Below are 56,499 nucleotides of genomic sequence, written 5' to 3'. Positions count from 1 at the left end.
TGCAGCGTGCCTCTAGTTGGTGATTTCCACTTCAATGGGCACCGGCTGCTCACCGACTATCCGGAATGCGCGGAGGCGCTCGCCAAGTACCGCATCAATCCCGGAAACGTGGGGAAGGGCGAGAAGAAGGACAGCCAGTTCGCGACCATGGTCGAGCTGGCCTGTCGCTACGACCGCCCGGTGCGGATCGGCGTCAACTGGGGCAGCCTGGATCAGGACGTCGTCGCGCGCATGATGGATGCGAATGCGCACGCGGCTCAGCCTAAGGATGCCGAGCAGGTCATGCGTGAGGCCATGGTGGAATCGGCGATCTCGAGCGCCGAGCGCGCCGAGCAGCTTGGTCTGGCGAAGGACCATATCATCCTGTCGTGCAAGATGAGCAATGTGCAAGACCTGATCGCGGTCTATCGCATGCTCGCAGATCGTGGCGACTATGCGCTGCACCTGGGACTGACCGAGGCCGGCATGGGCTCGAAGGGCATCGTCGCGTCCACGGCGGCGCTCTCGGTGCTCCTGCAGGAAGGCATTGGCGATACCATCCGCGTGTCTCTGACGCCGGCTCCGGGCGAGGCACGCACGCGTGAGGTCGTGGTCGCGCAAGAGATCCTGCAGTCCATGGGATTCCGCTCGTTCGCCCCCATGGTCACCGCGTGCCCGGGCTGTGGGCGGACGACGAGCGATACCTTCCAGCACCTGGCGGAAGATATCCAGACATACCTGCGCGACCAGATGCCGGCTTGGCGGACGCAGTATCCCGGTGTCGAGGCCATGCAGGTAGCGGTGATGGGATGCGTCGTGAACGGTCCGGGCGAAAGCAAGCATGCAAACATCGGCATCAGTCTGCCTGGGACCGGCGAGCGGCCGTCGGCACCTGTCTTTGTGGACGGCGAGAAGGTCGCCACCTTGAAGGGCGAGGGCATTGCCGAGCAATTCAAGCGCATGGTCGACGAATACATCGATGCCCGCTACGGAGGTCCTGGTCAGGCCTGACCTGGGGGCGGGAGCCGCCGATCTGCGGTCGCGCCCTTTGCTCGAGAGGCAGGGGCATGCCGCGCCCGTGCCCCGACCGTTGCGCGCGTCGCGATTCCAATAAGCTCGATAAACGCGAGGAGGTGATGATGATGAATCGATGGTTGATGGGGGCTGCCGCCCTTTCTTTGGCCGTGCCTGCAGCCGCCGAAGACCCCATGGTCGTTCAGCTCAAGCGTCTGTCGCTCGACTCGGCCGTGAAGATCGCTCAGGGGGCGATTGCGGCCTGCCGTGAGAAGGGGATCCAGATTGGCGTGACCGTGGTCGACCGCGAGGGCAACGTGCAAGTCACCCTGCGTGACACCATTGCTGCGCCTATCACCGCGGAGATCAGCCGGATGAAGGCATTTACGGCGGCCAACTTCAACGCCGCCACCTCGGCCATGGCCGAGCGTGCCAACACGCCCGTGGGCCGCGTCGATGGTCTGGTGATGTCTGCGGGCGGCGTTCCTGTGCTCGTGGGCGGCTCGGCGCTGGTCGCTGGTGTCGGCGTGAGTGGCGCTCCGGCAGGCGAGACCGACGAGGAGTGCGCGCTGGCCGGTGTCGCCGAGATCCAGGACGACTTGGATATGGCAATGTAGACGGCGTGGGTTTTCTAGGCCATAAATGAGCTAGGACGGCGCCGGCCTCCGTCGGCGCCAAGTGGCTAGCGATCATTTGTCTGGAGAACAGCCATGCGTATGCTCGACGCCGAGCCTGACATCATCAAAGAGCTGAAGGAAGAGAGCGAGCTCATCGGGCAAAGAACCGTATCCGGGGTCACGGTCTTTACCACTCGTCACCCCACCTTGGGTAAGCTGGTGCTCGTAAAGGCGCCTGATGGGCGAGGGATCGTCGTCGAGGTCGACGAGTAGACCAAGGTGGCGCTTGCGGCACAGTCCCCCATGGCTCCGCGTTCGCCTGGCCCCGTCGAGTGCGGCCGCGATCCGGGCCGCCGATCGTCCCGACCTGGGGGCCGTCTCTGGAGATCCGGATGTCTTTTCGGGCTCCGCCGTGGGTCCAGATCCAAGCCCCAGCCTCCGCACGCTTCATCCTGAATGGACGCCCCGCCAGCTTTTTGCCATCAGGGGGCAGCTTCTTAGGGTCAGTCAGTCGGCCGATACAGAGCGCCCCCGGCTTAGCCAATGGATGAAGGCTTCGATAAAGGCTTCGATAGGCAAAAACCCGGAAAACCAAAAGCTGGAAGCTGTTTGCTGGAGGCTGCCAGCTCTTTCCAGACTCACCAGATATACTTCAGGATAGGAACTGCAAGTGATCGAGGTATGAGATGGCGACCGAAAACTATAAGCACTTGCTGCTCGCGGTCGACTTCGAGAAGTCGAGCGAGCCCGTGGTGGCCAAGGCGGCGCGGTTGGCTGAGTTGCTCGGGGCGCGACTGACCCTGCTGCACGTCGTCGAGCACATTCCACCCGCGATGGAGTCGATGTACCTAGGCTACTCAGGCGAGATGGCGCTGCCGGCCGAGACGCTCGAGCTGGAAGACGAGCTGATGGAGGCCGCGCAGCGCGAAATGCAGGCGCTCGCGGACCAGCTTGGGGTGCCCGCCGAAGACCGTATCGTCAGGGCCGGTGCGACGGCGCATGCCATTGACGAGGTCGCCGCCGAGCTCGGCGTTGATCTCGTGGTGGTCGGGACCCACAGCCGTCACGGTCTTCTCGGGATCTTCGGCTCGACGGCTCGCAGCGTGATGAAGGGCACCAGCTGCGACCTGCTCTGCGTGAGGATCTCCGAGCCGGGCGAGCAGTGATCTGGGCTTGGCGCTTCAGGCCGGCTCGACCACTGCCGCACGGCGTCTGGTGAGGGCCTCGCTGATGCGATCGAAGCGCTCGGACAAGGCTTGGTCCTGGGGCGCCGGGCCGCATGCGTACCACTCGTGCAGCAAGCTGGCCGCGCCCTGCAAGGGGTCGTCCTCACCTTCGGCCATCCGCTCCGCGAGTCTCGACACTTGGAACTCGAGCCGCTGCTGGGCAAGCTCGGCGGGCGAGTCGATTCCGGCAATGATCTCCAACTGAAGACAGAGCTGCGCCTTGCGCTCGGCATTCTCGTTGAGCTGAGCTGACAAGGCGGCTTTCTTGCCAGTGTTCTCCGCGGCGGCCAAGCCTTGCTGAAAGCGCCCCTCGATCGTCTGCTGCAGCTTTGCATCCTCTTGTGTCGGCAGCTGGGTCCAGGCTTCCCTGATGGCGGCGGTTTCGGCCTGACCGCTGGGATCGCTCAGGAGCATCTGCTCGATGCGCTCACAGAGTGTCGCTTGCTGTTTCAGCAGCGCAAGGGAGGCCGCGCGGGCGCGCTCCTCGGCGCTGCGGCGCTGTGCCTCGAGCTTGGCGTAGCTCTTTTGCCAAGTCTGAGCCAGCTTGGCTGCCGCCTGCCGGGGAACGGGAAGGGACTCCGCCGCGCGCCAGCGCTCGGCGAGCTTCCGCTGTGCGGCGGCCATCTGCTTGGCGTCCTGCTCGCGCGCGGCGATCTCGTGCGCCTCGCGGCATAGCGCCTCGCGCGCCTCGAGGTTCTGGTGGAGCTCGCTCGCATGGGCTTGCTGCAGGGCGGCGCGCCGCGCGAACACGGCATCGCAAGCGGCACGGAAACGCTGCCAGAGCTTGTTCTCGTCCTTCTGTCGAGCCGGGACCGTTGTGTGCCATTCGCGTTGAATGGCCTTGGTCTGCTCGATCGCGGCGTCGAGGTCAGGCAGGTCGACGAGGGCCTGGACGCGCTCCACGAGCTGCTGTTTGTGGGCTTGGTTGCGTTTGCGCTCCGCGTCGAGCCGCTGGTCGAGCTGGCGCAGTGACTGATAGAAACGACGCTCGAGCTGTTTGCGGTGGCGGCCTTCGGTCTGGCCGATGCCGGACCAGGTCTGCCGCATCTCGCGCTCGGCGCGCATCATCTTCTTCCAGTCCACGCGCTCCCAGTCCACTTTGGAGAGGAATTCCTCGAGCTGGGCGCAAAGCTGCTCGCGGGCGACCCTGTTGGCCTCGCGCTCGGCCGCCTGGCTCTCCATGTAGGGCTGACAGCGCGCGTAGACGGTCTCGGAGGTCTGATGAAAACGGTCCCAAAGCGCTTGGCTGGCGGGTGATCCCGTCTTGTCCAGACGCTTCCAGTCCGCCTGGAGTCCGCGCAGCGCCTCGGCCAAGGCCTCGAGCGGCGCCTCCTTCTCCGTCAGCGCTTCCATCTGGGCACAGAGCTCTTCGCGATGCTGATCCGCGCCCCAGCGGCGCCAGTTCTGCAGCTCGCGCAGCCTTGGTGCCAGCGCGCGCAGCCGATGGGAGAGCTTGGTCTCTTCGCCCTTGTGGATGCCGCTGACGCGAATCAGCTCCAGTGCCGATTGCAAGCTCTGGTAGATGGGGTCGGCCTTCTTCAGCTCACCGGCCGTGAGGTGGGTCTCCAGCTCCGCGAGGCGCTCCGGGAATTGCTTGAGCTTCTGCTCCGCCTGTTTGCGCTGCCGCTGCAGGCGGGATTCGAGCCGCTCGGCGAGGCTTTGGACGGTTGAGCTCTCGGGCTCGCTGGATAGCGCGCTAGCAAGCGCCCGCCCGTCACGCAGCAGCGCCTCGGTGCGCTTGCAGTCGAGTGCCTTGGAGTCGCCAGAGAGCTGCTCAAGCTTGGTCTGCAGCTTGACCAATCGCTCGGCCTGCTGACGGCGGTCAGCGAGCGCCTGGCGTGAGGACGAGAGCGCCTGCATGAGCCTTGCGTAGCGCTTGTCGAGCGCCGTCCGGGCGCTCGCGGGCAGCTTCGGCAGCGTTTCCCATGCCGTGGCGACCCGCTCGCAGGCGAGGTCGAGCCCCTCCGTCTCACCCTGATCGACGAGCGCCTGCAGCTCCTCGAGCAGCGCCTCCGCCTGCTTGCGAGCGGCCTCGGCCGCCGCCTGCTCGGCGAGCAGAGCGGCATTCTCCCGGCAATAGTCGTCGTAGGCGCGCAGGAAGCGATCGCGCTCCGACTCCAGGCGCGCTTGCCACTCGGGCTCCACTTCCTCGGCGATCTCTGCCCACTGGCGCTGGAGATGATCGAGGAGGGCGCGATCCTGGCTCCAGCTGCCGAGACGCCCGAGGCGCTCGAGCTTGGCGAGGATGTCCTCGCGCTGGGTGCGGATCAGGCGTGGGCGCTCTTCCTGCTGCGCGATCAGGCGCAGTTTTTCCCGCGCGATGCGGTAGACGTTCTTGTCGCGTTTGCCGATGCGGTGCTGGACGTCTTCGAGGGCGGCCTTGTCCTCGAGCCGCTCGACCGCGACACCGCGATTGGCCGCCAGGCGGTCTTCGATGGCGCACTCCGCAAGGACGCGAGGACTGTCCGTGCTCGCGATGGCGGCGCGCCTGGCCTGGGGTGTGTGCGCCTGGCGGGCGATCCGCTCCATCGCCTGGGCGTCGAGGCCGCTGGCAAGAATGTCTTGCAGCCGTTCCGCGCTGATGTCCGGCGCAAGGTCGTTACAGAGCGCCGTCACTAGCCGGGTCGATGCCGCCTGGCGGGCCGCCTCGTCCGTCGCTTGCTTCAGTGCCTGGGCGAGCGCTTCGAGCTCATTGAGTGCGGTGATCGCCTGGATGCGCGGCTCTGTGGCTGACCGGCGCGGCTCCTGATCTTTGGCGTGACCCTGGGGCTTGCCCTGTGCGGCGGCTCCGACAGTGTCCGAGGTCCCTTTGCGCTTTTGGAAGAATCGCTTGAGTAGCATCATCGCTTGAATCGCATGGTGGCTCTGTCACGTGTTGCTCAGTCGCGAACGAAGGGGTTGCTCCGGCGCTCCGCCCCGAAGGTCGACGTCGGACCATGGCCAGGAACGAAACGCACATCGTCTCCCAGCGGAAAGAGCCGCTGCTGGATGGAGGCGATGAGGTCGGAATGATTGCCGCGCGGAAAGTCGGTGCGGCCGATCGAGCCTTGGAAGAGCACGTCGCCGACCTGCGCGAGCTGTCCTTCTCGATCGAAGAAGACGACATGCCCGGGTGTATGACCGGGGCAATGGATAACGCTCAGGCGAGCCTCGCCGACCTCGATCCTGTCGCCATGCTGGAGCCATTGGTCAGGCTGGAAGGCCGTCACCTGGGGAAAGCCGAACATCTCGCTCTGAACGGCCAATCCGTCGATGAGAAAGGCGTCGTCCGCGTGCGGGCCAATGATGGGAATGGCGTAGCGCCGCGCGACCTCGGCACTCGCCCCGACGTGGTCGATGTGGCCATGGGTGAGCAGGATGCGCTGCGGCTCGAGCGCGAGCTCTCGAATCGCGCGATCGATCGTCTCCGGCTCGCCGCCAGGGTCGATGATCGCGGCATGCCGCGTGCTTGGACACCAGAACAGCGTGCAGTTTTGCTGAAACGGCGTTACGGGGAGGATGCGGAAGTCCACAGTGAATCCGGGTCCTTATGACGCTGTCTTTGGGCGGCGCTGTGTGTGGATGACGCCGCGGTGATGAGGTGCTCCACCCTGGTGCCAGGGAGGCGCGCCTTGGACCCGTCATCAGGTCCGCGCGGCAGTCGCTCGGCCTTCGAGGCTGGGCGCCAGTGTCTCGCCGTCGCGAGGCTTGGCGCAGGCGCGCTGCAAGCCTTGGGCGGCGGAGGCCGTCTCGACGCGGCCCTGCTGCCTGGCGAGCGGGATGCTACGCAGAGATCCGCGGGCCGCCGCACCGATGGAGCGACCCGCCGTGGGAGTGCTTCGGTGTGCTGCGGGTCAAGCCCTCAGCATGGCATAGAGTGAGTCCTTGAGCTGCAGGCGCTCTTTCTTGAGCTCTTCGATGGTCTCATCTGCGACAGGTGTGCCGAGCTCTTCGATATTGCGAACGCGCGCATCCAGGCCATCGTACTTGTCCATGAGCTTCGCGAACTCTGGATTTTCCGCTCGCAAGGCTGAGATCTTTTGCTCCAGGTCTGGAAACTCGTGTAGAAGGTCGTGGGATTCACCAAGCATTGGGTCCGCTCCTCTTGACGGAGGCCGCCACGCACCAGGCGCGCGGTCAAAAACGATAGGATCGACGCTTTTGGCGATGCCGGCTCGGCGGAGACGGCCGGGGCCGTCTCGTCCACACCTTCGCGGAGCGGCCGCCCCGCCAGCGTCTGGCGGGCTGCGTGCGGCTCCGGTGCGCTCGTCCGGGCAGTTGCCGCGAGCGGTGCCTCACCCCGAGTCCCGACCGTTTGCGCGCAATGCTCAGGCGCCGACATGCAGCCGCGACTCAGGGCGGCTCAGCCCGCATCCAGCGGCATAGCAGGACGCCCAAAGCGCGCAGAAGTATACCCCAGGGGCAGTACCTGAAACAGTCTCGTCATCGGGCCGCAACCGCTGCTCGATTGCGGCCTCGGGGTGCCCTTCCGAGCGGGTCAGTCGGTCGTCGAATCCAGCTGCTTGATGACGGCTCCCGTGATGTCGAGGGATTCGTCCATGTACATGAGTCCTGCCTGGCCGCGCTCGACGACCATGCCGATCTTCTGCTTCTTGGCGACCGCGTCGACCGCCTTGCGGGCGGGGCCGACGATCTCGCGTCCCTTCTCCTGCTGGACCTTCATCAGCTCTTGCTGCACGGGCATGGCCTTCTTCTGATAGGCCTCGATGCGGCTCTTGATCTCGCTCTCCTTCTTCTCGACTTGCTCCTCGCTCATCAGGGGCTTGTTGCCCGCGAGCTCCTGCTGCATCTGCTTGATGGCCATCTCTTCTTCGGCCAGCTCCTTGGCGCGCGGCTCGAAGTCCTTGCGCAGCTGCTCTTGCAGCCGTTGGCCGAGCTTGCTCTCCTCGAGCACCCGTTGCATATCGACGTAGCCGACACTGGTCTCCTTCGCCGCCTGGACCGGCAAGATGACGGACAGCAACAAGGCGACGAGCAGGTAAAGACGGATCATGAACGCACTCCGCGGTGATGAATCGACAGTGTTGAGGAAGCGTAAAATGCGCTCCCCGCGGTTCGGTGGTGCTTGCGCGTCCATCGGTACGCTACGAAAAGCCGTTCGACCAACCCCCGTGGGTGTGCGCCGGGCACTGGTTTAAAGAGGGGGCGAAGCGGCATCGGCGCGCGCGACCGCTCTGCGGCACCTACCGGCGCGGAATTTAACCACGCCGAGGCTTTGGGGACAAAGAGGCTCCGGGGCCGAAAGGATGCTCGACTGGCCGTGCCGCCCGATGGTGACGAGTCAACCCTGGTGTTCGAGGTGGGTCCGGGCATCGCTTTCGGCCTCGAGACAGTTACAATTCGCTGAAACCCCTTCAATCCGGAGAACAGGGCGTGGGAAACTCACTGCAAGACCAGCTGCTCAAGGCCGGCCTGGTCGATGAGCAGAAGCTGAAACAGGCGCGCTCCTCCAAGCGCAAGCAGACCAAGAAGAGCGGCAAGCGCGCGATGCCGGAGCAGCAGCAGGCGCGCCAGGCGGCGCAGCGCGCCCAGGCCGAGAAGGCCGCACGCGACCGCGAGCTCAATCGTCAGCGCCAGGAGGAGGCGGCGCGACGGGCCGCGGAGAACGAGATCCGCCAGCTCATTCACACCCATCGCGTGGTTCGCGATGGCGGCGATCTCGCGTACAACTTCACGGACGGCAATACGCTCAAGCGGATTTATGTGGACAAGGCGCAGCATGCGAAGCTGGTCGCCGGCGCGCTGGCGATCGTGCGCCAGGACGCCTTCTATGAGGTCGTCCCGCGCGAGATCGCGGAGCGGGTGCGCGAGCGCGATCCCGCGCTGGTGCTGGTGCTCAACCAGCCCTCCGAGCAGGATGACGGCGATGACCCCTATGCCGATTACAAGATCCCGGACGATCTGATGTGGTGAGGAGAAACGATGACAGAACGGGTCCGCTGCGGACGGGAATTGAACGGACGGCGCGCTGAAGGGAGCGACGACCATGTCTGAATCCGGCAATTTGAAGCTTGCCGTCTTGATCGATGCGGACAATGCCCAAGCGAGTATCGTGGAGGGGCTGTTGGCGGAGATCGCGAAATATGGCACGGCCCATGTGAAGCGCATCTACGGCGATTGGACCCTGCCGAACCTTGGGGCCTGGAAGGACACGCTGCTGCGGCATTCGATCCAGCCGATCCAGCAGTTTCGCTACACCAAGGGCAAGAACGCCACCGACGGCGCCATGATGATCGACGCCATGGACTTGCTCTATTCCCGCAACTTCGAGGGTTTCTGCATCGTTTCGAGCGACAGCGACTTCACCCGTCTCGCCTCTCGCCTGCGCGAGTCCGGGATGACCGTCTATGGGTTCGGCGAGCAAAAGACGCCCGAGCCCTTCGTGGCGGCTTGTGACAAGTTCGTCTTCACCGAGGTCTTGCGCGAGGATGCCAGCAATGACGCATCCAGACGCAAGAGCGGCAAGGAGCTCAAGCATGATGCCAAGCTCGTGGCCTTGCTTCGGCATGCGGTCGATAGCGCCGCCGACGATACCGGCTGGGCGTCGCTGGGCCCGGTCGGCTCGGCCATCGCCAAGCGCAGTCCCGAGTTCGACTCGCGCAACTATGGCTACGCCAAGCTGAGCGGGCTGCTCAAGGCGACTCAGCTGTTCGATCTCGAGGAGCGCGCCGTCGGGCGTGGTGCGCAGAAGGCCATCTATGTGCGCGATCCCAAGAGTGCGTCCGGGGCTTAGATAACGTCCGTCAACGAGCTCCCCTGTCTCAGGGGCTGTGGCACCGAGGTGCCTCCGCGCCAGGGTTGCTGGGTGTCGAAGGCGTCGCCCGCAAGCGGGCTCCTAGGGCGGCGGGTGCTCCCGAGCCGTCACCCTTGGCCGGCAAGACCCAGACGTTCGCGCTTCATCGCCACGACGCGTGCGACATAGGCCGACCCATGTGCCGGGTCGATGCGGGGCTGCGCATTGGTCTCCCAGTCGGGCTGGTAGCCGTAGTGGCGGATGTAGGCGTCGAAGTAAGGGCGAAAGAAGGCTTCGTCCGCCGCCGTGAGCCAATTCTTCCAGTCCCCGTAGGCGCAGGTGCGCGGCACATGGGCGTACTTGGAGTCGACCTCAGCGTCGCCAGCCAGGTCGATCTCGAGGTAGTGGCTCAGTCTTTCCAGCTTGCCGTCGACGAAATCCTCGTAGCCCAGCCTGATGGCGTTATCTCCCAGGCGCTGCTCGAACCCCATGCAGAGTGCTTGCAGGCCTTGGGTGCGCTGGGCGAAGAATTCCGCTGACATGGATGGCTCTGGCGCGAAGAGAAAGTCCAGCAGCTCCTTGAGCGGAGCGCATTCCGGGTCGGCCTCCTTGCGGCGCAGATAGTCCATCACCCAGCGCATCGCCCTGTCGTCGGTGAAGATGGATGGCTTCTCTTGGCAGAGGAAGAGCGCGAAGCTGACCAGCCAATCGCGCGGGTCGCGAACGAGATAGATGCGACGGTCGAAGCCGAGGAAGCTGTCGTAGTCGACGGGCTCGGGATGACCGGCGAATTTCAGAATGGTCTTGGCGATGACCCAGCGCTCGGCGTCGGAAGGCTCGGGCGTGTAGGCGAGCGGCTCGAAGAGCGTGCGCGGCTCTCCGGGCAGCGAGTTGCGAATTTTGGTAAAAACACCTGTCGTGCCGCTTTTGTACTGTCCGAAGATGACGATCTTGCCGGGGCTCGGTTTCATTCCGGGGGTCCTCGAGAGTGCGGATCGGCCGATGCGCAGGGCCTGGATGATGCCTGCCGCCGGGCCAATGCTTCCTGAGTCGCGGGCGCGACCTGCGGCGCGAGACTAGCACAGTCGGAGATTCACCGATGGAGCTGATCGACACGCATTGTCATCTCGATGTCGACGACTTCGACGCGGATCGGAGTCCTGTCCTCGCCGCCTGCCGCCAGGCGGGGCTGAGCGCCATCGTCGTCCCGGCGATTGAGGCAAGGGGCTGGAGCGGATTGCTCGAGACCTGCGCGGGCGTGGACAGTCCCAGGCTCTATCCGGCCCTGGGACTGCATCCGGTGTACTTGCGCCAGCATCGCGAGGCCGATCTGGCGGCACTGGAGGAGGCCGTGGCGCTGCATCGCCCCATTGCCATCGGCGAGATCGGCCTGGATTTCTACGTCCGCGACTTGGATCGGGGGCAGCAGGCGCGGCTGCTCGAGTCACAGCTCGGGATCGCCCGCGCCGCTGGGCTGCCCGTGCTCCTGCACGTGCGCAAGGCGCATGATGAGGTCTTGGCAATGCTGCGGCGCAATCCAGTGCCCGGCGGCATCGCGCACGCCTTCAACGGCAGTCTGCAGCAGGCGCGGGGCTACATCGACCTGGGGCTCAAGCTGGGCTTTGGCGGCATGCTGACCTTCGAGCGGTCCAGCAGGCTGCGGCGCCTGGCCGCCGAGCTGCCCTTGGAGGCTATCGTCCTGGAGACGGACGCGCCCGACATGACGGTCGCGGCGCATCAGGGCGCGCGCAACAGCCCGGAGTATCTGCCGGATGTCCTCGCCGCGCTCGCCGAGGTGCGCCATGCCGATGCCCTCGGCATCGCGGCGCAAACGACCACCAATGCCAGAGCTGTCTTGAATCTTCAATGAATCCGAGCCCAGCAAGCCCAGATGATCCGCTTTGGGACCGTACGCGCATCTTGGTCGGCGATGATGGCGTCGCTCGGCTGAGCCAGAGTCGCGTCTTGGTTGCCGGGCTTGGCGGCGTGGGCTCCTTTGCCGCGGAGGCGCTCGCCCGGGCTGGCGTCGGCGCCTTGACCCTGATCGATCACGACCAGGTGGATCCTTCCAACCTCAACCGTCAGCTCGTCGCGCTCAGATCGACCATCGGCCAGGACAAGACGGCGGTGATGGCGCGGCGCATCGCCGACATCAATCCGGGCTGTCGGCTGCGGCTCATGACGGAATTTCTCGCCGAGGACGGCATGGAGCAGGTCCTGTCCGAGCCCTTCGGTCAGGTCGTCGATGCGATCGATAGTCTTAGCAGCAAGGTGGCCTTGATCGAGACCGCCTGGCGGCTTGGCAGACCCATCCTGAGCAGCATGGGTGCTGGCGGGCGGATGGATCCAACGCGGATCCAGGTCGGTGATCTCATGGACACGCGCGTCTGTGCGCTGGCGCGGGAGGTTCGGACGCGGCTGCGCCGTCGTGGTGTCGGGCGTGGCATCACTGTGGTGTGGTCGGACGAGACGCCCATCCCGCCCTTGGCTCCGCAGGACACCGGACGCGGGCGTCCTCGGGCGGTGAACGGGACCCTGAGCTACATGCCCTCCCTCTTCGGGCTCACCCTGGCTGGTCTCGCCATTCGTCGGCTGCTGCAGGACACTCCGTCGACGCCTTCGATTAGCCCTTGATCTGCTCGTAAGCCGCCAGGGCCCGCTCCCTGGACTTTCCGAGGTCCACGAGGGGTGCTGGATAGTGCTCGCCGAGCTTGACGCCTGCCGTTCTCAGCACGGGCTGCGGTGCCGTCCAGGGCTGATGCAGGTGCTTGTCCGGGAGCTTGGCAAGCTCGGGACACCAGCGCCGGACGTAGCTGCCGTCCGGGTCGAAGCGCTCGCCCTGACGCACGGGATTGAAGACGCGAAAGTAGGGCGCGGCGTCCGCCCCGCAGCCGGCCGTCCACTGCCAGCCGAGCGTGTTGCTGGCGAGGTCGGCGTCGACCAGGGTGTCCCAGAACCAGCGCGCGCCTTCCTGCCAGGGGATTAGCAGATTCTTGGTCAGGAAAGACGCCACCACCATCCTGACGCGGTTGTGCATCCACCCGGTGTGCCAGAGCTCGCGCATTCCGGCATCGACCATGGGGATGCCCGTCTGTCCGTGCTGCCAGGCCTTGAGCTGGCTCGCGACGTCGCCGCTCGCCCAGGGGAAATCGGCGAACTGCGCATTCAGCGGCTCGGCGGGCGTCTGCGGAAAGTGATAGAGCAGGTGGTAGGCGAGCTCGCGCCAGCCGATTTCGCGGACGAAGGCCTCGACGGGCTTGGCGGTTGGGTCTCCGAAGCGGTCCATCACCATGCGCAGGATGCGCCTTGGACTGATCTCGCCGAAGTGGAGAAAGGGAGAGAGTCGGGACGTGCCTGGGATGCCAGGCTGGTCGCGTCGCTCGCCATAGTCCGCGACCTGTCCGTCGAGGAATGCCTGCACCCGCTGCTGCGCGCCTCGCTCGCCGGGAGCCCAGGTTGCTGTCAGGCCGGCGTCCCAGGGGATCGTCGGGAGGAGCTCTAGCGAGTCCAGATTGGCGCCTTCCGCGATCTCGGGTGCCGGCGGAAGTCGCTCCGGCGCGGAGAGCGGCTGCGGCTCCTTCAGCGCCTTGACGCAGGCGCGCCAGAAGGCGCTGAAGACGCGGTAGGGCTGCTGCTCGGCGTTGGCGATCTCCCAAGGCTCGAAGAGCAGGGTGGAGCAGTGGCTGTCACATCGGATCCCCTCGGCGCGCAGGGCCTGATTGATCTGCGTATCCCGCTCGCGCGTGGCCGGGTCGTAGAGACGACTCCAGTGGATCTCGGTCGCACCCGTCTCGGCGGCGAGCCGCTTGAGCACCTCGAGGCTGTCGCCTCGCGCAATGTGCAGCCGGCTGCCGCGCTCGCGCAGCGCGGCGTCGAGGGATTGGAGGCTGCCGTGCAGCCACCAGCGGCTCGCGCCCCCTGGCTGCCAGGGCGCTTCCTCGTCCGGGGCGTGAATATAGAGGGGCAGGAGCTTGCGCCCGTTGGCGATCGCGGCCTGCAGCGCGGGGTGGTCATCCAGGCGCAGATCGCGCCTCAGCCAGAGAATGGCGGTCATGTCTTGTCCTTGAGACCTGGAGCGGTCTTCGGCGGCTAGGGTTCTCTCCGTGGCCAATATTCGGTCTGATGGGCTTGGTGCCAATGCCCGAAGCCCATGGCTCCAGTTCGGAACGGGAGATTCGCGCCGAGCGGCGATTGCAACCAGGGGGGGCTAAGTCTATCCTGTGCTGCGATGCAGCATTGGCCTCGCGCGGCGAGCTGCGATCGCCCCGATGGACGGGGCGGCTCAGCGGCTCGAGACTGCCGCGCCGCTGGCGCCAGGAGCGGACCTAGAGATGGCCGATGAGCTCGTCGACGTGCGTGCTCACGCAGCGGCCTAGTGCCGAGAGGGTATAGCCACCCTCCAGGAAGGAGACGACGCGCTCATGACTATGCTTGCGCGCAAGATGATGGATCTCCCGTGTGATCCAGCCATAGTCCGCCTCGCGCAGATTGAAGTGCGCCATGTCGTCTTCCAGATGACCGTCGAAACCGGCCGAGATCATGATCAGCTGCGGCGCGAAGGCGTCGAGTCGCGGGAGCCAGGCCTTTTCGACCGCGGCCTTGAACGCCTGGCCGTCGGTCAGGCGCGGCAGGGGGAGATTGATGACATTGGCCGCGTTTGTGTCCGCGCCAGTGCCGGGATAGAAGGGGTGCTGGAAGCTCGAGCAGAAGAGCACGCGCTCATCGCCGATGAAGATCTCCTCGGTGCCATCGCCGTGATGGACGTCGAAGTCGACGATGGCGATCCGCTCCAGTCCGTAGCGCTCCATGGCGTAGGCGGCGCCGACGGCAACATTGTTGAAGATGCAGAAGCCGCTGGCGCGGGCGCGGCCCGCGTGATGTCCCGGCGGACGCACGCAGCAGAAGGCGGCGTGATGCTTGTCGCTCATCACCAGATCGACCCCCAGGAGGGCGGCCCCGGCCGAGTGCAGCGCGGCCTCCAGGGAATGGCTGTTCATCGCCGTGTCCCCGTCGATCCAGGCCAGGACATCGCTCGCGCTCGGTGATGCGTCGAAGATCCCTTGGATGTAGTCGCGATCATGAACCCGGGCGAGGTCCTCGACCCTGGCCTGGGGCGCGTCGTAATGGGTGACGAGCATCTCCATGCCGGATGCGATCATGCGGTCCTGGATGGCGTGGAGTCGCTCCGGGCACTCCGGGTGATGAGCGCCCATCTGATGCTCCCGGCAGGACTGGTGAGAGATAAAGGCGAGGTTCATGCTTTGTCCTCAAGGCTCGACCGCGATGGACATCCACTGAATGACTCGCCTTGGACGACTCGTCCTGGATGACTTGCGGCTCTCTTTCGTTCGTGTGTCGCGGCGTCGCGCGCCGGCTGCTCGCGCCAAATCCGCAGATTAACGCCTTTTTAGCCTCAGAGGGCAGACTCCATGCGCTTGACCGATATTGATCAACTCTTTACGCCCAGCGCGGTCGCTGTGTTCGGCGCCAGCGACAACGAGGGCTCGATCGGCGGCATGGTCTTCCGCAATGTCCTGGCCGGTGGCTTCAAAGGCCAGTGCTATCCGATCAACCCCAAATACGATCAGGTCGCCGGTCAGCCCTGCTTCAGCTCGCTGAACGAGCTCGACAAGCAGATCGATCTGGCCCTCATCGCGACCCCCGCGGAGTGCGTTCCCGCCATCCTGGATCAATGCGGCAGCTTCGGCGTCAAGGCGGCGGTCGTGCATTCCGCGGGCTTCGGCGAGCACGGCGAGCGCGGCAAGGCACTCCAGGAAAAGATGGTCGAGGCGGCGCGCCGCAACCGCATCCGTGTCCTGGGTCCGAACTGCCTAGGCGTGATGCGTCCGCAGCACGGGCTCAACGCCAGCGTCGGTCAGGATCTGCCGCGCCGGGGCAATGTGGCCCTGGTCTCGCAGTCCGGTGCCATCTGCACCGCCATGATCGACTGGTCGGAGCCGCGCCGCGTGGGCTTCTCGGCGGTTGTCTCGCTGGGGGCGGCGGCGGATGTGGACTTTGGCGACATCCTCGACTACCTGGCGCTGGACACCCAGACCCGATGCATCCTGCTCTACGTCGAGGGCGTGCGGAATGCGCGGCACTTCATGAGCGGCTTGCGGGCCGCCGCGCGGCTCAAGCCGGTGATCATCGTCAAGGCCGGACGGCATCCGGCCGGGACGCGCGCGATCAAGTCGCACACGGGCGGCTTCGTCGGCTCTCCGGACGTCTTCCGCGCGGTGACGGACCGCGCCGGCGTGGTGCAGGTCGCCAATCTCGATCAGCTCTTTGCGGCGGCCCAGGTGTTCGGGACACGCAGGCGGCTGTCGGGTGATCGGATCGCCATCATCACCAACGGCGGCGGGCCGGGCGTGCTGGCCGCCGACCGGACGGTTGAGCTCGGGCTCAGCCTCGCGCAGCTCAGCGACAGCACGCGCCAGACGCTGGAGCAGGCGCTTCCGGACTATTGGTCTCACGGCAATCCCATCGACATCATCGGCGACGCGCCGGCCGAGCGTTATCGTCAGGCCCTGGATGCCTGTATTGCGGATCCGGAAGTCGATGGCGTGCTCTGCATCCTCGCCCCGCTGATCTTTGGCGATCCGGTCGCGACCGCGCAGCAGGTCATCGAGGCGAGCAAGGGGAGCCGCAAGCCGGTGCTCGCCTGCTGGATGGGCGGCAATCACGTGGTCGAGGCGCAGTCCCTGCTGTCAGAGCACGACGTCCCGCACTTCGACAGTCCCGAGGCGGCGGTCGAGGCCTTTTCCTTCCTCGCGATCCACCAGCGCAACCAGAAACTGCTCATGCAGTCGCCGGCACCACTCTCGCACGAGGATCCGCCGGATGTGGAAGGGGCTAGGCTCATCATCGAGGGCGTCATGGCCGAGGGGCGCAAGGTCTTGGGGACCATCGAGGCCAAGGCCATCCTCTCGGCCTTCCGCATCCCGACCATGCAGGCGGTGCTGGCGCGCACGCCCAATGAGGCCTTGATGGCCGCCGAGGCCCTGGGCTTTCCGGTGGTGATGAAGATCAACTCGCCCGACTTGGAGCACAAGTCGGACGTCGATGGGGTCAAGCTCAACATCGACGACGCGCAGTCCGTGCGACGCACCTTCAGCGAGATCGTCGAGCGCGCACAGCGTTTGCGTCCGGAGGCCCGGCTGGAGGGGATCACCGTCGAGCACATGGTCTCGAGCCGCTCGGCGCGCGAGCTGATGATCGGCGTCTTTCGCGACAAGATCTTCGGTCCCGTGATCGTCTTCGGGGCGGGGGGAACCAAGGTCGAGGTGCTGGGCGACCGCGCCCTGGGGCTTCCGCCGCTCAACGCCTTCATCATCGAGACGATGATCGATCAAACCCGGGTTGCGCGGCTCATGGGGGCCTTCCAGCAGATGCCGCCGATGAATCGGGTGGCGCTTGCCAGGATTCTGCAGCGTGTCTCCGAGATGGTCTGCGAGCTTCCCGAGATCATCGCGATGGACATCAACCCGCTGATCGGCAACGACAAGGAGGTGATCGCCGTCGACGTGCGCATCAATGTCGACTATCGACCGCCGCAGCAGCCGACCTACGGCCACATGGCGATCCACCCCTATCCCGGTCATCTCATCGAACGGGTGCAGCTCCCGGATGGCAAGGACTTGGTGATCCGGCCGATCCGACCCGAAGACGCGGAAATGGAGCAGGAGTTCGTGCGCGGCCTCTCGGAGCAGACGAAGTATTTTCGCTTCATGCAAGCGATCAAAGAGCTCACACCCGAGATGCTGGTGCGCTTTACCCAGATCGACTACGACCGCGAGATGGCCCTCATCGGCGTGGTCGAGCACGATGGAGGGGAGGTCGAGGTCGGCGTGGCCCGTTACATGTCGCGCCCAGGCGGGGAGGCCTGTGAGTTTGCGATCGTGGTCTCCGACAGTTGGCGCAACCTCGGCATCGGCGCGCGGCTGATGCGCTCGCTCATGCAGAACGCGCGCCTACGCGGCTTTCGCCTCATGGAGGGCGAGGTGCTGACCGCCAACACCCGCATGCTCGCCCTGGTGAAGTCGCTCGGCTTCCGCATCGAGAGCGATCCACAGGACATGGCGGTCAAGCTGGTGACAAAGGTGCTCTAGCACGACTGGCGGCGCGCGGCTTCAGGCGCCTCAGCGTGTCTCCCCATCCCGCAGGGCCTGGCGGCGGTACTCGGCGACGTTGCCGAGGTAGACCATGGGGTCGTCGAGGATAGGGCTGCGCAGTCCCTCCAGAAAGGCCTCGTGCTCGGGATGATCCCGTCTCCAGACGGCGTGCTCCGCGAAGGCCTCAGGGGAGTAGGAGCCCCAATCCGAGATCAGGGCGAAGGTGACCTGGTCGACGTGTCGGAGGCGCTGGGCAAGCTCGACGAAGGCGGGAATTTCGCGAAAGTTCCTCTTCTGTACCACGAAGTCCAGCCGTAGCCAGTCGAAGGCGCCCTCCGCTCTACGCTCGGCGAGGAAGCGGGTGTTGTGATTCAGCCGCTCCCAATCGCCGCCGCGGCGCGTGTAGGCATAGGTCTCAGGCGTCGCCGCGTCGAAGGAGACGAGGATCTGCCCGAGGTTGTCGTGAATCTTGCCGAGGGCGCGCCAGTATTTCGGGGTCAGCAGGACGCCATTGGTTTGAAGATGGATGGTGACGTTCGGGAATCGCGCTCCATCGATCCCCAAGAGGAGATCGCGCATCAGCTTGGCGCCGAGCGGGTCGCCGGAGCCGGTTACGTTGACTTGAAAGCGCGCGGTGTGCGGCTCCGAGAACAGGCTCGAGGTAATCCTGCGCTGGATCGCGAGTCTCTCTTCGTAGGCCGGGCCCCGGGTATGGTGGATCGGCTGGGCTCGGCAGCTCGGGCACGCGAGGTTGCAGGATTCGTCGTAGCAGAGATTGAAGGTGCGCGGCGGCTCGTCGATCACGGTCAGGCCCTGCGCGAGGATGCGCTCGAGGCGGGCGTCTGGCAGGGCGTTGCGGCGCATCAAGCTGCCGTTCTGGATCACGGGGCACTCTTGCTGGCCGCAGTATGCGAAGGAGCCGTCTAGGATGCTGGCTCGAATGCGCTGGCTTGCCGCGGAATTCCAGATGTCCATGATGTCCGCTTCCCGGCAGTTGCCGATCGGCGTGCTCAGCCAGGCGGGGCAGCAGACCCAGGCGACACCGCCCGAGCTGACCTCGAAATGCTCCCAGGGGCGCGGGCAGAAGAAATCCTTCAGCGGCCCCGACCGGCCCAGTCCCCCTTGGCCCAGGTCCATGGTCCTCGCATGGGGCCTGCCTAGCTCGGGGGCTGCAGTCTCCCCTGGCTCGGCGCTGCTTGCTTGCTCTTGCATCGACTTACTCCTTTGCTCGCACCGTCCGATGTTGCGTTATCCGATCCCGTCACGCCATTCGATCCCGTCGCGCGATATGATCGAGTCTCTAGCGCCTGCAGCGGCACTCGGTAATGCACGCTAACTTTGTGGTTGTCGTTCTTGCCGCGAAGGTCACAATCGAGCCCTGCTCCCGAGCGGATGGGCGCCTGGCGAGCGCGCTCGCTCCTCCTTCATGCAAGCCCCCTAGAGAGCTGACACATGACCAAGACAACCAAGACTCCAGCGAGCTTCCTGACGCGGCTGCGGCTCAGCTTCGCGCGCTTTTGGGTGGATGCCGTCCCCGACGATCTCGCGGCTTGCGAGTTCGATTGCAGGAAGACCCGGTGCGTGGAGGGAGACTGGGAGGCTTGTGCGCATCGTCTCGGGCTCGATCGACCAAGCGGGTCTTCGAGCCGCTGCGAATAGGCGCCGAGGCGCGGCCTCACTGCGCCCACCGCTGCGGACTCATTCCTGGCGACTGGGCTGGTAGTCATCGGGGATGAGCACGGTTGGCAGGCGCTGGCTGGCATCCTTCAGCGGGTGGTCGAGGGTGTAGTGCAGCCCCCGGCTCTCGCGCCTCCTCAATGCGGACTGAATGATGAGGTCGGCGACTTCGAGCAGATTGCGCAGCTCGATCAGGTCGTTGCCGACGCGGAAGTTGCTGTAGTACTCGATGACCTCCTGGGCCAGCAGGTCCGCGCGCCGCTTGGCGCGTCGCAGCCGCTTATTGGTGCGGACGATGCCGACGTAGTCCCACATGAACCGGCGCAGCTCCTCCCAGTTGTGGGTGACGACCACCTCCTCGTCCGGCTCGGTCACGCGGCTTTCGTCCCAGGTCGGGACTTCCGGCGGCCGCTCGTAGCTTGGCAGCAGGGCCTGAATGTCCCTGGCGGCCGACTCGGAGTAGACCAGACACTCGAGCAGCGAGTTGCTCGCCATGCGGTTCGCCCCATGCAGCCCTGTGTAAGCCGTCTCGCCGCTGGCATAGAGGCCGGCGAGATCGGTGCGCGCGTTGCGGTCGACCATGACGCCGCCACAGGTGTAATGCGCCGCGGGCACCACGGGAATCGGCTCCTTGGTGATGTCGATGCCAAGCTCGAGGCAGCGTGCGTAAATGGTCGGGAAATGATCCGTGATGAAATCGGCCGGGCGGTGCGAGATGTCCAGGTAGAGGCAATCCGCGCCCAGTCGTTTCATCTCGTGGTCGATGGCGCGGGCGACGATGTCGCGCGGCGCTAGCTCGGCACGCGCGTCGAAGCGCGGCATGAAGCGGTCGCCATCGGGCAGGAGCAGCTTGGCGCCCTCGCCGCGCAGTGCCTCGGTGATCAGGAATGAGCGCGCCTCCGGGTGATAGAGGCAGGTCGGATGGAACTGCATGAACTCCATGTTGGCGACCCGGCATCCGGCGCGCCAGGCCATGGCAATGCCGTCGCCGGTGGAGACGTCGGGGTTGCTGGTGTAGAGGTAGACCTTGTTGGCGCCGCCGGTCGCCAGGACGACGAAGCGCGCCAGGAAGGTCTCCACGCGAGCGTTGCCGCGGTTGAGGATGTAGGCTCCCAGGCAGCGATGGTCCTTGCCGTCGGGAAGGTGCCGCGAGGTGATGAGGTCGACCGCGATGTGCTGCTCGTAGAGGGTGACGTTCTGCTTCTCGCGCACCCGTGCTTCTAGCGTTGTCGCGACGGCTTTGCCGGTGGCGTCGGCCGCGTGGACGACGCGGCGGTGAGTATGTCCCCCTTCTCGGGTAAGATGGTAGCCGCCCGCGGAGGTGTACTCCTCGTCTCGCGTGAATTGAACGCCTTGATCGAGCAGCCAGCGGATGTTGCCCGGCCCATGCTCGACGACGAATCTCACCACGCCCCGGTCGCAAAGGCCGGCCCCGGCCTTGAGCGTGTCCTGAACGTGGGACTCGATCGAGTCCTTCGCATCGAGCACGGCGGAAATGCCGCCCTGTGCGTAGAGCGTGCTGCCCTCGATCAGCTCTCGTTTCGAGACCACGCCAACCGAGAGGTCGTCGCCCAGGCGCAGGGCGAGGCTGAGGCCCGCGGCTCCGCTGCCGAGAATCAAAACATCGTGGCGGTAGCAGTTCTCGTGCATGACTCGATTCGTCTCTCAGTTTGCGTCCCGGGGGCAGGCGGTTGCGGCGGTAGGTCGACATCGCGCGCAGGTGCCCTCATCGTCTCGGGTAAACTCGTCGATTTGGCGACTAGGATCAAGATTTTGTGAACCAGGCTGGAAAACCTCCTGCTGACACGATGACGGTCAAGAACTTCCGAAGATGTCGATTGTCCATCCGAACTGGGTGCGTCGAAGAATGCGCGGCGGTGAGCTCGGATGTCTGAGCGCAGCGCCGACCGGGCACTCGTCGAGCGCGCTCAGGCCGGCGACAAACGCGCCTTCGACCTTCTGGTTCTGAAGTACCAGCAGAAAGTCTCGGCCCTCATCTCGCGCTATCTGCGAGACCCGAGCGAGGTGTTGGACGTCACCCAGGATGCCTTCTTGAAGGCCTATCGCGCGCTGCCAGGCTTTCGCGGGGAGAGCGCCTTCTACACCTGGCTGTACCGGATCGCGGTCAATACGGTCAAGAATCACCTGGTCGCGCAAGGTCGACGGCCGCCTGGCGAGGACGTGGAGGCTGAAGTCGCCGAGCAAATGGATATGGGTGGACGCTTGCGCGAAGGCGCGACGCCGGAGCGTCACCTGCTGCGCGACGAGATCGCGATGACCGTCCAGCGCGCGCTCGACGACTTGCCCGACGACCTGCGCACGGCGATCGTGCTCCGTGAGCTCGAGGGAATGACCTACGAAGAGATTGCGACGACGATGGAGTGCCCGATCGGCACCGTGCGATCACGAATCTTCAGGGCCCGCGAGGCCATCGACAAACGGCTGCGTCCGCTTCTCGATGACTGAGCGGCAATGCAGGGTGCAGAAAGTCCCGGCGGGCGTGGGCAGGCTGCACCGACCGTCGCACGGTTGGGCCGACGCCCTCGCGGGCCGGGACCGACTATCCGTTCAACACAGCTCAGGCATGCAATGATGACCGACGAGCATAGACAGCGACTTTCGCAGCTTCTCGATGGCGAGCTCGGCTCGAGATCGGCGCTGCGGGTCTTGGATGCAGTCAATGGGGACGGAGAACTGCGTGGGACTTGGGAGCGCTATGGCCTGATCGGGCAAGCGATCAGGGCCGAAGGCATCGACCCAGGCTGCCGCGGCATTGCGGATCAGGTGTGGGCGCGGCTGGAGCAAGAGCCGATACCCTTGCCAGTAAGCCGCGGTAGCGCTCGGAAGCGCCCAGGGGCGCGAAAGCTGGCGGCGCTGGCGATGGCTGCCTCGGCTGCCTTCGTCGCCTTTCTCGCCGCCCCGACCCTCTTGCAAGACTCGGGCTCGATTCCGCGCGAGGGCGACATGGCGCCTCGCTTCGTGGAGCGCGAGTCGATTCCCATCAGTCGATTGCAGCTCGAGCAGCCAGGCTTGGCGAGCAAGCTGGATCTCTACCTGGTGACCCATCAGGCCACGGCTCCGGCGACCGGAGCCAAGGGCATGCTTCCCTATGCGACATTGGTTGGCTATGAGTCTGGGCGATAGCCGTCGCGTCTGGGTCGCCGGGCTGCTGGTCATCCTCTGTTGGACCTGTGCGATCGCGTCTGCCGTCGCGAGCGAGGGCGAAGCTCCACATTCGGCTGGCGAAGACGCTCAGACCGGTCGTTCCGCCGAGCTGTTGGCCCGCATGGCCGAGGCCGTGCGCTCACTGGACTACGAAGGAACGCTCGTCTATCTCCACGAGAACCGTCTGGAGGCGATGGATCTGCGCCACCAGGTCGTGGACGGGGAAGTCCACGAGCGCCTCATCTCGCTGAGCGGCCCGATTCGGGCGGTCGTGCGGGCGCAGGAGCGCGTCATGTGCGTCATGCCCAATGGTCATCCGATCTCCGTCGAGCAGAATGGCCAGAGCCGCTTCCTCGAGACCGAGGGGATCGACCCCGATGCCCTGGTGGACAACTACGAGGTCCGGATGCTCGGCGCGGCCCGGATCGCCGGTCGCGATACGGATGTCGTCGGGATCATCCCGCGCGACGCCCTGCGCTATGGGTACCGCTTCCACATCGATCGCGAGACCGCGCTGCCGCTGAAGTCCGACTTGATCGATCAGGAGCAGCAGCCATTGGAGCAGCTGATGTTCACCTCGGTCGCCGTGCGCTCGCCCGAGGGGCCGGCTCCGGAATCCAGCGGGCAGCCAGTTCGCAGTGCGCCGGCGACCTCTGCCGAGGGCAGGTGGCGCTTTCTCGAGGTGCCGGCCGGTTTCGAGCTGGTCATGCACGATGAGATGAAGCAGCCGGGCGGATCGATCATCGAGCATTTCATGTTCACGGATCGTTTGTCCGCCTACTCCATCTACATCGATCAGGATATGGAGAATGGGCTCGAAGGTGCCGCCAGCATCGGAGCCGTCCATGCCGCGGGACGGAGCTTGCGGGGCTATCAGCTGATCGCCGTCGGCGAGGTCCCGATGCAGACGGTGCAGCAGGCCGTGGGCGGCGTGCGCCTCAAAGACGCGGCCGATTCGCAATGACCGGTGCCGGCACGCTGGAGGAGGAGGGGGTGGTTACCGCCCTGATTGACGCGCGTGCGCGCGTGCGCACCCAGCGCAAGAGTGCTTGCGGGCAATGCGCCGTCCATGGCGCCTGCGGGACCTCGCTGTTGGAGCGATTTTTCGGCCGCCGCCCCGTCGAGCTGCTCGCCCTGAATCAGGTCGGTGCGCGCGTGGGTGATCGCGTGACGGTCGGCGTCAAGGAGTCGAGCCTGCTCGCCGCCGCCGTCGCCGCCTATCTCGCTCCCCTGGCCGCGCTCATGGCGGGGGCAGCCCTCGGTCAGTCTTTCGGCGGTGCCCGGGCCGACTCGGCCAGCCTCTTGGGTGCCGTGCTCGGCTTCACACTGGCATTGCTCTGGCTTCGCGGCTACAGTGCCCGACTATCCGGTCGGCCCGAGCAGCAGCCACGCATCCTGAGGCGCCTCGGCTCGACGTCCGCAGGATGCGTGGCTGCCCCCTCGGCAGTCGCCGACGATCCTGCTTGATTCGAAGCAACCCTGGAGCATTCATGCGAGCCACACCGAAACTGTCGATCGCCTTGACCGCATTGCTCTGCTGCGCCTTGGCCCCGGGTCTGGCCCTGAGTCGTGAGCTGCCGGATTTCACCGGTTTGGTCTCCGAGAATGGCCCAGCAGTGGTGAACATCAGCACCAAACAGTCCGCATCCGTCTCTCAGAGCCTGCGTGGCTTTTCCGTGCCGGATCTGCCCGAGGACAGCCCGCTGAACGACTTCTTCCGGCACTTTTTCGGCGAAGAGGGCGAGATCCCGGACGACACCTTTCAGTCACGCTCGCTCGGGTCGGGCTTCTTCGTCTCGCAGGATGGCTATGTGCTGACGAACTCCCATGTCGTGGAGGGTGCTGACGAGATCATCGTCAGAACCAGCGACCGGCGCGAGTTCGTCGCATCCTTGATTGGTATCGACAAGCGCAGCGACATCGCCTTGCTCAAGGTCGATGGCGAGAATTTGCCGGCGGCGAAGATTGGCTCATCCAAGGACCTGCAGGTTGGAGAGTGGGTGCTGGCGATCGGATCGCCCTTTGGTTTCGAATCCTCGGCGACCGCAGGCATCGTCAGCGCCAAGGGGCGCAGCCTACCGTCCGAGAACTATGTGCCCTTCATTCAGACGGACGTGGCGATCAATCCGGGCAACTCCGGCGGCCCGCTCTTCAACCTGTCGGGCGAGGTGATCGGCGTCAACAGCCAAATCTACAGCCGGACGGGTGGCTTCATGGGGCTGTCGTTCGCGATTCCCATCGATGTGGCCATGGATGTGGTGAGCCAGCTCAAGACCAAGGGCCGTGTCAGCCGTGGCTGGCTCGGCGTGCTGATTCAGGACGTGACTCGAGAGCTCGCCGAATCCTTCGGAATGGATCAGCCGAAAGGCGCGCTGGTCGCCCAGGTCCTTCCGGACAGCCCAGCCGCAGCTGCGGACATGCGTCCTGGCGATGTGATCCTGCGCTATAACGGGACCGAGATCCTGGCATCCAGCTCGTTGCCTCCACTTGTCGGCGAGACCGCCGTGGGTGCGACCGCGAGCCTGGACGTCCTGCGTAGCGGAAAGCGCGTGCAGCTCAAGGTGCGCATCGGCGAGCTTCCGGAAGAGGAAGCGCTTGCAAGCAGCGGCGGTGCCCCGGAGCAAGAGGCCGCCAACCGCCTGGGGATCGTGGTGCGCGATTTGACGCCGGAGCAGCGCAAGCAGCTCGGGGCCGAAAAGGGTGGTGTGCTCGTCGAGTCCCTGGAGGCAGGTCCGGCAGACCAGGCCGGCCTGAACGTCGGCGACGTCATTCTGATGCTGGACAATCAGCCCGTGTCGAGCATTGCCGATTTCAATCGGATCTTGGCCGGGATCGATCCGGGCCGTTCAGTGGCTACCCTGGTCCAGCGTGGTGAGGGTCGCATGTTCTACGCCATCAAGGTGCCGAAGGAGTAAGGCGATCCCCGACCGGCCATCCTCCCGTCCCCGAGGATGGCCAAAGCCTGAGTGCCGATGCTTGCCAGATCGCGCAGGCACGCTGGGCTCGCCCAGCGGGGACGCAAGCTATCCTTCGAGCGCCCTGTCTGCGTCCTCGGTCGGCCTCGCGCTCGTTCCGGCTCCAAGGTTTTCGCGCATACGTTCATAGCGTCTCGGCACCTGCGCCGTCGGACCTGAGTCGCAGGCCTTTCTGCACAGGCTCGCCCCTCGGCCATCACCTCCAGGCTCGCCTGCTTGATGCGGCCGCTATCCCCGATCTGCTATGATTGCGGATTGACTTTCGTGCCTGGCGCGCTCCCGAGCCTCTCAGAGTCGGTGTCTCTAGTCACAGGCTCGGCGCGATTCGCCGCTCTCTGTCGAGTGCTGGCGATGTCCTGTCTCAACCTCCTTTGGCCATATCTAGGCACCCAATGACCGATCTCAGTCACATCCGCAACTTCTCGATCATCGCCCATATCGATCACGGTAAGTCGACGATTGCGGATCGCTTCATCCAGATCAGCGGTGCCCTGACGGATCGCGAGATGTCTACCCAGGTTCTGGATTCCATGGACCTGGAGCGCGAGCGCGGCATCACCATCAAGGCGCAGAGCGTGACGCTGGGCTATCAGGCGCGAAATGGCGAGACCTATCAGCTGAATTTCATCGATACGCCCGGCCACGTGGACTTTTCCTACGAGGTCTCGCGCTCCTTGGCTGCCTGCGAGGGCGCTCTGCTGGTCGTGGATGCCGCTCAGGGTGTCGAGGCCCAGAGCGTTGCCAACTGCTACACGGCGATCGAGCAGGGGCTCGAGGTGCTGCCCGTGCTCAACAAGATCGATTTGCCGTCGGCTGAGCCCGAGCGGGTGATCACCGAGATCGAGGAGATCATCGGGCTCGAGGCCAAGGACGCGCTGAGGGTGAGCGCCAAGACAGGTGTTGGCATCCCGGATCTGCTCGAGGCGCTCGTCGAGAAGATCCCGCCGCCGACCGGAGATCGTGAGGCCCCGCTGCAGGCGCTGATCATCGACTCCTGGTTCGATCCTTATGTCGGGGTGGTGTCTCTGGTCCGTGTCGTGAACGGTCAGATGCGCAAGCGCGACAAGATTCTCATCATGTCCACCGGACGGACGCAGCAGGTGACCAACGTGGGCGTCTTCACGCCCAAGAAGACCGAGCAGGACTCCCTCGGGGCGGGCGAGGTCGGCTACATGATCGCCGGCATCAAGGAGATCGACGGGGCGCCAGTCGGCGACACCATCACACTGCCGGACCAAAAGGCCGAGAAACTACCCGGCTTCAAGGAGATGCGTCCGCGCGTCTTCGCGGGGCTCTACACGGTCGTTTCCGACGACTATGAGGATCTGCGCGAGGCCCTCAGCAAGTTGAGGCTGAACGACGCCGCCTTGCACTATGAGCCCGAGGTCTCCCAGGCGCTCGGCTTCGGCTTCCGCTGCGGCTTCCTCGGGATGCTCCACATGGAGATCGTCCAAGAGCGGCTGGAGCGCGAGTACAACCTGGATCTGATCACCACGGCGCCGACCGTCGTCTACGAGGTGATGCGCACGGACGGCGAGCTGTTACGGATCGACAACCCGGCCGATCTGCCGGAGTCGGCCAAGGTCAGCGAGGTGCGCGAGCCCATCATTGAGGCCCATATCCTCGTCCCGCAGGACTACCTGGGCGCGGTCATCAACCTCTGCATCGAGAAGCGCGGCGTGCAGAAGCAGATCCAGTATCTGGGCGGGCAGGTCCAAGTCACCTACGAGCTGCCCATGAGCGAGGTCGTTCTGGACTTCTTCGACCGGCTCAAGTCATGCAGCCGAGGGTTCGCCTCCTTCGAGTATGAATTCAAGCGTTTCCAGTCCTCCGACCTGGTGAAGCTCGATGTGCTAATCAATGGTGACAAGGTGGATTCGCTGTCCTCCATCGTCCACCGCTCGGTCTCTCAGGGGCGCGGCCGCGAGGTGACGGAGCGCATGAAGGAGCTGATCCCGCGGCAGATGTTCGAGGTGGCCATCCAAGCGGCGATCGGCTCGAAGATCATCGCGCGCACCACGGTGAAGGCGCTGCGCAAGAATGTGACTGCTAAGTGCTACGGCGGCGACGCCACGCGAAAGCGCAAGCTCCTCGAAAAGCAGAAGGAAGGCAAGCGGCGCATGAAGCAGGTTGGCAAGGTGGATATCCCGCAGGAGGCCTTTCTTGCGGTGCTCCAGACCGGGAAAGATAATTGACGGTCAGCCGTTGCGGGAATTCTCGACGCTTGCAGACCTTTGGGGCGTATCTGAGCCGCCCTTCCTCGCAGGGGCGCTCTCGACATAGAGATGGCGTGGGCGGCCTCGCACCGACTTTTCGGCCCAAGGACTTTTCGGCCTACCAGATTAGGAGCCTAGACCTCAGACCATGACTTTCGACTTTCCGGCTTTTCTTGTCTTGGCGTCCGCGGTAACGGGCGGGATTTGGCTGGTCGATGCCGCCGTGCTGGCACCGCGCCGTCGGCGCGCAGCGGAGCTGGCGGGCGCGGGTGACGCCGAGGCCGAGGAGGCGGGCGCGTCCTACAAGGAGCCGGTGCTCGTGGAGTACGCGCGCTCCTTTTTTCCGGTGATCTTCGCGGTGCTCATCCTGCGCTCCTTTTTGGTGGAGCCCTTTCGGATCCCCTCGAACTCGATGATGCCGACCCTCTTGACGGGGGACTTCATCCTCGTCAACAAATTCTCCTACGGACTCAGGCTGCCCGTTCTCAACGCCAAGTTCGTCGAGATCGGCGAGCCGAGGCGCGGCGATGTTGTGGTGTTCAAGTTTCCGCTCGACCCACGCACCGATTACATCAAGCGTGTCGTGGGGCTGCCTGGCGACGAGATCGCCTACCGTGACAAGACGGTCTATGTGAACGGCGAGGCGATGCCGCAGCTCCCGATCGGGACCTATACGGGGGTTGGCTCCGGGCGGGAGATGACGGGGGCGCGACAGGCCCTGGAGAGTTTGGACGGTGTCGAGCACATGATCCTGACGCGCTCGGAGGCGCCCGATCTGCCGTTCGGCTGTCAGGTGCTCGCCTATGGCGCGGTGCGCGTTCCCGAAGGGCAATACTTCGTCATGGGGGACAACAGGGACAACAGCAACGACAGTCGTTGCTGGGGATTCGTGCCCGAGGAGAATCTGGTGGGTAAGGCGTTCGCGATCTGGATGCACTGGGACGGCGCGCGTGAGGGCTTCCCCATCGCCTGGTCGCGCCTGTGGGACGGAATCGATTGATCGGAGGCTCTAAGCATGTCTAGCAAGACTCGTCGTTTCCCGGCGCAGCGCGGGATGGGGATGCTCGGTTTCATCGTCATCATCGCCCTCGTGGCCTTTTTCGCGACCATCGTGCTCAAGGTCGGTCCGCTCTATCTGGACTATTGGACGCTTCGCACCATCATGGAGGAGGTCAAGGCCAATCCCCAGCAGATCCAAGGTGGGCCGCGTGGCATCACCTCGGCGATCGACAAGCGTCTCAATATCAACAGTGTGTACGGAAAGAAGGGCTCCGACTTCAAGGTCAAGAAGGTCGATGGGCGGACCTATCGCGTGACCCTGGATTACGAGGAGCGGGTGCACCTCTTCTTCAACGTCGATGCCGTGGCCGCCTTCAAGCATGAAGTCGAGATCACGCTGCGACAGTGACCGCGGACATTCGGCGTCTCGCCAAGGCTCTGGGCTATGAGCCCCAAGACGCGGAGCTCTTGGAGCAGGCGCTCACGCACCGTAGCGCCAGTGCGGTCAACAATGAGCGCCTGGAGTTTCTCGGCGATGCCCTCATCGGCTTCGTGATTGCGGAGGCCTTGTGGGACCGCTTTCCGGCGGCCGACGAAGGCAGGCTCAGCCGCATGCGCGCCTCCCTGGTCAAGCGCGAGTCACTGGCGAAGCTGGCGCGCGACCTGAGACTGGGCGATTACCTGAGGCTGGGCGCGGGCGAGCTGCGCAGCGGCGGGCATGCACGGGATTCCATCCTGGCGGATGCCCTAGAGGCCGTGCTTGGCGCCGTCTATCGCGATGCCGGCTTCGAGGTGGCGCGGCGGGTCGCCCTGAGTCTCTTTCATGCCAAGCTCGAGCAGACCGACGCGTCGCGGGCCGGCAAGGACCCCAAGACCCGTCTCCAAGAGCTGCTTCAAGCCCGCAAGCGTCCCTTGCCGGAGTATGTGGTGGTGGCCATCGACGGCGATCAGCACGACCAAACCTTTACCGTCAGCTGCGTGCTGCAGGATGACGACCTCAGTAGCCGCGGAATTGGCACCAGCCGCCGGCGCGCCGAGCAGGCCGCCGCCGAGCTGATGCTGGAGCAGATTCGAGATGTCTAGCAAAGCGCCGTCCCGCTGCGGCTATGTCGCCATCGTCGGCCGTCCGAACGTCGGCAAGTCGACCCTATTGAACCGGATCTTGGGGCAGAAGCTGGCGATCACCTCGCACAAGGCGCAGACCACGCGGCACTCCATCCTCGGCATCAAGACGTTGCCGGAGGGGCAGATCCTCTTCGTGGATACGCCCGGCATCCACCAGCGGGGCGGGAGCGCCCTCAATCGCTATCTCAACCGCACGGCGCGGTCGACGCTTGGGGACACCGACCTCGTCCTGCTGGTGGTCGAGGCCCTGAAGTGGACGGACGAGGACGCCCAGGCACTCGAGGCGGTGGCGCAATCCGGCGTCCCGGCGATTGCGGTGGTGAATAAGGTCGATCGCGTGCAGTCGAAGGAAGTCCTGCTGCCGTTTCTGCAAACCCTGGCCGCGCGTCATAACTTCCTCGAGCTCATCCCGATCTCCGCAACCAAGGGGGATCAGGTCGATCGGCTCGAGCACATGGTCGTGAAGGCCCTACCGGAAGGCGAGCCTGTCTTCCCGGAGGATCAGATTACCGATCGCTCCCAGCGCTTCTTCGCGGCCGAGCTGGTGCGCGAGCAGTTGATGCAAAGGTACGGACAGGAGCTTCCCTACCGGACGACCGTGGAGATCGAGCGGTTCGAGGAGCTGGATGGGCGTTACAAGATCCACGCCTTGGTCTGGGTCGAGCGGGCTAGCCAGAAGGGCATCATCATCGGCAAGGGCGGCGAGGCGCTGAAGGCCGTGGCCACCCAGGCGCGCATGGAGATGCAGAAGCTCTTCGACTGTCCGGTGCACCTTGAGGTTTGGGTCAAGGTCAAGAAGAGCTGGTCGAGCGACGAGGCCGCCATATCGAGCCTCGGGTACACGGACGAGCGCTGATGCGCGAAGCGCAATCATCGTCTGACAGTGGTCCGCTCGGAAGCGCTCTTCCTCGCCTTCGTTCTGCATCGGCGCGACTATAGCGACACCAGTCTGCTCCTGGAGGTCTTCGCCGCGGGGGAGGGCCGTTTTCCCGCCATCGCCAAAGGAGCGCGGCGCAAGAAGAGCACGGCGAGCGCCCTCTTGCAGCCCTTCCAGCCGCTGTGGCTTGGGGCGACTGGACGCGGCGAGGTGCGCACATTGACCTGCGTCGAAGGCGCCGGCCCGGCGATTTCCCTGCAGGCGCGCGCCATGCTCGGGGGCTTCTACCTGAACGAGCTGCTCATGCGGCTCCTCGCGCGCAATGATCCGCACGACGCCCTCTTCGCCTTCTATCAGGCCGCGCTTGCCGCGCTGGCCGAGGACCCTGACCTCGATACCCTGCTCAGGCAGTTCGAGCTGCGACTGCTCGACGAGATCGGCTATGGCATGACGCTGGACCGGGCGGCGTCCGATGGAATTCCGGTGCAGCCCGATCTGTCTTATGTTTACGACAGCGAGCTGGGCGTGCGGCTCGCTGGATCTGCCGAGCCCGGGCCGCTTCTATCGGGTGCAACGCTGCTGGCACTGGCCGCTGGCGGAAGGCTAGAAGCAGAGCAGCGGCGCGAGGCGCGCGCACTCTTGCGGACTGCGCTGGCCCCTCATCTCGGGGACAAGCCGCTTCAGAGTCGCGAGCTGTATCGACGGTGGTTTGGCGCGGACGGGTAGCATCAACCTAGAAAGAGCTGCCAGCCACCAGCGGCCAGCTGATAGCTTTGTTTCGGAGCTGCTTTCAGGTCTTCTCTGAGTCACCCAGCGGATAAGCGGCTGGCCGGCCAGAAAATCCGGCAACCGTATGATTTTCCTCCGCTGGTGGCTGGTGGCTGGTGGCTGGTAGCTGAAAGCTGACGGCTCCCATTGGCATCAAAGGCCGGCACGGGTAGCCCCGTGCCATGACGAGCGTGTTGAGGAATCCACGATGCAAACAGATCCAAGGGCTCGCAGCGAGATCCTGCTTGGAGTCAATATCGACCATGTCGCGACCTTGCGCCAGGCGCGCGGCACCCGCTATCCGGAGCCGATCCAAGCGGCGCTGGTCGCGGAGCATGCCGGTGCGGACGCCATCACGCTCCACCTGCGCGAGGATCGCCGGCACATTCAGGACCGTGACGTGCGTATGCTGCGGGAGATCCTGCAGACACGCATGAACCTCGAAATGGCCGCAACGCCGGAAATGGGCGCCATCGCCTGCGAGCTGAAGCCCGCCGACTGCTGCCTAGTGCCGGAGCGACGCGAGGAGCTGACCACGGAAGGCGGTCTGGACGTCGCCAGCCGGCGCGATGAGCTGAAGGCGTTCTGCGCGCGACTGGCCGACGCCGGAGTGCGCGTCTCGCTCTTCATCGATGCCGAGCCCCTGCAGCTGGAGGCCGCCAAGGCCGTGGGCGCGCCCGTCGTCGAGATCCATACCGGACACTATGCGGACGCAGCTTCGCCTGCCGAGCGCGCGGCGGCGCTGGAGCGGATTCGGCAAGCCGTTGCCCTCGGATTGGATCTCGGGCTGCAGGTCAACGCGGGTCACGGCCTCGACTACCACAACGTCAAGGCGGTCGCCGCCATTCCTGGTGTGCGCGAGCTCAACATCGGACATTCGATCATTGCGCGGGCCGTCTTCTGCGGGCTGGAGCAGGCGGTGCGGGACATGAAGCGCATCATCAACGCGCCGGCCTGAGCGCCGACGGATCCGGTCGCTCCGAGTCGTCCTGGATTTCCTCGATGCCCGGCGGCTAGACTGTCGAGCCTTCTCGATCTGCTATCGCCTGGGACTTTGCGTTATGTCTGCCGATACCCTGATTCTCATTCTCGCGATCGACCGCGGCGCGGGTCCGGATGTGCTCACGCAGCACAGGACCAAGGCGGCGGCTCCCTTCGGCGGCAAGTATCGAATCATCGATTTCACCCTGGCGAACTGTCTGCATTCCGGTCTGAGGCAGGTGCTCGTGCTGACGCAGTACAAGAGTCATTCGCTGCAGAAGCACCTGCGTGATGGCTGGTCCATCTTCAATCCGGAGCTGGGCGAGTTCATCACCTCGCTGCCGCCTCAGATGCGTCAGACCCAGGAATGGTATGCGGGACCATTCGATGCCCTGAGGCAGAATCGCTATCTGATCGAGCGCAATCGGGCCGATCAGATCCTGGTGCTGGATGGCGGTGTCGTCTACCGCATGGACTATGCGGAGCTGGTAAGAGCCCACAAGGAGGCCCAAGCCAAGGTCACGGTCGCGGTCAGACCGGTGTCGAGCGCGGGGCAGGGCACCCAGGCATCTGTAGGGCTCGGCGAGAACGACTGGATCCAAGCGCTCAGTCCGCCGACGCCGGTTGACGACGACGCGACGGGCGAGCAACTGCAGACCATGGGCGTCTACCTCTTCGACAAGGCGTTCCTGCTCCATGAGATCGACCGCATCGAGCGCGGTGAGCGGGAGGACAAGGATCTGGCAGTCGACGTCGTCGCGCCCTTGACCCGCACGCAGTCCGTGCTCGCCTATCGCTTCGGTCAGGCGCGCGGGCGCGTCACGCCCGACCGCTATTGGTGCGACCTGGCCACCATCGACGCCTACTATCGCGCCAACATGGAGCTGCTCTACGCCGAGCCGCCCATCGATCTCTATCAGCCCGACTGGAATATCCATACCTACCAGGGCCAATACCCGCCGGCTCGCACCGTGCCCGGGCCCATGAGCGGGAACGAGGGCGTCTTCGTCAATTCCATGCTGGCGGCGGGAACTGTCATCAGTGGTGGTGGGGTCAACCACTCCATTCTCTTCCCCTGCGTTCGCGTGAAGGATGGCGCCATCGTCGAGGAGTCCATCCTCTTCGACGGCGTCGAGGTCGGTGAAGGGGCGCACCTGCGCAACTGCATCGTCGAGAAGGAGGTGGTGATCCCGCCCAACGAGCAGATCGGTCATGATCTCAAGCTCGACCGCGAGCGTTTCACCGTCTCCGAGCAGGGGATCGTCGTGGTGACCCGGGGCATCTGGGGGTAGCGCGTGGAGCAGGAGGCGGCACGGCGCGTCTTCGAGACGCTCTTCAGCGCCTATGGTCCGCAGCACTGGTGGCCGGCGGACGGCCCTTTCGAGGTCATGGTCGGCGCGGTGCTGACCCAGAATACCGCCTGGACCAACGTGGAGCTTGCCCTGGAGCGGCTGCGTGACAACTGCGCCCTGGATGCCGAGGCGATCCTTGCCATCCCGGCGGAAAGGCTGGCCGAGGCCCTGCGGCCAGTCGGCTATTTCAACGTGAAGGCGCGGCGGTTGAGCGCCTTTTGCGAGCACTATATCGCCGCTGGCGGTTTCGAGGGCTTGAGTGCGCTCGAGACCGATGTGCTGCGGCATTCGTTGCTTGGGGTCAATGGCGTTGGGCCGGAGACCGCGGACGACATGCTGCTCTATGCCTTCGAGCGGCCTGTCTTCGTCGTCGACGCTTACACGCGGCGCATCTTCAGCCGCTTGGGGCTGTTGGACGGCGGCGAGGGCTATGAGGAGATTCGCGCCGCCTTCGAGATGGCGCTCGCTCCGGACGTGCCGCTCTACAACGAATACCACGCGCTCGTGGTGCGGCACGGAAAGGACGTCTGCAAGACGCGGCCTGGCTGTGCCGAATGTGTCTTGAGGGCCTGTTGCCCGGCAGCCTGAGCTGGTGACATGCAGCGCGCTCGCGCTCATCGAGAGAGGATGTGATACCCAATGCCGAAAGTCGACAACCAAGCCTTCTACCTCAGCGCGCTGCAGACCCACGGCGAGACTGCCGAAGGCGTGCATTGGGCCTCCACGGAGACGCAGGAGGTCCGGTTTCGCGTCCTCTGCTCCATGCTGCCGGACAACCTCGGCGAGCTGAGGGTCATCGACGCCGGTTGCGGCTTCGGCGACCTCTATTGCTACATGGAGCGCGAAGGCTACCTGCCGAAGCATTACCTCGGACTGGACGTCATGGAGCCCATGGTGGAGGCCGCGCGCCGGCGCACCAGCCAGGACATTCGCGTCTGCGACATCCTCGGCGAGCCCCTGCCGGAGGCGGACGTCTATGTTTGCAGCGGCGCCATGAACACCCTGACGCGCGAGGAGACTCGCCGCTTCATCGAGAAGTGCCTGGATGCTAGCCGCCTGGGCTTCGTCTTCAACCTGCTCAAGGGCTGGAATACCTCGCCGATCTACAATCTCTATCTGCCGCGCGAGATCCGTCGTCTGGGCCAGGAGCTGGACGTCGACTACCAGATCCACGAGGGCTATCTCTCCGGCGATTTTACCGCCGCGTTCTGGAAGACCACGGCTGAGGTGGCCTAGCCCCTCGCCCGACTTCCGGCGCGATCGAGCCGACTGACCGGGCAGCCGATGCTGCCGATTGTTTGCCAAGGAGCTTCAATGCTAGATCCACGTTTGCTGAGAACCGATCTCGATCTGGTCGCCGCGCAGCTCGCGCGTCGCGGCCTGACCCTGGACAAGGATCGCTTCGAGGCCCTGGAGGCCGAGCGCAAGGCGCTGCAGGTCCAGGTTCAGGACCTGCAGCAGGAGCGCAATACCAGATCCAAGGCGATCGGCAAGGCGAAGGCGGCGGGAGAGGACATCCAGCCCTTGCTCGCCGCCGTTGCCGACCTCGGCGATCGCCTGAAGGCGGCCGATGCCCGTCTCGGTGAGATCCAGCAGGAGGTGACGGACATCAGCATGGGACTGCCGAATCTGCCGGACGCGAGCGTCCCGGACGGCCAAGACGAGTCCCACAATCGGGAAGAGCGCCGCTGGGGCGAGCCGCCCAGCTTCGACTTCGCGCCCAAGGACCATGTCGACCTCGGCGCCATGAACGGCTGGATGGACTTCGATCTCGCCGCCAAGGTGACGGGCGCGCGCTTCGTCGTGCTCTCCGGTCCCATGGCGCGCCTGCATCGCGCGCTCATCCAGCTGATGCTGGACGTCCACACCACGGAGCACGGCTACACCGAGGCCTATGTCCCCTATCTGGTGAATGCCGACAGCCTGCGTGGGACCGGCCAGCTGCCCAAATTCGAGGCGGATCTCTTCAAGGTCCCCGGCGAGCGGGATTTCTATCTGATCCCGACGGCCGAGGTGCCGGTCACCAACCTGGCGCGCGATGTCATCGTCGAGGCCGATGCCATGCCGCGCAAATGGGTGGCGCACACCCCTTGCTTCCGCAGCGAGGCCGGCTCGCATGGCAAGGACACGCGCGGCATGATCCGTCAGCACCAGTTCGAGAAGGTCGAGCTGGTCCAGGTCGTGCGGCCGGACGAATCCATGCAGGCGCTGGAGGCCCTCACCGGGCATGCCGAGACCATCCTTCAAAAACTCGGCTTGGCCTATCGGGTCGTCACGCTCTGCACCGGGGATCTCGGCTTCTCCTCGCGCAAGACCTACGACCTGGAGGTCTGGCTGCCGGGCCAGCAGGCCTACCGCGAGATCTCCTCGTGCAGCAACTTCGGCGACTTCCAGACCAGGCGCCTGCAGGCCCGTTGGCGCAATCCGGAGACCGGCAAGCCCGAGCTGGCGCATACGCTGAACGGCTCGGGCCTTGCCGTCGGCCGCGCGCTGGTCGCCGTGCTGGAGAACTACCAGCGGGCCGATGGCAGTGTGGTGATCCCGGAAGCGCTGCGCCCCTATATGGGCGGTCTGGATCGCTTGACGGCCTGACCTCGGTCTCAGACGGCGACGCGCTTCCGGCGCGTCTTGCAATGCGGGCAGATCTCCGCGCTCTCCGGCAGCAGTCGCTCGCAAAAGGGATTGACGCAGGGCTGAACGTCCTCGCTTGCGACGCTGGAGCGCATCGCCGTGGAGATCGGGGTCGACGGGGTCTTGAGCCACTCGCTTTGGTTGCGTGTGCGCTCCGGCGGAGCGGGCGGTGTCGGCGGGGGAGGCGGGCGCGTGGCCCATTGCAGCGGGCCGGCTTGCAGCAAGAGCAGGATCCGGCGCGTGTGGATGGCGCTATCGACCGCCGCCCGAATCGTCTGGCCGACGACGATCAGGACAAGGCCTGACAGGCAGATGGTCGCGGCCATCACCAGGGTCTCGATATCCTTGCGCAGCCAGGCCGCGGCCAGGCCCGCCGCGACGCCGATCAGGGCGAGCAGCCATCCGGCGCCGGCGATCAGCCGGCCTCCGAGCCACGCGGCGCGATAACCCTTGCGGGCGCTCGCAGGCGCCTCTGTCTCCCAGCTCCCGTCCATTTCCTCTGTCTCAGTCTGCCGCAGGTGCGGATTATGGCGCGGGCGGCGGGGTCTTCTCAATCGACGCCAGCGCCTGGAATTGCAACTCCCAGGCGCGCGGTCTATGCTAATCGATTCTGTTTTTTGCACTGAGGTGGGGCCATGGTCGCCAAGACCCTCTACGACAAACTCTGGGACGAGCACGTCGTCCGTGTCGACGACAATGGCACGGCTTTACTCTACATCGATCGGCAGCTGATCCATGAGGTGACCTCGCCGCAGGCCTTCGAGGGGCTGCGGCTCGCGGGCCGCCAGCCATGGCGGACCAGCGCCAACCTGGCGGTGCCGGATCACAACGTCCCGACGACGGATCGCGCCAAGGGCATCGCGGACCCGGTGTCTCGGATCCAGGTCGAGGCGCTCGGCACCAACTGCCTGACCTTCGGCATCACCGAGCTCGGCATGGGCGACAAGCGCCAAGGCGTCGTCCATGTCATTGGTCCCGAGCAGGGCTTCACCCTGCCCGGAAGCACCGTGGTCTGCGGCGACTCCCATACCGCAACCCACGGCGCCTTCGGTGCGCTGGCCTTCGGCATCGGCACCTCAGAGGTCGAGCATGTGCTGGCGACCCAGACCCTGATCCAGCGCAAGTCCAAGTCCATGCTGATCAGCGTCGACGGCAAGCTGGGCGCCGGCGTGACCGCCAAGGACATCGTGCTCGCCATCATCGGCGAGATCGGCACGGCGGGCGGCACCGGCTATGTCATCGAGTTCGGTGGCGAGGCGATCCGCGACCTCAGCATGGAGGGCCGCATGACGGTCTGCAACATGGCGATCGAGGCCGGCGCGCGCGCCGGTCTGGTCGCCGTGGACGACAAGACCGTCGACTACATGCGCGGGCGTCCGCTCGCGCCCGAAGGCGAACTGTTCGAGCGTGCCGCCGCGCACTGGCGCACCCTGGTCAGCGACGAGGGCGCCCAGTTCGACCAGGTGATTCATCTCGACGCCGCTAGCATCAAGCCGCAGATCACCTGGGGCACCTCGCCCGAGATGGTTCTGCCGGTCGATGCTCGGGTTCCGAGCCCCGACGAGGCGGGCGACGAGGTCAAGGCGAGTGGCATCCGTCGCGCGCTCGACTACATGGGCCTGACCGCCGGGACGCCGCTGACCGAGATCCGTCCGGACAAGGTCTTCATTGGCTCCTGCACCAATTCCCGGATCGAGGACCTGCGCGCCGCGGCCGAGATCGCCAAGGGTCGCAAGGTCGCCGAGGGCATCAAGCTGGCGATGGTCGTCCCAGGCTCAGGTCTGGTGAAGGAGCAGGCCGAGGCCGAGGGGCTCGACAAGATCTTCGTCGAGGCCGGCTTCGAATGGCGCGAGCCAGGCTGCTCCATGTGTCTGGCCATGAACGCCGACCGGCTCGAGCCTGGCGAGCGCTGCGCTTCGACCTCGAACCGCAACTTCGAGGGGCGTCAGGGGCAGGGCGGCCGCACCCACCTGGTCAGCCCCGCGATGGCCGCCGCCGCCGCTGTGACCGGGCATTTCGTCGACGTGAGGGAGCTGTAATGGAAGCCTTCGAGAACTTTACCGGTGTGGTCGCCCCGCTCGATCGGGCGAATGTCGACACCGACGCCATCATTCCGAAGCAGTTCCTCAAGAGCATCAAGCGGACCGGATTCGGCCCCTTCCTGTTCGACGAGTGGCGCTATCTGGACCATGGCGAGCCGGACATGGACTGCACCCATCGCCCGCGCAAACAAGACTTCGTGCTGAACGACCCGCGCTACGCCCGGGCGCAGATCCTGCTGACGCGCGAGAACTTCGGCTGCGGCTCCTCGCGCGAGCATGCCCCCTGGGCACTCGCGGATTTCGGTTTCAAGGTGATCCTGGCGCCGAGCTTCGCCGACATCTTCTTCAACAACTGTTTCAAGAACGGCCTGCTGCCGATCGTGCTCGACAAGGCGACGATCGACAGCCTCTTCGCCAAGGCCACGGGCGAGACCCCGCTGAGCATCGGCGTGGATCTCGCCGCGCAGAGGCTGTCGCTGCCCGATGGCAGGGCTATCGGCTTCGATGTCGACTCGGGCAGCAAGCACCGTCTGCTCGAGGGACTGGACGACATCGGACTGACGCTCCAGGAGACAGATGCCATTCGCGCCTACGAGGAGCGTCGTCGCCAAGAGGCGCCCTGGCTGTTCATCTAGACCGCATCCGTCCGCGGCGGCCAACCGCGACAAACACGCATTTGGAGATCGAGATTTGAGCAAGAAGATTCTGGTCGTCGCCGGTGACGGCATCGGCCCCGAGATCGTCGCCGAGGCGATGAAGGTGCTGCAGGCCTTGCAGGCGGACGGCAGCATCGATGTCAGCATCGAGGACGCCCTCATCGGCGGCGCGGCCTATGATGCGGTTGGCGACCCGCTTCCCGCCGAGACCCTGGAGGCCGCCAAGGCGTCCGACGCGGTGCTGCTCGGCGCGGTCGGCGGTCCCAAATGGGAGCCGCTGCACATCTCCAAGCGTCCGGAAAAGGGCCTGCTCGGCATGCGCGCCGGTCTGGGTCTCTTCGCCAATCTGCGCCCGGCGATCCTCTATCCTCAGCTCGCCGACGCCTCGACGCTCAAGGCGGACGTCGTCTCCGGGCTCGACATCATGATCGTTCGGGAGCTGACCGGCGGTATCTATTTCGGTCAGCCGCGTGGGGTCGAGACGCTGCCTTCGGGCGAGCGCAAGGGCGTCAATACCCTGGTCTACACTGAGTCAGAGGTCGAGCGCATCTGCCGCGTCGCCTTCGATATCGCCATGAAGCGCGGCAAGAAGGTGTGCTCCGTCGACAAGGCGAACGTGCTCGAGTGCACCGAGATGTGGCGCGAGGTCGCCGTCAAGACCGCTGCCGACTATCCTGAGATCGACCTCAGCCACATGTATGTCGACAATGCCGCGATGCAGCTGGTGCGCGCGCCCAAGCAGTTCGACGTCATGGTGACCACCAATATGTTCGGCGACATCCTCTCGGACTGCGCCGCCATGCTCACCGGCTCCATCGGCATGCTGCCGTCCGCGTCGCTCAACGCCGACGGGCAGGGCATGTACGAGCCGATCCACGGCTCTGCGCCCGATATCGCCGGCAAGGGCGTCGCCAATCCCCTGGCGACCATCCTCTCGGTCGCCATGATGCTGCGCTACTCGCTGGATGCGCCGGCCGCGGCCGACCGCATCGAGAAGGCGGTCTCCCAGGTCCTGGATCAGGGGCTGCGCACTGCGGATATCATGTCCGAGGGCATGCGGCAGGTCGGCACCGCCGAAATGGGCGATGCCGTGGTCGCGGCACTGAGCTGAGATCCATAGGGCGTCATGCGCGCGGCCGAGCGATTCCCGCTACCCCTGATTCGGGTATGTGCGGAGAATCCCCTGGCCGAGCCGCGATCGGCGTCACTCACTAATCGAACGTGCGGGGCGAGATGATGAAGCGGGTAGGGTTCGTCGGTTGGCGTGGCATGGTGGGCTCCGTGCTCATGGAGCGGATGCGCGCGGAGCAGGATTTCGCGCGGATCGCCGAGCCCGTCTTCTTCTCGACCTCGCAGGCCGGTCAGCTGGGCCCGGATGTCGGGCGCGGAGGCAGCCCGCTGCTGGATGCCGAGTCGGTTGCGGCGCTGGGTGAGATGGACGCCATCGTCACCTGCCAGGGCGGAAGCTACACCAAGGCCGTCTATCCCAAGCTCCGCGCCGCCGGCTGGGATGGCTACTGGATCGACGCGGCCTCCGCGCTGCGCATGGAGCCGGAGGCGACCATCGTCCTGGATCCGGTCAATCGCTCGGTCATCGACGCCGCCCTGGATGCCGGCAAGCGCGATTTCGTCGGCGGAAACTGCACGGTCAGCCTCATGCTCATGGCCATCGGCGGGCTCTTCAACGCCGGGCTCGTCGAATGGGTCAGCGCCATGACCTATCAGGCGGCATCTGGTGCCGGCGCCAAGAACATGCGCGAGCTGCTGGCCCAGATGGGTGAGCTGCATGGATCGGTCGCGGGTCCGTTGGCGGATCCCTCCGCCGCGATTCTCGAGATCGATCGTCAAGTGACCGACTGCATGCGCGCGCCCGCCTTCCCGACCGAGAGCTTCGGTGCGCCGCTAGCCGGCAGCCTCATCCCTTGGATCGACACGCAGCTCGAGAATGGCCAGAGCCGCGAGGAATGGAAGGGCTATGTCGAGACCAATAAGATTCTCGGCTTGGGCGAGGCACCGATTCCAATCGACGGCATTTGCGTCCGCGTCGGGGCCATGCGCTGTCACAGCCAGGGCTTGACCATCAAGCTCAAGGACGACATCGCGATCTCGGAGGTCGAGCGGATGATCGCCGACGCCAATGACTGGGTGCGGCTGATCCCCAACGATCGCGAGCAGACGATCCGCGAGCTCTCGCCCGCGGCCGTGACCGGCAGGCTGCAGGTTCCGGTCGGCCGCGTGCGCAAGATGAATCTGGGCGGCGCCTACATTTCCGCCTTCACGGTGGGGGACCAGCTGCTCTGGGGCGCTGCGGAGCCGCTGAGACGCATGCTCGGAATTCTGCAGGATCGCGTGCTCTGACGGGCGTCGATCATCGATTGGCCCGGCCTCCCGCTGGGTGAGCAAGCGAAGCGCAGTCCACCAACGCCGGCGCGGGATTCGGTGGACTTCGCTCTCGCTCGTCCACCCTGCCGGTCCAACTGACGATCAAGGCCCTCTGACGGAGATGGCAGACCCTGCCTTGGTGAACGCGGGCCAATCCGATATAGTCGGGGCTGGCTCGCGGTTGTCCAAGGCTGGATTATGGTGACCCAGGGCTCAAAGTGGATGCTCCGAATCGAGTAGGATGCGCGCTGTGCCTGGCTCGATGATCGGTGCAGGTGGCCGGCTGAGGGGCGGAATTGCTCCTGCTCGCGTGTCGCCTTGAGGAACGAATCCCGTGGCTCCGCCTTTGGGGCGAAGCCCAATGTGAGAGGCGAGTGTCCACGCTCCTCGCGATTGCTTGAACGGCCTGAGGGAATAACGAGCTTGCCGTCTCGGCTTGCGCAAGCTCCCAGGAATTTGGTTGGAATCATGTCATTGCGTTGTGCACGAGGGAGGAGGATGTCTCGCAAGCTCATTTTAGCGTCGACCATCACCATGGTTTTGGCTGGCACCGATGTCTCCGCCCTGGGTCTGGGTGGCCTGCGTCCGCAATCCGCCCTCAATCAGCCGTTCGCCGGCGAGATCGAGCTGCGTGATGCGCGTCCGGACGAGCTGGACGCGGTAAGCGCCTCGCTCGCGACTCAGGCGGCCTTCTCCAAGGCGGGTATCGAGCGTTATTACTATCTCACCCGTCTCAACTTCACGCCCGACGTCAACGCGCAGGGCAAGCCCGTCATTCGAGTCTCCAGTAAGGATCCGATTCGCGAGCCCTACATGGATTTCTTGGTCGAGGTCGTGTGGCCCTCGGGCAAGCTCCTCAAGGAATACACGATTCTCCTCGATCCGCCGGCACTCTCTCAGCGCGCGTCCGCGCCCGCCGTGCGCACTGCGCGTGCAAGCAGCGCCGCGGCGGGATCCGCTGGCGCCTCAGTCGCCTCGGCGAGCGGTCGCTCGAGCTACATCCCAGCCCCGGGGGACGGCTTCCCGGTCTATGTCGGTCCCGTGGGCAACGGCAATGGCCTCTGGGTCGTCGCCCGTAACACTGCTCCCGCGGGTGCCACCGTCGCCCAGACCGCGATGGCGCTCTATCGCAACAACCAAGGCGCCTTCATCCGCGGCAACATCAATCGGCTGATTGCCGGGAAGACGCTGGTCATTCCGAGCAGGGCCGAGCTCTTCGCCCTGGATCCGGCCGAGGCCGAGCGCGAATACACCGCCGCCCTGCGCGGTCGGGCGCAGTACCGCGCGCCTCTGACGGACGTTTCTCAGGCCATGGCCGCGTCGCAATTGCGGGTGACTGGTGCGGCCCAGCCCGCGCGGGCGCCTGCCCCGACCGCATCGGCTCCGGCTGTCCAGGCTTCGACCGCGGCGACCTCGCCCAGGGTCCAGCAGGATGTGATGCTGGCGTTGGAGACATCGGAAAGCACCCGTCAGGAGACGTTGGAGCTGCGCGACCGCATTCGCGAGCTCGAGACGCAGCTGGCGGATATCCAGACGCTGCTGCAGCTGCGCAATGCGGAGCTCGCGCGGATGCAGGAGCTCAAGACCGCGCCTGGCATCATTGGCGAGCCGAGGCCCGAAACCGCACAGGCCGATGTGGTGCCGGAGTCGGTCGAAGCGGCCTTGGAGTCCTTGGAGGAGGCCGCGACCGCCGAGGCTGAGGCCGCGGCCGAAGAGACGGCCGTCGCAGCCGCTCAGGAAGAATCCCTGGATGTGACCGAGGCGGCCGAGCAAGCACTCGATGCCGCGCTCGCCGAAGAAGAGACGGCTGTCGAGGAGGAGGCTGCCTCAGAGGAGGTCGGGCTGATTCCGGTGCCGACGCCGACCGAGCCGCCTGTCGTCGAGGAGGTGGTCGAGGTGGCGGAAGCACCCGTCGAGCCGGCCACGCCGCCGACGTCGACTCAACCGCCAACGCCCGCCGTCGAGCCGCAAGAGGAGACCTCGACTTGGCACTCCTTGCTGCTGCCGCTCGCTGGGCTCGCCGGGCTCACGGCCGTCGGCATCATGGTGTTTTCTTGGATCACCATGCGCCGTCGCCGCGAGGAAGAAGGCGACGACGACGAGCTGGCCGCTGAGGACGAGCGCTACGACACCTTGGACGTCACGACGGAGCCGCGCTCCGCCTTGACTGGCGACGCCGAGACCGTCGCCGCGACCTCAGGGGCCGACGACGAGCCCATGTCCGAGCCGGAGTCGCTGCAGACGAACGAGGGTGATGGCGACTCGGGCGTCACCATGATGTCCTCGCTCAGCAATTTCGACGCGGAGACGGACGAGGCCGACGTCCTTTCGGAGGCCGACATCTACATCGCCTATGGGCGCTACAGCGAGGCTCAGGATCTCCTCAAGACCGAGCTGGGGCGCTTCCCCGAGCGCCTGGACATCAAGTACAAGCTCGCGGAGTCCTTCGCCGCCTCGCGCGATCTCAACTCGCTGTCGGCGATCATGGATGAGATTCAGTCGTCGGGCGGTGACCAGCAGGATCCGGAGCAGTGGGGCAAGCTGCAAAGTCAGCTCGAGCAGCTGCAATCCAGCGGCGGTGCGGTCCCGGTCGCGCCCTCGCCAGGAACCGAGCTGTCGGCCGGGTCCGAGGATTCGCTCGATCTGGGCGTCGAGGATTCGCTGTCGCTGGATCTCAGCGACGTGCAGCGCTCCTCGGATGGGCAGGACAGCTCAGATCTGCTCGGGGATTTCGACATCGATGAGGAAGAGCCGCCGCGCGAGAAGCCAGAGCAGGCTGCAGCCAACAAGCCCCCCATCATCGACTTGGGAATCGGCGACTCCGAGCTGGGCAACGACTCCTTCGGCGACGCCATGACCGTTGCCGTGGATCAGGCCGAAAATGACCAGCGCTACTCGAGCGCAGATACGCAAGATTCGGAGATCGAGCTCACGCTGGAGGAGCACAAGATCGAGGACGTCGACGAGCTGGACTCCATGTTCGATACGGATGCGATCGACGAGCCGACGCTTGCGCGCGATGAGATGGAAGGCGGGCGTCCGAAGGACGGCGATCTTGGTATCCTCGGTCAGACGACGAGCGGGGCGTCCGAATCCTCCGATGGCGGATTGCCGCCGGATCAGGAAAGCGTTCCGAGCGATCTCCTGTCCTCGCAATGGCAGATCGATTCGGGCATTTGGGACGAGACCGCGACCAAGCTCGATCTGGCCCGCGCCTATATCGAGATGGACGACAAGGAGGCCGCGCGCGAGATCCTGGAAGAGGTCATGTCCGAGGGTCGCGACGAGCAGAAGAGCGAGGCGAAGTCCATGCTCGATGGCTTGGGGTGACTGGGCTCACCCGATGAATGGGGTGGGGCGAGGTCGAGTCACCTTCAACCTAGGTGGCTCAAGCCGACTGAAGCCGGGCCGCGATGCGGCCCGGCTGCGTTTATTGGGGCGGTACGCGCTTGAGGCCAGGTAGGATCGCCATGGGGGTCGAGTACGACGGGACCGACTTCCACGGCTGGCAACGACAGGTGGAGACGCGCACGGTTCAGGCCAGTCTTGAGGCGGCCGTGGGCCGTGTCGCCAATCACCCGGTGACCTTGCATTGCGCGGGACGCACCGACAGCGGCGTTCACGCGCTCGAGCAGGTCGTCCATTTCGACACGGTGGCGACGCGCAGCGAGCGCTCCTGGGTGCTGGGTGCCAACGTCAATCTGCCGCCGGATGTGGCCGTGCGCTGGGCGCACCCGGTCGACGAGCGCTTTCACGCCCGTTTCAGCGCCTTTGCGCGGCACTACCGCTATCAGATCATGGTGCGCCGAACGCGCTCGCCCTTGCAGCGTCACCGCGCGGTCTGGGCGCATGAAGCGCTGGAGCTGGAGCAGATGCGCATCGCGGCCCGGCACCTCGTCGGGGAGCACGACTTCTCCAGCTTTCGGGCCATCGGCTGTCAGGCCAAGAGTCCGGTTCGCCGGATTCACTATCTGGACGTCACCGAGCGGGATGGGCTCATCTCCCTCAGCATCGGCGCCAACGGCTTTCTCCATCACATGGTCCGCAACATCGCGGGTGTCCTCATGACCATCGGTCGCCGCGAGGCCGAGCCCGACTGGACCCTGGAGCTGCTCGAGGTGCGGGACCGTACCCTCGGGGGCGTTACGGCGCCGCCTCATGGGCTCTTCTTCGTGCGTGCCGACTATCCCGAGGACTTCCAGCTTCCGCAGCTTGCCCATGCCGATCCCTTGCAGCGATTGGCCGCCGACTGATCGCGCTCAGCCTCAAGTATCCTCGCCTATGATTCGAACCCGGGTTAAGATTTGCGGTCTGACACGTGCGTCCGACGTCCAGGCCGCCGTGGCGGCTGGGGCCGACGCGGTTGGCTTCGTGCTTTATCCGCCGAGCCCGCGCGCCGTCACCGCGGAGCAGGCCGCCGCGCTCTGCAAGCTGCTACCTCCTTTCGTGACGGCCGTGGGCCTCTTCGTCGATGAGGACCCTGAAGTCGTCGCGGCCGTGATCGAGCAGGTCCCGCTCGATCTGCTGCAGTTCCACGGGGATGAGGGTCCGCGCGATTGCGCCGGCTTCGGCAGGCGCTGGATCAAGGCGCTGCGAATGCGGCCCGAGATCGATCTGCATGCGGAGCGCGAGCGCTATGCCGACGCCGATGGCCTGCTATTGGATACCTTTCAGCCCGGTCGCGCCGGAGGCACGGGTGCCAGCTTCGACTGGGATCGCGTTCCGGCCGATCTGGCGCCGAAGATCATCTTGGCTGGCGGGCTCGATGCGGGGAGCGTCGCGCGTGCGATCGAGCAGGTCAGGCCCTATGGCGTCGATGTCAGCGGCGGTGTCGAGGCAGCCAAGGGCGTCAAGGACGCCGAGCGTATTTTTGGCTTCATGCAAGGGGTAAGAGATGGCGACAAGCGCCGATAACAGCCATGCGGAAGGCATGGCGTCGGGTCGCGAGGCGGCCTACAGTCTGCCGGACGCCGTTGGGCACTTCGGGCCTTATGGAGGCATGTTCGTCCCCGAGACGCTCATGCATCCGCTCGACGAGCTCAAACAGGCCTACGAGCGCTGCAAATCCGATCCTGAGTTTCTCGCCGAGCTGGACGCCGATCTGCGCGACTATGTCGGCCGTCCCTCGCCCATCTATCACGCCGAGCGCTGGAGCCGCGAGGTGGGTGGGGCACAGATCTTCCTCAAGCGCGAGGATCTCAACCATACGGGCGCGCACAAGGTCAACAACACCATCGGCCAGGCGCTGCTCGCGCGCCGCATGGGCAAGACCCGGATCATCGCCGAGACGGGCGCCGGTCAGCACGGCGTGGCCTCGGCCACCGTGGCCGCCAGACTGGGGCTGGAGTGCATCGTCTACATGGGCGAGGTGGACGTTGCGCGGCAGGAGGCAAACGTCTACCGCATGCGCCTGCTGGGCGCCGAGGTGGTGTCGGTCAAGTCGGGCTCGCGCACCCTCAAGGATGCCCTCAACGAGGCGATGCGCGACTGGGTCACCAATATCGACAACACCTTCTACATCATCGGCACGGTGGCGGGTCCGCATCCCTATCCCATGATGGTGCGCGACTTCCAGGCGGTGATCGGTCGCGAGGCGCGTGCGCAGATGCTGGAGCGCACCGGGCGTCTGCCGGACGCGCTGGTCGCCTGCGTCGGCGGCGGCTCCAATGCCATCGGGCTCTTCTATCCCTTCATCGATGACCCGGACGTTGCCATCTACGGGGTCGAGGCGGGCGGCGAGGGTCTGCAGACCGGCCATCACGCCGCGCCGCTGTGCGCCGGCAAGCCGGGTGTCCTGCATGGCAATCGCACCTATCTGATGGAGGACGCGAACGGCCAGATCATCGAGACCCATTCCATCTCGGCCGGTCTCGACTACCCGGGCGTCGGCCCAGAGCACGCCTGGCTGAAGGACAGCAAGCGCGCGCACTATGATTCGGTTACGGACGACGAGGCGCTGACCGCCTTCCACCACCTCACCCGCACCGAAGGCATCATCCCGGCGCTCGAGTCGAGCCACGCCCTGGCCTATGCCCACAAGCTCGCGGCGACGATGCGCAAGGATCAGAGCATCCTGATCAATCTTTCTGGTCGTGGCGACAAGGACATGCACACGGTCGCGCGTCACGACGGGCTGGTGCTATGAGCCGTATCGCCAAGAGATTCGAACAGCTGAAGGCGCAGGGTCGGACCGCGCTGGTCCCCTTTGTGACGGCGGGAGATCCGGAGCCTACGACGACGGTCCCCCTGATGCACGCCATGGTGGCCGCGGGCGCGGACATCATCGAGCTCGGCGTGCCCTTCTCCGATCCCATGGCCGACGGTCCGGTGATTCAGCGCGCGACCGAGCGCGCACTCGCCAAGGGTGTGCGGCTCGCCGATGTCCTCGCCATGGTTCGCGCGTTTCGCGCGCAGGATGCGGACACGCCCGTCGTGCTCATGGGCTATCTCAATCCCATCGAGGTCATGGGCTATGCCGCCTTCTCCGAGCAGGCCCGAGAAGCCGGGGTGGATGGCGCCCTGATCGTCGACGTCCCGCCAGAGGAAGGTCACGACCTGGTCGCGACCATGAAGGCGCAGGGCCTGGATCTCGTCTATCTGCTCGCACCGACCTCCACGCAGGATCGCATCGCGCGGATCGGTGAAGTGGCCTCGGGCTTCGTTTATTACGTCTCGGTCAAGGGCGTGACCGGAGCCGCCAATCTGGACGCAGGGGACGTGGCCGAGCACGTCGAGGCGATCCGGCGGACCATCCCCTTGCCGGTCGGCGTGGGCTTCGGGATCAAGGATCCCGAGACGGCTGGCAAGGTGTCGAAGGTGGCTGACGCGGTGATCGTCGGCAGTGCGATCGTGAGTCGTATCGAAGCGCTTGCGGACACGCCCGCCGAGATCCCCGCGACCATCGGCGACTTTCTTTCCAGTCTGCGGGCGGCGATCGACGCCGACTGATTGCGCTGCCTCGGCAGCTAGGACGAGGAGCGGGCGCCGGACCGGCCGCGGTCTCCTCGCCACGCGAATCGGGCCGTGTTCCCAGGCGCGCAGAGCTTAGACATGACGAGACCAGATCCAGGCAGGTGGCACAGTGAAACAGGCGATGGACAAGGGCAAGAGTTGGTTCGAGAAGCTCATTCCGAGCCGCATTCGAATCGAGGCCAGCACCAAACGTGCGGTTCCGGAGGGCGTTTGGGCGAAATGCCCCGGTTGTCACGCCATCCTCTATCGCGCCGAGCTCGAGCGAAATCTCGAGGTCTGCCCCAAGTGTGGTCACCATAGCCGGCTGACGGCACGCAAGCGTCTCGAGGCCTTCCTGGATCCCGAGGGGCGGGAGGAGATCGGCGAGGGCCTGGAGTCCTTGGACCCGCTCAAGTTCAAGGACCTCAAGAAGTACAAGGACCGCATCAGCCAGGCGCAGAAGCAGTCCTCCGAGAAGGAGGCCATGGTGGTGATGCGCGGCCAGCTCAAGGAAACGCCCATCGTGGCCGCGGCCTTCGAGTTCAGCTTCATGGGCGGCTCCATGGGGTCCGTGGTCGGCGAGCGCTTCGTGCGCGGCGTCGAGGCCGCGCTGGAGCAGAATTCCGCCTACGTCTGCTTTTCGGCCAGCGGCGGTGCGCGCATGCAGGAGAGCCTCTTCTCCCTCATGCAGATGGCCAAGACCAGCGCGGCGCTCGGCAAGATGCGCGAGCGCGCGCTGCCCTTCATCTCGGTCATGACGGATCCGACCATGGGTGGCGTTTCGGCAAGTCTCGCCATGCTGGGGGACATCAACATCGCCGAGCCCAATGCGCTGATCGGCTTCGCGGGTCCGCGCGTGATCGAGCAGACGGTGCGCGAAAAGCTGCCGGAAGGCTTCCAGCGCAGCGAGTTTCTCGTGGAGAAGGGCGCGCTCGACATGATCATCGATCGCCGCGATCTCCGTGAGCGCATCGCCGATCTGCTGGCGATCCTCGGCGCGCGTCCGCGCTATTGCCGCACCGTCGTCCCGGTCTGACCGCGAGGAATGGCCACTGCCGGTCGGGCTGATCCCGAGGGCCCAAGCTCGGGATCTCAGGGCGATGCGGAATCGGTGCCCGTGAAGGCCTGTCCTGACACTGTGCAGGCATGGCTCGAGTGGCAGCTCTCCATCCACCCGAAACAGATCGAGCTCGGGCTCGCGCGTGTCGATCAGGTCTGGCGACGGCTCCGGTCGGAGCGGCTGGGGTGTCCGGTCATCACCGTTGCGGGCACCAATGGCAAGGGCTCCTGCGTGGCGATGCTCGAGGCCATGGCGCTCGCCGCTGGCTACAGCTGCGGCAGCTACACCTCGCCCCACTTGGTCGACTACAACGAGCGCGTCAAGCGCGATGGTCGGCCGGTCTCTGACGCCACCCTGTGCCGGGCCTTCGAGCGTGTGGAGGCCGCCCGCGAGCATGTGGCTCTGACCTACTTCGAGTTTGGCACGCTTGCGGCCTTGGAGATCTTCGCGCGCGAGGAGCCCGACCTCCTGGTGCTCGAGGTGGGGCTCGGAGGGCGGTTGGACGCGGTCAACATCATCGACCCGGACGTCTCTGTGGTCACCAGCATCGGACGTGATCACACGGCCTGGCTCGGCGACAGCTTAGATGCGATCGCGCGCGAGAAGGCCGGAATCTTCCGCGCCGGCCGCCCGGCGATCATCGGGCAGTGGGATGCCCCCGCAGCATTGCGAGGAGCGGCTGAGGAGCGCGCCGCCCAGCCGATTCAGCTCGGGCGCGAGATCGCCATCGAGCCGGCCGAATCCGGGTGGATGCTGCGCGGGATGGGTGAGCGGCGCCTGGCGTTGCCTCTCCCGGCCATGCGTGGCCGATTTCAGCTGGATAATGCGGCCAGCGCCATCACCGCGCTGCAGTGTCTGGCCGAGCGCCTGCCCATCTCTGCGGCGGCGCTGCGCAAAGGCCTCGGGCGGGCCTTGGTGCCAGGGCGCTTCCAGGTCGTCCCGGGCGAGGTCACCTGGATCCTGGATGTCGCCCACAATGGCGAGGCGGCGCGCGCACTGGCGGCCAACTTGGAGGACTTCCACTGCAGTGGGCGGGTGCGCGCTGTCCTGGCGGTCCTCGCCGACAAACGGCCGGAGGCGATCGTCGGGCCGCTGCGGCCATGGGTCGGCGACTGGTTTCTCGCGCAGAGCGACGATGCGCGCGCGATGTCGGTCGACGCCCTTGGGCAACGTCTCGACCCTGTCCTGGGAGAGGCGATCGCGGGCCTCTATCAGGATGTCGGCTCAGCCATCGAGACTGCTCTGGCGGCGTCCCGGCCGGGGGACTGTCTGCTGGTCGTGGGGTCCTTCACCACCGTGGGGCAGGGCCTGCGCCGTCTGGACGGTATCTGAAGCCGCCGCTCGCGGGGTATACTCCCCGGCACCCGACGACCGGGCTTGACGTGAACGCGTGGGTGTTGAAAGTGCCCTCGGAAATCGAGTGAAGATCTATGCGAGAAGGAGCTAAGAGACGTTTGGTGGGTGCGGTCGTCATCGTCGCTCTGGCGGTGATCTTCGTGCCCATGCTGTTCGAGGACGATTCGTTGGCGCCGCCGGTGGATACCGCGCTGCTTCCGGATGAGCCAGGTTTCGGCAGCGATTTCGATCCGGGACTCGATATCCCCTTGCCCGATCAGCCGGACGATGGCTCGGCACTGGGATCGACGGACGACAGCGTCCAGCTCGACGTGCCGCCGCCCGAGTCGTTCGGTGAGCCTGAGGCGGACTTGAGCGGTCTGCAGCCCGGTCAGATCACCGGCGCCGATCTCCCGCCGCCCGCCAGGCCGGCCGATCTGCCCGCGCCGACGCCGCCCCAGGCGGCGCCGAGCCCATCCTCGCGGCCGAGCACGGCGGCGCGTCCGGCCGCCGAGCCCAAGCCGGCGCCGCGGACGGCCGCGCCACCGCCTCCGCCGCCACCCAGGGCGGATGCTGTCCCCTCCTGGGTGGTGCAGGTCGCGAGTCTGGGCTCCTCCGCCTCGGCGAGCGCCCTTGCGGACAAGTTGAAGGGCGCGGGATTCACCGCCTTCGTCGAGAGGGCGGAGGTTCGCGGCAAGACCTTCTACCGGGTGCGCGTGGGCCCGGAGGTCGACCGTGATGCCGCCGAGCGCGCCGCTGCCATGCTGCGCCAGCAGCAGAAGCTCGACACCTTGATCCAGCGCTATCCCTAGTCGTATGGCTGCCACCCTGCCTTTCGCTCACGATGGCCGCGGCTGGGCACGCGCTCTGCCCTGGGCGCGACCGCCGTTCTCAGGCGCCCTTAGCCTTCAGGAGTCCGAATGAACTGGGTCGACTACAGCATCATCGCCATCATCGTGCTGTCAGCCTTGGTCGGGCTCGCCCGTGGCTTGGTCAGGGAAGTGGTCTCCCTGGGCGTCTGGATCCTCGCGCTGGTCGTGGCTTGGGTGTTTCATCGCGATGCCGCAGATCTGCTGACCGCTCAGCTCTCGCAGCCGGAGGTGCGCGTCGCGGTCGCCTTTGTCGGGCTCGTGCTCTTGACCCTTGTGGCTGGCGCCATCCTTGGCGCGCTGCTCACGGCGCTGGTCGACAAGGCCGGCCTCACCGGCACCGATCGTTTGCTGGGGCTCTTCTTCGGTGGCGCGCGCGGTGCCGTCATGGTTGCCATGGCGGTCTTTCTGGTGGCGCTCACGCCTCTGCCGTCGGAGCCTTGGTGGGGCGAGTCCGGTCTCATCGATGATTTTCAGGGCATGGCCGGCTGGATGCTGAGCATGGTTCCTCAGGAGCTGCAGGTCAGGCTCAAGGAGATTTGAGCCAGCCACGCGCTACCTCTGGTCCGATCGAGTTGAAGCATGGGTCTCCCTGAGCTACTCTGCGCGGCTCTCGATCAATTGTGTCTGACCGCCGGGTGAGGCGCAGGCGAGGGCTCTCTTCATGTGCGGTATCGTCGGAATCGTCGGCAAAAGTCCGGTCAACCAATCCCTCTACGACGCGCTCCTGGTGCTCCAGCACCGCGGGCAGGATGCGGCTGGCATCGTCACCTGCCACCGCGACAAGCTCCATTTGCGCAAGGACAATGGTCTCGCGCGGGACGTCTTCCAGACCCGTCATATGATCCGACTGCTCGGCGCCATGGGCGTCGGGCACGTCCGCTATCCCACCGCGGGCGCCTCCAGCTCGGCGGAGGCGCAGCCCTTCTACGTCAATTCGCCCTACGGGATCGTGCTGGCGCACAACGGCAATCTGACCAACGCCGAAGACCTCAAGCGCGATCTCCTCGTGGACGATTTGCGCCACCTGAACACTGAGTCCGACTCCGAGATCCTGCTCAACATCTTCGCCCACGAGCTGCAGATCCAGGGCAAGCTGCGCATCGACGAGCAGGATGTCTTCCGCGCCGTCGCCGGGGTGCATCGGCGCTGTCGCGGCGGCTATGCGGCGGTGGGCATGATTCCGGGCTTCGGCGTCTTCGGCTTCCGCGATCCGAACGCGATCCGTCCCTTGGTCTACGGGCGGCGCGAGACGCCCGAGGGCACGGAGTACATGATCGCCTCCGAGAGCGTCGCCCTGGACACCATCGGCTTTCAGCTCATCGGCGACGTGGCCCCGGGCGAGGCGGTGTTCATCTCCGTCGACGGCGATCTCCACACGCGTCAATGCGTGGCACAGGCGCAGCTCTCGCCCTGCATCTTCGAGTTCGTCTACTTCGCCCGGCCAGACTCCATCATCGATAACATCTCGGTGCACAAGTCGCGCTCGCGCATGGGCAAGAAGCTGGCGGCGAAGATCAGGCGCGAGTGGTCGAATCACGACATCGACGTCGTCATCCCGGTGCCGGACACCAGTCGGACCGCCGCCTTGCAGCTCGCCAATCAGCTCGGCATCAGCTACGCCGAGGGCTTCATCAAGAACCGCTACATTGGGCGGACCTTCATCATGCCGGGACAGAAGGTGCGCAAGAAGTCCGTGCGCCAGAAGCTCAACGCCATCGATCTCGAGTTCCGCAAGAAGAACGTACTCTTGGTCGACGACTCCATCGTGCGCGGCACGACCTCCCAGCAGATCATCCAAATGGCACGTGACGCCGGGGCGCACCGGGTCTATTTCGCATCGGCCGCGCCCCCAGTTCGCTTCCCCAATGTCTACGGGATCGACATGCCCGCGGCGAGCGAGCTGATCGCCTTCGGTCGCTCCGAGGAGGAGGTCGGGCGCGAGCTGGGCACGGATGGTCTCATCTTCCAGGATCTGGGAGACCTCATCGAGGCCGTTCAGAAGAGGGGCAAGTCGCACGTCGACCGCTTCGATACCTCGGTGTTCGACGGCGACTATGTGACCGGAGACGTGACGCCCGAGTATCTTCAGGCACTCGAGGCCCGCCGCAACGACTGCGCCAAGCAGGGCCAGAAGTATGCGGACGAGGCTGCGATCGACCTCTACAACTCAGAGTGACGACGCCGACTTGAGCGCACCCGAGGATCTCGACCCGACGCCCGGCTTCGCCACCCGGGCCATTCGCACCGGACATCTGCGCACGCCCGAGGGCGAGCACAGCGAGCCCATCTTCGCGACCTCCAGCTTCGTCTTCGCCAGCGCAGCCGAGGCCGCGGCACGTTTTTCCGGCGAGGCCGAAGGCAACATCTATTCGCGCTTCACCAATCCCACGGTGCGCGCCTTCGAGCAGCGGCTCGCGAGCCTTGAGGGCGCGGACTGCTGTGTCGCCACTGCCTCCGGCATGGGGGCGATCCTGGCGACCTGCATGGGGCTGCTCAAGACGGGAGACCGCATCCTCTCCTCGCGCAGTCTCTTCGGCAGCACCACCATGCTGTTCAACAAGTATCTGACGCGCTTCGGCATCCAGACCAGCTATGTGCCTCTGAGCGACCTGGATGCCTGGGAGGCCGCCATCGATGCCGACACGCGCCTCCTCTTTTGCGAAACGCCCTCGAACCCGCTGACCGAGATGGTCGATCTTCGCCAGCTCGCCGAGATCGCGCATCGGCACGCCTGTCTGCTCGTCGTCGACAACTGCTTTTGCACCCCGGCCCTGCAGCGGCCCCTGGAGCTGGGTGCGGACATCGTCATCCACTCGGCGACCAAGTACCTGGACGGCCAGGGGCGCTGCGTCGGCGGGGCCGTGGTGGGCGACGCCAAGCTGGTCGGTGAAGAGGTCTTCGGCGTGCTGCGCACGGCCGGTCCGACCATGAGCTCCTTCAATGCCTGGGTCTTCCTCAAGGGGCTCGAGACCTTGGAGCTGCGCATGCTGGCGCACTCCCAAGGCGCGGCGCAGCTGGCCGATTGGCTCACCGTCCAGCCTGCGGTCGAGCGCGTCTACTACCCCGGGCGCTCGGATCATCCGCAGCACGCCTTGGTCGGCCAGCAGCAGCGCAGTGGCGGCGGTATCCTGGCCTTCGAGGTGCGGGGCGGACAGGCTGGCGCCTGGCAGGTGGTCGATTCCACGCGCATGATCTCCATCACGGCCAATCTGGGCGACACCAAGACGACCATCACGCATCCGGCGACCACGACGCATGGCCGGCTGTCGCCGGAGGAGCGCGCCAGCGCGGGGATCGCGGACGGACTCCTGCGCGTCGCCGTCGGACTGGAGGATGTCGGCGACATCCAGAAAGACCTCGCCCGCGGGCTGTCCGGACTCTGATCGACGCCATGTCCGACCGCGCGAGCAGCGTCAGGCTCATCTGTCCCGGTCTGCTCGGGCCCTTGCCCCTCATCCCTGAGCCAATGCCGCGCACACCTGTTCTGGATCTTTGGCTTGCCAGGGGAGAGGTCTCGGAAGGCCGAGCACTTGGCCCTCATCATGCCGTCCTGACCGCCTTCGGGCTCGAGCTGGCGTCCGATCAAGATCCGCCGACCGCACCCATCTGCCTCCTCGGCGACGACCCGGGGGCCGATCTCGACGGGTTCTGGATGCATGCGGATCCGGTGCACCTTCGTCCGGACCGTGACCAGCTCCTCGTCTTTGGGGCCGACCGGCTCGAGCCTTCCCAAGAGGAGGCGCTGACGCTGGTCCAGGCCTTCAACGCGCACTTCCGGAACGAGGGGCTCGTATTGGCGGCACCCCTGCCTGGACGCTGGTATCTGCGGGTGCCGCAAGATCCGCGCGTGCGCACGGCCTCGCTCAATGAGGTGATCGGTCGGCCCATGTCCGAATATCTGCCGGAGGGGCCTGGGGCCTCCGAATGGATGCGACTCATGAATGAGGCGCAGATGCTGTTCTACGCGCATCCCGTCAACGCGCGGCGCGAAGCGCGCGGTCGCCCGATGCTCAACGGCATTTGGACTTGGGGAGGAGGTCGGCTGCCAGCACCTCCTGTGGATCCGCCGTCCGTTCTGATTGGCGACGATCCGCTGATGCCTGGCCTCTCGAAGCTAGGTGGTCGCCGACAGCCGCTGGCGAGCGGAGACTTGCATGCCTGGAGCCCGCGTGACGGAGGACTACTCCTGTTCGAGGACAGGCTTTGGCGGGCGCTGGTCGATCGCGACCTTGCAGCCTGGCGGGATGCTCTGCAGTCCTTCCAAGCCCGTTGTGCGGCGCTCCAGACCCAGCTCCGCGGAGTGAGCGGGTGGCGGATCTCGCTGGATCCCTGCGATGGCAGATGCTGGGGCATGACGTCCAGCCGACTGCGCCGCTTCTGGCGGCGTGGCGGGCTGAGCGATTTCCTGAGCCTAGTAAAGAGCGCCAGCCACCAGCAGCCAGCTTAGGCGAATTCCTAGAACCTAGAAAGAGCAGTCAGCCGCCAGCGGCCAGCCTCCAGCCGTTGGTTTGCCTAGCTCCTCCGCCTGGCGAAGCGTTCACCCTAGATTCGGCAGTTGGAACCGCAAAGGCGCGAAGGACACGAAGAAAAACAGAGGCTTGCATTGCTGCGTCGCTTCACCCTCTGGGTGAGCATCGCTTCGCAGGCAAGGTGTTGAAAGCCTTTGCGCTCTTCGGTGTGCCAGGAGAAACCTGGCCAGTCTAGCAGCCTGCGAGGTGGCTGCCATGTGAACTGCTGATGAGACATGTAGCTGCG

At 65.5% G+C, this 56,499-nt stretch carries 52 protein-coding genes (1 of these 52 only partly in view); 42 read left to right on the top strand and 10 right to left on the bottom strand.

Going from position 1 to position 56,499, the window contains the following annotated elements; translation table 11 throughout:
• The 4 genes from ispG to G3446_RS10990 form a co-directional block, all read left to right on the top strand.
• Window positions 1–990, top strand: the 3' portion of a protein-coding gene (gene ispG, locus G3446_RS11005; RefSeq protein WP_164452881.1) for a flavodoxin-dependent (E)-4-hydroxy-3-methylbut-2-enyl-diphosphate synthase. 252 nt of this gene lie to the left of the window's left edge; only the last 990 of its 1,242 coding nucleotides appear in the window; the start codon falls outside the window, past its left edge; its stop codon occupies window positions 988–990.
• Window positions 991–1,121: 131 nt separating this feature from the next.
• Complete coding sequence (locus G3446_RS11000) at window positions 1,122–1,610, top strand: GlcG/HbpS family heme-binding protein (RefSeq protein ID WP_164452880.1); 489 nt, start codon at window positions 1,122–1,124, stop codon at window positions 1,608–1,610.
• Between the two features lie 93 nt (window positions 1,611–1,703).
• Complete coding sequence (locus tag G3446_RS10995; protein ID WP_164452879.1) at window positions 1,704–1,883, top strand: hypothetical protein; 180 nt, start codon at window positions 1,704–1,706, stop codon at window positions 1,881–1,883.
• 413 nt (window positions 1,884–2,296) lie between these two features.
• Window positions 2,297–2,776, top strand: a complete 480-nt coding sequence (locus tag G3446_RS10990) for a universal stress protein (RefSeq protein WP_164452878.1) — start codon at window positions 2,297–2,299, stop codon at window positions 2,774–2,776.
• A 15-nt stretch (window positions 2,777–2,791) separates the two neighbouring features.
• Here G3446_RS10990 and G3446_RS10985 read toward each other — a convergent pair whose 3' ends face one another.
• The 4 genes from G3446_RS10985 to G3446_RS10970 all read right to left on the bottom strand — a co-directional run bounded on the left by G3446_RS10985 (window position 2,792) and on the right by G3446_RS10970 (window position 7,829).
• A complete protein-coding gene (locus G3446_RS10985; RefSeq protein ID WP_245232445.1) occupies window positions 2,792–5,680 on the bottom strand; it encodes a DUF349 domain-containing protein in 2,889 nt (962 codons plus the stop codon).
• A 35-nt stretch (window positions 5,681–5,715) separates the two neighbouring features.
• On the bottom strand, window positions 5,716–6,348 hold the full coding sequence (locus G3446_RS10980; RefSeq protein WP_164452877.1) for an MBL fold metallo-hydrolase: 633 nt from the start codon (window positions 6,346–6,348) through the stop codon (window positions 5,716–5,718).
• A gap of 321 nt (window positions 6,349–6,669) precedes the next feature.
• On the bottom strand, window positions 6,670–6,906 hold the full coding sequence (locus G3446_RS10975) for an HP1242/YdcH family protein (protein WP_164452876.1): 237 nt from the start codon (window positions 6,904–6,906) through the stop codon (window positions 6,670–6,672).
• 407 nt (window positions 6,907–7,313) lie between these two features.
• Window positions 7,314–7,829 (bottom strand): OmpH/Skp family outer membrane protein, encoded by a 516-nt coding sequence (locus G3446_RS10970; protein WP_164452875.1) that lies wholly within the window; start codon window positions 7,827–7,829, stop codon window positions 7,314–7,316.
• 380 nt (window positions 7,830–8,209) lie between these two features.
• Between G3446_RS10970 and G3446_RS10965 the strand changes: the two genes are divergently transcribed.
• Both G3446_RS10965 and G3446_RS10960 read left to right on the top strand, forming a co-directional pair.
• The gene (locus G3446_RS10965; RefSeq protein WP_164452874.1) at window positions 8,210–8,749 is read left to right on the top strand and encodes a DUF2058 family protein; all 540 of its coding nucleotides are present in this window, start codon (window positions 8,210–8,212) and stop codon (window positions 8,747–8,749) included.
• A gap of 73 nt (window positions 8,750–8,822) precedes the next feature.
• Window positions 8,823–9,569, top strand: coding sequence for an NYN domain-containing protein (locus tag G3446_RS10960; protein WP_164452873.1), 747 nt, complete (start codon window positions 8,823–8,825; stop codon window positions 9,567–9,569).
• A gap of 128 nt (window positions 9,570–9,697) precedes the next feature.
• Here G3446_RS10960 and G3446_RS10955 read toward each other — a convergent pair whose 3' ends face one another.
• Window positions 9,698–10,540, bottom strand: a complete 843-nt coding sequence (locus tag G3446_RS10955; RefSeq protein ID WP_164452872.1) for a hypothetical protein — start codon at window positions 10,538–10,540, stop codon at window positions 9,698–9,700.
• Window positions 10,541–10,668: 128 nt separating this feature from the next.
• On the opposite strand from G3446_RS10955, the gene G3446_RS10950 reads away from it, so the two are divergent.
• Together G3446_RS10950 and G3446_RS10945 are read left to right on the top strand one after the other, a co-directional pair.
• Window positions 10,669–11,439, top strand: a complete 771-nt coding sequence (locus G3446_RS10950; protein ID WP_164452871.1) for a TatD family hydrolase — start codon at window positions 10,669–10,671, stop codon at window positions 11,437–11,439.
• Window positions 11,436–12,203, top strand: a complete 768-nt coding sequence (locus tag G3446_RS10945) for a tRNA threonylcarbamoyladenosine dehydratase (RefSeq protein WP_164452870.1) — start codon at window positions 11,436–11,438, stop codon at window positions 12,201–12,203. Before G3446_RS10950 ends, G3446_RS10945 begins: the two co-directional genes overlap by 4 nt.
• Here the strand turns inward: G3446_RS10945 and G3446_RS10940 are convergent.
• Together G3446_RS10940 and G3446_RS10935 are read right to left on the bottom strand one after the other, a co-directional pair.
• Window positions 12,193–13,623 (bottom strand): cryptochrome/photolyase family protein, encoded by a 1,431-nt coding sequence (locus G3446_RS10940; protein ID WP_164452869.1) that lies wholly within the window; start codon window positions 13,621–13,623, stop codon window positions 12,193–12,195. The two genes, G3446_RS10945 and G3446_RS10940, sit on opposite strands and share 11 nt — an antisense overlap.
• Window positions 13,624–13,894: 271 nt before the next feature.
• The gene (locus G3446_RS10935) at window positions 13,895–14,827 is read right to left on the bottom strand and encodes a histone deacetylase family protein (protein ID WP_164452868.1); all 933 of its coding nucleotides are present in this window, start codon (window positions 14,825–14,827) and stop codon (window positions 13,895–13,897) included.
• A gap of 171 nt (window positions 14,828–14,998) precedes the next feature.
• Between G3446_RS10935 and G3446_RS10930 the strand changes: the two genes are divergently transcribed.
• Window positions 14,999–17,677 carry a bifunctional acetate--CoA ligase family protein/GNAT family N-acetyltransferase gene (locus G3446_RS10930; RefSeq protein WP_164452867.1) on the top strand — a complete coding sequence of 893 codons (2,679 nt, stop codon included), beginning with the start codon at window positions 14,999–15,001 and terminating at the stop codon, window positions 17,675–17,677.
• Between the two features lie 30 nt (window positions 17,678–17,707).
• Here the strand turns inward: G3446_RS10930 and G3446_RS10925 are convergent, their stop codons facing one another.
• Window positions 17,708–18,892, bottom strand: a complete 1,185-nt coding sequence (locus tag G3446_RS10925; RefSeq protein WP_164452866.1) for an SPASM domain-containing protein — start codon at window positions 18,890–18,892, stop codon at window positions 17,708–17,710.
• A 240-nt stretch (window positions 18,893–19,132) separates the two neighbouring features.
• On the opposite strand from G3446_RS10925, the gene G3446_RS10920 reads away from it, so the two are divergent.
• Window positions 19,133–19,339 (top strand): hypothetical protein, encoded by a 207-nt coding sequence (locus tag G3446_RS10920; protein ID WP_164452865.1) that lies wholly within the window; start codon window positions 19,133–19,135, stop codon window positions 19,337–19,339.
• 39 nt (window positions 19,340–19,378) lie between these two features.
• Here the strand turns inward: G3446_RS10920 and nadB are convergent, their stop codons facing one another.
• Complete coding sequence (gene nadB, locus G3446_RS10915) at window positions 19,379–21,007, bottom strand: L-aspartate oxidase (protein ID WP_164452864.1); 1,629 nt, start codon at window positions 21,005–21,007, stop codon at window positions 19,379–19,381.
• 237 nt (window positions 21,008–21,244) lie between these two features.
• Between nadB and rpoE the strand changes: the two genes are divergently transcribed.
• The 16 genes from rpoE to serS all read left to right on the top strand — a co-directional run bounded on the left by rpoE (window position 21,245) and on the right by serS (window position 36,407).
• On the top strand, window positions 21,245–21,823 hold the full coding sequence (rpoE, locus tag G3446_RS10910) for an RNA polymerase sigma factor RpoE (RefSeq protein WP_164452863.1): 579 nt from the start codon (window positions 21,245–21,247) through the stop codon (window positions 21,821–21,823).
• Window positions 21,824–21,946: 123 nt separating this feature from the next.
• A complete protein-coding gene (locus G3446_RS10905; protein WP_164452862.1) occupies window positions 21,947–22,501 on the top strand; it encodes a sigma-E factor negative regulatory protein in 555 nt (184 codons plus the stop codon).
• Entirely contained in the window at window positions 22,485–23,486 is a 1,002-nt protein-coding gene (locus G3446_RS10900) for a MucB/RseB C-terminal domain-containing protein (protein ID WP_164452861.1), read from the top strand. The genes G3446_RS10905 and G3446_RS10900 overlap by 17 nt, the downstream gene beginning before the upstream one ends.
• A complete protein-coding gene (locus G3446_RS10895) occupies window positions 23,483–23,989 on the top strand; it encodes a SoxR reducing system RseC family protein (RefSeq protein WP_164452860.1) in 507 nt (168 codons plus the stop codon). Before G3446_RS10900 ends, G3446_RS10895 begins: the two co-directional genes overlap by 4 nt.
• 23 nt (window positions 23,990–24,012) lie before the next feature.
• Entirely contained in the window at window positions 24,013–25,437 is a 1,425-nt protein-coding gene (locus G3446_RS10890) for a DegQ family serine endoprotease (RefSeq protein WP_164452859.1), read from the top strand.
• Window positions 25,438–25,889: 452 nt separating this feature from the next.
• The gene (gene lepA, locus G3446_RS10885; protein ID WP_164452858.1) at window positions 25,890–27,692 is read left to right on the top strand and encodes a translation elongation factor 4; all 1,803 of its coding nucleotides are present in this window, start codon (window positions 25,890–25,892) and stop codon (window positions 27,690–27,692) included.
• 169 nt (window positions 27,693–27,861) lie between these two features.
• Entirely contained in the window at window positions 27,862–28,713 is an 852-nt protein-coding gene (lepB, locus tag G3446_RS10880) for a signal peptidase I (RefSeq protein WP_164452857.1), read from the top strand.
• A gap of 15 nt (window positions 28,714–28,728) precedes the next feature.
• Window positions 28,729–29,121, top strand: coding sequence for a DUF4845 domain-containing protein (locus G3446_RS10875; RefSeq protein ID WP_164452856.1), 393 nt, complete (start codon window positions 28,729–28,731; stop codon window positions 29,119–29,121).
• Entirely contained in the window at window positions 29,118–29,795 is a 678-nt protein-coding gene (gene rnc, locus G3446_RS10870) for a ribonuclease III (protein ID WP_164452855.1), read from the top strand. Before G3446_RS10875 ends, rnc begins: the two co-directional genes overlap by 4 nt.
• Window positions 29,788–30,693, top strand: a complete 906-nt coding sequence (gene era / locus G3446_RS10865) for a GTPase Era (protein ID WP_164452854.1) — start codon at window positions 29,788–29,790, stop codon at window positions 30,691–30,693. The genes rnc and era overlap by 8 nt, the downstream gene beginning before the upstream one ends.
• A gap of 27 nt (window positions 30,694–30,720) precedes the next feature.
• Window positions 30,721–31,440 (top strand): DNA repair protein RecO, encoded by a 720-nt coding sequence (recO, locus tag G3446_RS10860; protein WP_164452853.1) that lies wholly within the window; start codon window positions 30,721–30,723, stop codon window positions 31,438–31,440.
• A 250-nt stretch (window positions 31,441–31,690) separates the two neighbouring features.
• The gene (gene pdxJ, locus G3446_RS10855) at window positions 31,691–32,440 is read left to right on the top strand and encodes a pyridoxine 5'-phosphate synthase (protein ID WP_164452852.1); all 750 of its coding nucleotides are present in this window, start codon (window positions 31,691–31,693) and stop codon (window positions 32,438–32,440) included.
• Window positions 32,441–32,543: 103 nt separating this feature from the next.
• Window positions 32,544–33,755, top strand: a complete 1,212-nt coding sequence (locus tag G3446_RS10850) for a GlgC family sugar phosphate nucleotidyltransferase (protein ID WP_164452851.1) — start codon at window positions 32,544–32,546, stop codon at window positions 33,753–33,755.
• Between the two features lie 3 nt (window positions 33,756–33,758).
• The gene (locus tag G3446_RS10845; RefSeq protein ID WP_342450094.1) at window positions 33,759–34,403 is read left to right on the top strand and encodes an endonuclease III domain-containing protein; all 645 of its coding nucleotides are present in this window, start codon (window positions 33,759–33,761) and stop codon (window positions 34,401–34,403) included.
• 51 nt (window positions 34,404–34,454) lie between these two features.
• Entirely contained in the window at window positions 34,455–35,051 is a 597-nt protein-coding gene (locus G3446_RS10840; RefSeq protein WP_164452850.1) for a class I SAM-dependent methyltransferase, read from the top strand.
• A 78-nt stretch (window positions 35,052–35,129) separates the two neighbouring features.
• Entirely contained in the window at window positions 35,130–36,407 is a 1,278-nt protein-coding gene (serS, locus tag G3446_RS10835; RefSeq protein WP_164452849.1) for a serine--tRNA ligase, read from the top strand.
• Between the two features lie 8 nt (window positions 36,408–36,415).
• Here the strand turns inward: serS and G3446_RS10830 are convergent, their stop codons facing one another.
• On the bottom strand, window positions 36,416–36,940 hold the full coding sequence (locus G3446_RS10830) for a hypothetical protein (protein WP_164452848.1): 525 nt from the start codon (window positions 36,938–36,940) through the stop codon (window positions 36,416–36,418).
• 141 nt (window positions 36,941–37,081) lie between these two features.
• Here G3446_RS10830 and leuC point away from each other — a divergent pair, with 141 nt between their 5' ends.
• The 16 genes from leuC to G3446_RS10750 all read left to right on the top strand — a co-directional run bounded on the left by leuC (window position 37,082) and on the right by G3446_RS10750 (window position 56,191).
• Entirely contained in the window at window positions 37,082–38,485 is a 1,404-nt protein-coding gene (gene leuC, locus G3446_RS10825; protein ID WP_164452847.1) for a 3-isopropylmalate dehydratase large subunit, read from the top strand.
• Window positions 38,485–39,123 (top strand): 3-isopropylmalate dehydratase small subunit, encoded by a 639-nt coding sequence (gene leuD / locus G3446_RS10820; protein ID WP_164452846.1) that lies wholly within the window; start codon window positions 38,485–38,487, stop codon window positions 39,121–39,123. The genes leuC and leuD overlap by 1 nt, the downstream gene beginning before the upstream one ends.
• Window positions 39,124–39,178: 55 nt before the next feature.
• The gene (gene leuB / locus G3446_RS10815) at window positions 39,179–40,255 is read left to right on the top strand and encodes a 3-isopropylmalate dehydrogenase (protein ID WP_164452845.1); all 1,077 of its coding nucleotides are present in this window, start codon (window positions 39,179–39,181) and stop codon (window positions 40,253–40,255) included.
• A 125-nt stretch (window positions 40,256–40,380) separates the two neighbouring features.
• Window positions 40,381–41,502 (top strand): aspartate-semialdehyde dehydrogenase, encoded by a 1,122-nt coding sequence (asd, locus tag G3446_RS10810; RefSeq protein WP_164452893.1) that lies wholly within the window; start codon window positions 40,381–40,383, stop codon window positions 41,500–41,502.
• A 522-nt stretch (window positions 41,503–42,024) separates the two neighbouring features.
• A complete protein-coding gene (locus tag G3446_RS10805) occupies window positions 42,025–44,856 on the top strand; it encodes a motility hub landmark protein FimV (RefSeq protein ID WP_164452844.1) in 2,832 nt (943 codons plus the stop codon).
• Window positions 44,857–44,996: 140 nt separating this feature from the next.
• Entirely contained in the window at window positions 44,997–45,779 is a 783-nt protein-coding gene (truA, locus tag G3446_RS10800) for a tRNA pseudouridine(38-40) synthase TruA (protein WP_164452843.1), read from the top strand.
• A gap of 28 nt (window positions 45,780–45,807) precedes the next feature.
• Window positions 45,808–46,440 carry a phosphoribosylanthranilate isomerase gene (locus G3446_RS10795; protein ID WP_164452842.1) on the top strand — a complete coding sequence of 211 codons (633 nt, stop codon included), beginning with the start codon at window positions 45,808–45,810 and terminating at the stop codon, window positions 46,438–46,440.
• Window positions 46,421–47,671: a tryptophan synthase subunit beta gene (gene trpB / locus G3446_RS10790; RefSeq protein WP_164452841.1), complete on the top strand. Its 1,251-nt coding sequence runs from the start codon at window positions 46,421–46,423 to the stop codon at window positions 47,669–47,671. The genes G3446_RS10795 and trpB overlap by 20 nt, the downstream gene beginning before the upstream one ends.
• Window positions 47,668–48,474 (top strand): tryptophan synthase subunit alpha, encoded by an 807-nt coding sequence (gene trpA / locus G3446_RS10785; RefSeq protein ID WP_164452840.1) that lies wholly within the window; start codon window positions 47,668–47,670, stop codon window positions 48,472–48,474. The genes trpB and trpA overlap by 4 nt, the downstream gene beginning before the upstream one ends.
• Before the next feature lie 145 nt (window positions 48,475–48,619).
• Entirely contained in the window at window positions 48,620–49,513 is an 894-nt protein-coding gene (gene accD / locus G3446_RS10780) for an acetyl-CoA carboxylase, carboxyltransferase subunit beta (protein WP_164452839.1), read from the top strand.
• 81 nt (window positions 49,514–49,594) lie between these two features.
• Window positions 49,595–50,869: a bifunctional tetrahydrofolate synthase/dihydrofolate synthase gene (gene folC, locus G3446_RS10775; protein WP_342450093.1), complete on the top strand. Its 1,275-nt coding sequence runs from the start codon at window positions 49,595–49,597 to the stop codon at window positions 50,867–50,869.
• Window positions 50,870–50,994: 125 nt separating this feature from the next.
• The gene (locus G3446_RS10770; protein WP_164452837.1) at window positions 50,995–51,684 is read left to right on the top strand and encodes an SPOR domain-containing protein; all 690 of its coding nucleotides are present in this window, start codon (window positions 50,995–50,997) and stop codon (window positions 51,682–51,684) included.
• Window positions 51,685–51,792: 108 nt separating this feature from the next.
• Window positions 51,793–52,284, top strand: a complete 492-nt coding sequence (locus G3446_RS10765; protein ID WP_164452836.1) for a CvpA family protein — start codon at window positions 51,793–51,795, stop codon at window positions 52,282–52,284.
• A gap of 121 nt (window positions 52,285–52,405) precedes the next feature.
• Window positions 52,406–53,920, top strand: coding sequence for an amidophosphoribosyltransferase (purF, locus tag G3446_RS10760; RefSeq protein WP_164452835.1), 1,515 nt, complete (start codon window positions 52,406–52,408; stop codon window positions 53,918–53,920).
• A complete protein-coding gene (locus tag G3446_RS10755; protein WP_164452834.1) occupies window positions 53,880–55,127 on the top strand; it encodes an O-succinylhomoserine sulfhydrylase in 1,248 nt (415 codons plus the stop codon). Before purF ends, G3446_RS10755 begins: the two co-directional genes overlap by 41 nt.
• An 8-nt stretch (window positions 55,128–55,135) precedes the next feature.
• The gene (locus tag G3446_RS10750) at window positions 55,136–56,191 is read left to right on the top strand and encodes a phosphoglycerate mutase (RefSeq protein WP_164452833.1); all 1,056 of its coding nucleotides are present in this window, start codon (window positions 55,136–55,138) and stop codon (window positions 56,189–56,191) included.
• Window positions 56,192–56,499 lie beyond the last annotated feature (308 nt).

This window comes from Thiorhodococcus minor (assembly GCF_010820565.1).
Lineage (GTDB): Bacteria > Pseudomonadota > Gammaproteobacteria > Chromatiales > Chromatiaceae > Thiorhodococcus > Thiorhodococcus minor.
This window is presented reverse-complemented; position numbering and strand designations above follow the sequence as displayed.

Bases quoted from the DNA above. Each gene is read 5' to 3' on its own strand.
- G3446_RS11000 (WP_164452880.1), top strand. From the start codon at position 1,122: ATGAATCGATGGTTGATGGGGGCTGCCGCCCTTTCTTTGGCCGTGCCT.
- G3446_RS10995 (WP_164452879.1), top strand. From the start codon at position 1,704: ATGCGTATGCTCGACGCCGAGCCTGACATCATCAAAGAGCTGAAGGAA.
- G3446_RS10990 (WP_164452878.1), top strand. From the start codon at position 2,297: ATGGCGACCGAAAACTATAAGCACTTGCTGCTCGCGGTCGACTTCGAG.
- G3446_RS10985 (WP_245232445.1), bottom strand. From the start codon at position 5,680: ATGATGCTACTCAAGCGATTCTTCCAAAAGCGCAAAGGGACCTCGGAC.
- G3446_RS10975 (WP_164452876.1), bottom strand. From the start codon at position 6,906: ATGCTTGGTGAATCCCACGACCTTCTACACGAGTTTCCAGACCTGGAG.
- G3446_RS10970 (WP_164452875.1), bottom strand. From the start codon at position 7,829: ATGATCCGTCTTTACCTGCTCGTCGCCTTGTTGCTGTCCGTCATCTTG.
- G3446_RS10960 (WP_164452873.1), top strand. From the start codon at position 8,823: ATGTCTGAATCCGGCAATTTGAAGCTTGCCGTCTTGATCGATGCGGAC.
- G3446_RS10955 (WP_164452872.1), bottom strand. From the start codon at position 10,540: ATGAAACCGAGCCCCGGCAAGATCGTCATCTTCGGACAGTACAAAAGC.
- G3446_RS10950 (WP_164452871.1), top strand. From the start codon at position 10,669: ATGGAGCTGATCGACACGCATTGTCATCTCGATGTCGACGACTTCGAC.
- G3446_RS10945 (WP_164452870.1), top strand. From the start codon at position 11,436: ATGAATCCGAGCCCAGCAAGCCCAGATGATCCGCTTTGGGACCGTACG.
- G3446_RS10940 (WP_164452869.1), bottom strand. From the start codon at position 13,623: ATGACCGCCATTCTCTGGCTGAGGCGCGATCTGCGCCTGGATGACCAC.
- G3446_RS10935 (WP_164452868.1), bottom strand. From the start codon at position 14,827: ATGAACCTCGCCTTTATCTCTCACCAGTCCTGCCGGGAGCATCAGATG.
- G3446_RS10930 (WP_164452867.1), top strand. From the start codon at position 14,999: ATGCGCTTGACCGATATTGATCAACTCTTTACGCCCAGCGCGGTCGCT.
- G3446_RS10925 (WP_164452866.1), bottom strand. From the start codon at position 18,892: ATGCAAGAGCAAGCAAGCAGCGCCGAGCCAGGGGAGACTGCAGCCCCC.
- G3446_RS10920 (WP_164452865.1), top strand. From the start codon at position 19,133: ATGACCAAGACAACCAAGACTCCAGCGAGCTTCCTGACGCGGCTGCGG.
- nadB (WP_164452864.1), bottom strand. From the start codon at position 21,007: ATGCACGAGAACTGCTACCGCCACGATGTTTTGATTCTCGGCAGCGGA.
- rpoE (WP_164452863.1), top strand. From the start codon at position 21,245: ATGTCTGAGCGCAGCGCCGACCGGGCACTCGTCGAGCGCGCTCAGGCC.
- G3446_RS10905 (WP_164452862.1), top strand. From the start codon at position 21,947: ATGATGACCGACGAGCATAGACAGCGACTTTCGCAGCTTCTCGATGGC.
- G3446_RS10900 (WP_164452861.1), top strand. From the start codon at position 22,485: ATGAGTCTGGGCGATAGCCGTCGCGTCTGGGTCGCCGGGCTGCTGGTC.
- G3446_RS10895 (WP_164452860.1), top strand. From the start codon at position 23,483: ATGACCGGTGCCGGCACGCTGGAGGAGGAGGGGGTGGTTACCGCCCTG.
- G3446_RS10890 (WP_164452859.1), top strand. From the start codon at position 24,013: ATGCGAGCCACACCGAAACTGTCGATCGCCTTGACCGCATTGCTCTGC.
- lepA (WP_164452858.1), top strand. From the start codon at position 25,890: ATGACCGATCTCAGTCACATCCGCAACTTCTCGATCATCGCCCATATC.
- lepB (WP_164452857.1), top strand. From the start codon at position 27,862: ATGACTTTCGACTTTCCGGCTTTTCTTGTCTTGGCGTCCGCGGTAACG.
- G3446_RS10875 (WP_164452856.1), top strand. From the start codon at position 28,729: ATGTCTAGCAAGACTCGTCGTTTCCCGGCGCAGCGCGGGATGGGGATG.
- era (WP_164452854.1), top strand. From the start codon at position 29,788: ATGTCTAGCAAAGCGCCGTCCCGCTGCGGCTATGTCGCCATCGTCGGC.
- pdxJ (WP_164452852.1), top strand. From the start codon at position 31,691: ATGCAAACAGATCCAAGGGCTCGCAGCGAGATCCTGCTTGGAGTCAAT.
- G3446_RS10850 (WP_164452851.1), top strand. From the start codon at position 32,544: ATGTCTGCCGATACCCTGATTCTCATTCTCGCGATCGACCGCGGCGCG.
- G3446_RS10840 (WP_164452850.1), top strand. From the start codon at position 34,455: ATGCCGAAAGTCGACAACCAAGCCTTCTACCTCAGCGCGCTGCAGACC.
- serS (WP_164452849.1), top strand. From the start codon at position 35,130: ATGCTAGATCCACGTTTGCTGAGAACCGATCTCGATCTGGTCGCCGCG.
- G3446_RS10830 (WP_164452848.1), bottom strand. From the start codon at position 36,940: ATGGACGGGAGCTGGGAGACAGAGGCGCCTGCGAGCGCCCGCAAGGGT.
- leuC (WP_164452847.1), top strand. From the start codon at position 37,082: ATGGTCGCCAAGACCCTCTACGACAAACTCTGGGACGAGCACGTCGTC.
- leuD (WP_164452846.1), top strand. From the start codon at position 38,485: ATGGAAGCCTTCGAGAACTTTACCGGTGTGGTCGCCCCGCTCGATCGG.
- asd (WP_164452893.1), top strand. From the start codon at position 40,381: ATGAAGCGGGTAGGGTTCGTCGGTTGGCGTGGCATGGTGGGCTCCGTG.
- G3446_RS10805 (WP_164452844.1), top strand. From the start codon at position 42,025: ATGTCTCGCAAGCTCATTTTAGCGTCGACCATCACCATGGTTTTGGCT.
- truA (WP_164452843.1), top strand. From the start codon at position 44,997: ATGGGGGTCGAGTACGACGGGACCGACTTCCACGGCTGGCAACGACAG.
- G3446_RS10795 (WP_164452842.1), top strand. From the start codon at position 45,808: ATGATTCGAACCCGGGTTAAGATTTGCGGTCTGACACGTGCGTCCGAC.
- trpB (WP_164452841.1), top strand. From the start codon at position 46,421: ATGGCGACAAGCGCCGATAACAGCCATGCGGAAGGCATGGCGTCGGGT.
- trpA (WP_164452840.1), top strand. From the start codon at position 47,668: ATGAGCCGTATCGCCAAGAGATTCGAACAGCTGAAGGCGCAGGGTCGG.
- accD (WP_164452839.1), top strand. From the start codon at position 48,620: ATGGACAAGGGCAAGAGTTGGTTCGAGAAGCTCATTCCGAGCCGCATT.
- G3446_RS10765 (WP_164452836.1), top strand. From the start codon at position 51,793: ATGAACTGGGTCGACTACAGCATCATCGCCATCATCGTGCTGTCAGCC.
- purF (WP_164452835.1), top strand. From the start codon at position 52,406: ATGTGCGGTATCGTCGGAATCGTCGGCAAAAGTCCGGTCAACCAATCC.
- G3446_RS10755 (WP_164452834.1), top strand. From the start codon at position 53,880: ATGCGGACGAGGCTGCGATCGACCTCTACAACTCAGAGTGACGACGCC.
- G3446_RS10750 (WP_164452833.1), top strand. From the start codon at position 55,136: ATGTCCGACCGCGCGAGCAGCGTCAGGCTCATCTGTCCCGGTCTGCTC.